The organism is Ramlibacter aurantiacus (assembly GCF_016722895.1).
GTDB classification, from domain to species: domain Bacteria; phylum Pseudomonadota; class Gammaproteobacteria; order Burkholderiales; family Burkholderiaceae_C; genus Ramlibacter; species Ramlibacter aurantiacus.
The window spans coordinates 1-54,216 of the sequence record NZ_JAEQNA010000013.1 but is presented as its reverse complement, the minus strand read 5'-3'; the positions used below and the strand labels follow the sequence as shown (position 1 = coordinate 54,216).

Annotated in this window: 56 protein-coding genes (1 of these 56 only partly in view); 33 read left to right on the top strand and 23 right to left on the bottom strand. The window is 68.1% G+C overall.

Annotated features, from left to right (window positions below; genetic code table 11):
• The 8 genes in view from atpB to JI739_RS23310 are tightly spaced (at most 47 nt apart) and all read left to right on the top strand, a layout consistent with a single transcriptional unit that may run on beyond the window.
• Nucleotides 1–789, top strand: the 3' portion of a protein-coding gene (atpB, locus tag JI739_RS23345; RefSeq protein WP_201686428.1) for a F0F1 ATP synthase subunit A. 78 nt of this gene lie to the left of the window's left edge; only the last 789 of its 867 coding nucleotides appear in the window; the start codon falls outside the window, past its left edge; it ends in the stop codon at nucleotides 787–789.
• A 47-nt stretch (nucleotides 790–836) separates the two neighbouring features.
• Nucleotides 837–1,085 carry a F0F1 ATP synthase subunit C gene (gene atpE, locus JI739_RS23340; RefSeq protein WP_135287254.1) on the top strand — a complete coding sequence of 83 codons (249 nt, stop codon included), beginning with the start codon at nucleotides 837–839 and terminating at the stop codon, nucleotides 1,083–1,085.
• 37 nt (nucleotides 1,086–1,122) lie between these two features.
• Nucleotides 1,123–1,593 carry a F0F1 ATP synthase subunit B gene (locus JI739_RS23335; RefSeq protein WP_201686427.1) on the top strand — a complete coding sequence of 157 codons (471 nt, stop codon included), beginning with the start codon at nucleotides 1,123–1,125 and terminating at the stop codon, nucleotides 1,591–1,593.
• 14 nt (nucleotides 1,594–1,607) lie between these two features.
• Nucleotides 1,608–2,138 (top strand): F0F1 ATP synthase subunit delta, encoded by a 531-nt coding sequence (locus JI739_RS23330; RefSeq protein ID WP_201686426.1) that lies wholly within the window; start codon nucleotides 1,608–1,610, stop codon nucleotides 2,136–2,138.
• 44 nt (nucleotides 2,139–2,182) lie between these two features.
• Nucleotides 2,183–3,736: a F0F1 ATP synthase subunit alpha gene (gene atpA / locus JI739_RS23325; protein ID WP_201686425.1), complete on the top strand. Its 1,554-nt coding sequence runs from the start codon at nucleotides 2,183–2,185 to the stop codon at nucleotides 3,734–3,736.
• Between the two features lie 18 nt (nucleotides 3,737–3,754).
• Complete coding sequence (atpG, locus tag JI739_RS23320; protein WP_201686424.1) at nucleotides 3,755–4,621, top strand: F0F1 ATP synthase subunit gamma; 867 nt, start codon at nucleotides 3,755–3,757, stop codon at nucleotides 4,619–4,621.
• A gap of 16 nt (nucleotides 4,622–4,637) precedes the next feature.
• The gene (gene atpD, locus JI739_RS23315) at nucleotides 4,638–6,047 is read left to right on the top strand and encodes a F0F1 ATP synthase subunit beta (RefSeq protein WP_201686423.1); all 1,410 of its coding nucleotides are present in this window, start codon (nucleotides 4,638–4,640) and stop codon (nucleotides 6,045–6,047) included.
• Between the two features lie 2 nt (nucleotides 6,048–6,049).
• Entirely contained in the window at nucleotides 6,050–6,478 is a 429-nt protein-coding gene (locus JI739_RS23310) for a F0F1 ATP synthase subunit epsilon (protein ID WP_201686422.1), read from the top strand.
• 85 nt (nucleotides 6,479–6,563) lie between these two features.
• On the opposite strand, the gene JI739_RS23305 is transcribed toward JI739_RS23310, so the two are convergent.
• Genes JI739_RS23305 through JI739_RS23295 form a run of 3 tightly spaced genes read right to left on the bottom strand, consistent with a single transcriptional unit; the run spans nucleotide 6,564 to nucleotide 8,693 of the window.
• Nucleotides 6,564–7,082: a TPM domain-containing protein gene (locus tag JI739_RS23305; protein ID WP_201686421.1), complete on the bottom strand. Its 519-nt coding sequence runs from the start codon at nucleotides 7,080–7,082 to the stop codon at nucleotides 6,564–6,566.
• Nucleotides 7,082–7,987 carry a TPM domain-containing protein gene (locus JI739_RS23300; protein ID WP_236590010.1) on the bottom strand — a complete coding sequence of 302 codons (906 nt, stop codon included), beginning with the start codon at nucleotides 7,985–7,987 and terminating at the stop codon, nucleotides 7,082–7,084. The genes JI739_RS23305 and JI739_RS23300 overlap by 1 nt, the downstream gene beginning before the upstream one ends.
• Before the next feature lie 43 nt (nucleotides 7,988–8,030).
• Nucleotides 8,031–8,693 carry a LemA family protein gene (locus tag JI739_RS23295; protein WP_201686419.1) on the bottom strand — a complete coding sequence of 221 codons (663 nt, stop codon included), beginning with the start codon at nucleotides 8,691–8,693 and terminating at the stop codon, nucleotides 8,031–8,033.
• Nucleotides 8,694–8,781: 88 nt separating this feature from the next.
• Here JI739_RS23295 and JI739_RS23290 point away from each other — a divergent pair, with 88 nt between their 5' ends.
• Entirely contained in the window at nucleotides 8,782–9,231 is a 450-nt protein-coding gene (locus tag JI739_RS23290; RefSeq protein WP_201686418.1) for a YybH family protein, read from the top strand.
• A 25-nt stretch (nucleotides 9,232–9,256) separates the two neighbouring features.
• Nucleotides 9,257–10,285, top strand: a complete 1,029-nt coding sequence (locus JI739_RS23285; RefSeq protein WP_201686417.1) for a YheT family hydrolase — start codon at nucleotides 9,257–9,259, stop codon at nucleotides 10,283–10,285.
• On the opposite strand, the gene mrdA is transcribed toward JI739_RS23285, so the two are convergent.
• From mrdA to JI739_RS23265, 4 genes are read right to left on the bottom strand one after another with little or no spacing between them, the layout of a single operon-like run.
• Nucleotides 10,282–12,315, bottom strand: coding sequence for a penicillin-binding protein 2 (gene mrdA / locus JI739_RS23280; protein ID WP_201686416.1), 2,034 nt, complete (start codon nucleotides 12,313–12,315; stop codon nucleotides 10,282–10,284). The two genes, JI739_RS23285 and mrdA, sit on opposite strands and share 4 nt — an antisense overlap.
• Nucleotides 12,312–12,830 (bottom strand): rod shape-determining protein MreD, encoded by a 519-nt coding sequence (gene mreD, locus JI739_RS23275; protein ID WP_201686415.1) that lies wholly within the window; start codon nucleotides 12,828–12,830, stop codon nucleotides 12,312–12,314. Before mreD ends, mrdA begins: the two co-directional genes overlap by 4 nt.
• Complete coding sequence (gene mreC, locus JI739_RS23270) at nucleotides 12,827–13,744, bottom strand: rod shape-determining protein MreC (RefSeq protein WP_201686414.1); 918 nt, start codon at nucleotides 13,742–13,744, stop codon at nucleotides 12,827–12,829. Before mreC ends, mreD begins: the two co-directional genes overlap by 4 nt.
• Nucleotides 13,745–13,769: 25 nt before the next feature.
• A complete protein-coding gene (locus tag JI739_RS23265) occupies nucleotides 13,770–14,813 on the bottom strand; it encodes a rod shape-determining protein (RefSeq protein ID WP_201686413.1) in 1,044 nt (347 codons plus the stop codon).
• Between the two features lie 195 nt (nucleotides 14,814–15,008).
• Here JI739_RS23265 and gatC point away from each other — a divergent pair, with 195 nt between their 5' ends.
• From gatC to gatB, 3 genes are read left to right on the top strand one after another with little or no spacing between them, the layout of a single operon-like run.
• A complete protein-coding gene (gene gatC, locus JI739_RS23260; RefSeq protein ID WP_201686412.1) occupies nucleotides 15,009–15,308 on the top strand; it encodes an Asp-tRNA(Asn)/Glu-tRNA(Gln) amidotransferase subunit GatC in 300 nt (99 codons plus the stop codon).
• Nucleotides 15,305–16,774: an Asp-tRNA(Asn)/Glu-tRNA(Gln) amidotransferase subunit GatA gene (gene gatA / locus JI739_RS23255; RefSeq protein WP_201686411.1), complete on the top strand. Its 1,470-nt coding sequence runs from the start codon at nucleotides 15,305–15,307 to the stop codon at nucleotides 16,772–16,774. The genes gatC and gatA overlap by 4 nt, the downstream gene beginning before the upstream one ends.
• On the top strand, nucleotides 16,771–18,219 hold the full coding sequence (gene gatB / locus JI739_RS23250) for an Asp-tRNA(Asn)/Glu-tRNA(Gln) amidotransferase subunit GatB (RefSeq protein ID WP_201686410.1): 1,449 nt from the start codon (nucleotides 16,771–16,773) through the stop codon (nucleotides 18,217–18,219). The genes gatA and gatB overlap by 4 nt, the downstream gene beginning before the upstream one ends.
• A 31-nt stretch (nucleotides 18,220–18,250) precedes the next feature.
• On the opposite strand, the gene JI739_RS23245 is transcribed toward gatB, so the two are convergent.
• The gene (locus tag JI739_RS23245; protein WP_201686409.1) at nucleotides 18,251–18,886 is read right to left on the bottom strand and encodes a DUF4124 domain-containing protein; all 636 of its coding nucleotides are present in this window, start codon (nucleotides 18,884–18,886) and stop codon (nucleotides 18,251–18,253) included.
• Nucleotides 18,886–19,578: an orotate phosphoribosyltransferase gene (gene pyrE, locus JI739_RS23240; RefSeq protein ID WP_201686408.1), complete on the bottom strand. Its 693-nt coding sequence runs from the start codon at nucleotides 19,576–19,578 to the stop codon at nucleotides 18,886–18,888. Before pyrE ends, JI739_RS23245 begins: the two co-directional genes overlap by 1 nt.
• Here pyrE and JI739_RS23235 point away from each other — a divergent pair.
• Nucleotides 19,577–20,380, top strand: coding sequence for an exodeoxyribonuclease III (locus tag JI739_RS23235; protein WP_236590009.1), 804 nt, complete (start codon nucleotides 19,577–19,579; stop codon nucleotides 20,378–20,380). The genes pyrE and JI739_RS23235 overlap by 2 nt on opposite strands.
• 135 nt (nucleotides 20,381–20,515) lie before the next feature.
• On the top strand, nucleotides 20,516–21,859 hold the full coding sequence (gene gdhA / locus JI739_RS23230; RefSeq protein ID WP_201686407.1) for an NADP-specific glutamate dehydrogenase: 1,344 nt from the start codon (nucleotides 20,516–20,518) through the stop codon (nucleotides 21,857–21,859).
• 18 nt (nucleotides 21,860–21,877) lie between these two features.
• Here the strand turns inward: gdhA and JI739_RS23225 are convergent, their stop codons facing one another.
• Nucleotides 21,878–23,938 carry an ATP-dependent helicase gene (locus tag JI739_RS23225; protein ID WP_201686406.1) on the bottom strand — a complete coding sequence of 687 codons (2,061 nt, stop codon included), beginning with the start codon at nucleotides 23,936–23,938 and terminating at the stop codon, nucleotides 21,878–21,880.
• Nucleotides 23,939–24,015: 77 nt separating this feature from the next.
• On the opposite strand from JI739_RS23225, the gene JI739_RS23220 reads away from it, so the two are divergent.
• The 5 genes from JI739_RS23220 (at nucleotide 24,016) to rocF (ending at nucleotide 27,774) form a co-directional block, all read left to right on the top strand.
• Nucleotides 24,016–24,981: an AEC family transporter gene (locus JI739_RS23220; RefSeq protein ID WP_201686405.1), complete on the top strand. Its 966-nt coding sequence runs from the start codon at nucleotides 24,016–24,018 to the stop codon at nucleotides 24,979–24,981.
• A 157-nt stretch (nucleotides 24,982–25,138) separates the two neighbouring features.
• A complete protein-coding gene (gene infA / locus JI739_RS23215; RefSeq protein WP_201686404.1) occupies nucleotides 25,139–25,399 on the top strand; it encodes a translation initiation factor IF-1 in 261 nt (86 codons plus the stop codon).
• Between the two features lie 91 nt (nucleotides 25,400–25,490).
• Entirely contained in the window at nucleotides 25,491–26,501 is a 1,011-nt protein-coding gene (locus JI739_RS23210) for an asparaginase (RefSeq protein ID WP_201686403.1), read from the top strand.
• 108 nt (nucleotides 26,502–26,609) lie between these two features.
• A complete protein-coding gene (locus JI739_RS23205) occupies nucleotides 26,610–26,810 on the top strand; it encodes a hypothetical protein (protein ID WP_201686402.1) in 201 nt (66 codons plus the stop codon).
• 49 nt (nucleotides 26,811–26,859) lie between these two features.
• The gene (rocF, locus tag JI739_RS23200) at nucleotides 26,860–27,774 is read left to right on the top strand and encodes an arginase (RefSeq protein WP_201686401.1); all 915 of its coding nucleotides are present in this window, start codon (nucleotides 26,860–26,862) and stop codon (nucleotides 27,772–27,774) included.
• 10 nt (nucleotides 27,775–27,784) lie between these two features.
• Here rocF and JI739_RS23195 read toward each other — a convergent pair whose 3' ends face one another.
• Together JI739_RS23195 and JI739_RS23190 are read right to left on the bottom strand one after the other, a co-directional pair.
• Nucleotides 27,785–29,506 (bottom strand): RecQ family ATP-dependent DNA helicase, encoded by a 1,722-nt coding sequence (locus tag JI739_RS23195; protein ID WP_201686457.1) that lies wholly within the window; start codon nucleotides 29,504–29,506, stop codon nucleotides 27,785–27,787.
• Between the two features lie 2 nt (nucleotides 29,507–29,508).
• Entirely contained in the window at nucleotides 29,509–29,853 is a 345-nt protein-coding gene (locus tag JI739_RS23190) for a hypothetical protein (RefSeq protein WP_201686400.1), read from the bottom strand.
• Nucleotides 29,854–30,091: 238 nt separating this feature from the next.
• On the opposite strand from JI739_RS23190, the gene JI739_RS23185 reads away from it, so the two are divergent.
• Both JI739_RS23185 and glpK read left to right on the top strand, forming a co-directional pair.
• Nucleotides 30,092–30,313 (top strand): DUF2945 domain-containing protein, encoded by a 222-nt coding sequence (locus tag JI739_RS23185; RefSeq protein WP_201686399.1) that lies wholly within the window; start codon nucleotides 30,092–30,094, stop codon nucleotides 30,311–30,313.
• Between the two features lie 55 nt (nucleotides 30,314–30,368).
• Complete coding sequence (glpK, locus tag JI739_RS23180) at nucleotides 30,369–31,862, top strand: glycerol kinase GlpK (protein WP_201686398.1); 1,494 nt, start codon at nucleotides 30,369–30,371, stop codon at nucleotides 31,860–31,862.
• A 1-nt stretch (nucleotide 31,863) separates the two neighbouring features.
• Here glpK and JI739_RS23175 read toward each other — a convergent pair whose 3' ends face one another.
• Nucleotides 31,864–32,562, bottom strand: coding sequence for a YggS family pyridoxal phosphate-dependent enzyme (locus JI739_RS23175; protein WP_201686397.1), 699 nt, complete (start codon nucleotides 32,560–32,562; stop codon nucleotides 31,864–31,866).
• A gap of 39 nt (nucleotides 32,563–32,601) precedes the next feature.
• On the opposite strand from JI739_RS23175, the gene JI739_RS23170 reads away from it, so the two are divergent.
• Genes JI739_RS23170 through JI739_RS23155 form a run of 4 tightly spaced genes read left to right on the top strand, consistent with a single transcriptional unit; the run spans nucleotide 32,602 to nucleotide 36,383 of the window.
• A complete protein-coding gene (locus JI739_RS23170; RefSeq protein ID WP_201686396.1) occupies nucleotides 32,602–33,645 on the top strand; it encodes a type IV pilus twitching motility protein PilT in 1,044 nt (347 codons plus the stop codon).
• A gap of 37 nt (nucleotides 33,646–33,682) precedes the next feature.
• Nucleotides 33,683–34,315 (top strand): Crp/Fnr family transcriptional regulator, encoded by a 633-nt coding sequence (locus JI739_RS23165; protein ID WP_201686395.1) that lies wholly within the window; start codon nucleotides 33,683–33,685, stop codon nucleotides 34,313–34,315.
• A gap of 9 nt (nucleotides 34,316–34,324) precedes the next feature.
• Complete coding sequence (locus JI739_RS23160; protein WP_201686394.1) at nucleotides 34,325–35,461, top strand: PilT/PilU family type 4a pilus ATPase; 1,137 nt, start codon at nucleotides 34,325–34,327, stop codon at nucleotides 35,459–35,461.
• 19 nt (nucleotides 35,462–35,480) lie between these two features.
• Nucleotides 35,481–36,383: an NAD(P)-dependent oxidoreductase gene (locus tag JI739_RS23155; protein ID WP_201686393.1), complete on the top strand. Its 903-nt coding sequence runs from the start codon at nucleotides 35,481–35,483 to the stop codon at nucleotides 36,381–36,383.
• Nucleotides 36,384–36,422: 39 nt separating this feature from the next.
• Here JI739_RS23155 and JI739_RS23150 read toward each other — a convergent pair whose 3' ends face one another.
• The 3 genes from JI739_RS23150 to JI739_RS23140 are packed head-to-tail and all read right to left on the bottom strand — an operon-like array spanning nucleotide 36,423 to nucleotide 38,097.
• Nucleotides 36,423–37,076 (bottom strand): BON domain-containing protein, encoded by a 654-nt coding sequence (locus tag JI739_RS23150; protein WP_201686392.1) that lies wholly within the window; start codon nucleotides 37,074–37,076, stop codon nucleotides 36,423–36,425.
• A gap of 7 nt (nucleotides 37,077–37,083) precedes the next feature.
• The gene (locus tag JI739_RS23145; RefSeq protein ID WP_201686391.1) at nucleotides 37,084–37,674 is read right to left on the bottom strand and encodes a phosphoheptose isomerase; all 591 of its coding nucleotides are present in this window, start codon (nucleotides 37,672–37,674) and stop codon (nucleotides 37,084–37,086) included.
• 39 nt (nucleotides 37,675–37,713) lie between these two features.
• Complete coding sequence (locus JI739_RS23140) at nucleotides 37,714–38,097, bottom strand: YraN family protein (protein WP_201686390.1); 384 nt, start codon at nucleotides 38,095–38,097, stop codon at nucleotides 37,714–37,716.
• Between JI739_RS23140 and rsmI the strand changes: the two genes are divergently transcribed.
• Entirely contained in the window at nucleotides 38,097–39,017 is a 921-nt protein-coding gene (rsmI, locus tag JI739_RS23135; RefSeq protein WP_201686389.1) for a 16S rRNA (cytidine(1402)-2'-O)-methyltransferase, read from the top strand. The two genes, JI739_RS23140 and rsmI, sit on opposite strands and share 1 nt — an antisense overlap.
• 11 nt (nucleotides 39,018–39,028) lie before the next feature.
• On the opposite strand, the gene JI739_RS23130 is transcribed toward rsmI, so the two are convergent.
• Entirely contained in the window at nucleotides 39,029–41,098 is a 2,070-nt protein-coding gene (locus JI739_RS23130; protein WP_354003791.1) for a primosomal protein N', read from the bottom strand.
• A gap of 314 nt (nucleotides 41,099–41,412) precedes the next feature.
• Nucleotides 41,413–42,540 carry a uroporphyrinogen decarboxylase gene (gene hemE / locus JI739_RS23125; protein WP_201686388.1) on the bottom strand — a complete coding sequence of 376 codons (1,128 nt, stop codon included), beginning with the start codon at nucleotides 42,538–42,540 and terminating at the stop codon, nucleotides 41,413–41,415.
• A 52-nt stretch (nucleotides 42,541–42,592) separates the two neighbouring features.
• Between hemE and JI739_RS23120 the strand changes: the two genes are divergently transcribed.
• A complete protein-coding gene (locus JI739_RS23120; protein ID WP_201686387.1) occupies nucleotides 42,593–43,684 on the top strand; it encodes a tetratricopeptide repeat protein in 1,092 nt (363 codons plus the stop codon).
• Between the two features lie 10 nt (nucleotides 43,685–43,694).
• Here the strand turns inward: JI739_RS23120 and JI739_RS23115 are convergent, their stop codons facing one another.
• Nucleotides 43,695–45,845: a protein-disulfide reductase DsbD family protein gene (locus JI739_RS23115; protein WP_201686386.1), complete on the bottom strand. Its 2,151-nt coding sequence runs from the start codon at nucleotides 45,843–45,845 to the stop codon at nucleotides 43,695–43,697.
• Between the two features lie 193 nt (nucleotides 45,846–46,038).
• Here JI739_RS23115 and JI739_RS23110 point away from each other — a divergent pair, with 193 nt between their 5' ends.
• From JI739_RS23110 to JI739_RS23090, 5 genes are all read left to right on the top strand, one after another.
• Complete coding sequence (locus tag JI739_RS23110) at nucleotides 46,039–46,440, top strand: type III secretion system chaperone (RefSeq protein ID WP_201686385.1); 402 nt, start codon at nucleotides 46,039–46,041, stop codon at nucleotides 46,438–46,440.
• A 9-nt stretch (nucleotides 46,441–46,449) separates the two neighbouring features.
• Nucleotides 46,450–46,851 carry a type III secretion system chaperone gene (locus tag JI739_RS23105; RefSeq protein ID WP_201686384.1) on the top strand — a complete coding sequence of 134 codons (402 nt, stop codon included), beginning with the start codon at nucleotides 46,450–46,452 and terminating at the stop codon, nucleotides 46,849–46,851.
• Nucleotides 46,852–46,920: 69 nt separating this feature from the next.
• Nucleotides 46,921–47,757: a creatininase family protein gene (locus tag JI739_RS23100; RefSeq protein ID WP_201686455.1), complete on the top strand. Its 837-nt coding sequence runs from the start codon at nucleotides 46,921–46,923 to the stop codon at nucleotides 47,755–47,757.
• A 127-nt stretch (nucleotides 47,758–47,884) separates the two neighbouring features.
• On the top strand, nucleotides 47,885–48,370 hold the full coding sequence (locus tag JI739_RS23095; RefSeq protein WP_201686383.1) for a CBS domain-containing protein: 486 nt from the start codon (nucleotides 47,885–47,887) through the stop codon (nucleotides 48,368–48,370).
• A 40-nt stretch (nucleotides 48,371–48,410) separates the two neighbouring features.
• Nucleotides 48,411–49,436 carry an RNA methyltransferase gene (locus tag JI739_RS23090; RefSeq protein WP_201686382.1) on the top strand — a complete coding sequence of 342 codons (1,026 nt, stop codon included), beginning with the start codon at nucleotides 48,411–48,413 and terminating at the stop codon, nucleotides 49,434–49,436.
• A gap of 62 nt (nucleotides 49,437–49,498) precedes the next feature.
• On the opposite strand, the gene JI739_RS23085 is transcribed toward JI739_RS23090, so the two are convergent.
• From JI739_RS23085 to JI739_RS23070, 4 genes are all read right to left on the bottom strand, one after another.
• Entirely contained in the window at nucleotides 49,499–49,732 is a 234-nt protein-coding gene (locus JI739_RS23085) for a KGG domain-containing protein (protein ID WP_201686381.1), read from the bottom strand.
• 175 nt (nucleotides 49,733–49,907) lie between these two features.
• Entirely contained in the window at nucleotides 49,908–50,300 is a 393-nt protein-coding gene (locus JI739_RS23080) for a thioredoxin family protein (protein ID WP_354003789.1), read from the bottom strand.
• Nucleotides 50,301–50,323: 23 nt separating this feature from the next.
• Nucleotides 50,324–51,946 carry a phospholipase D family protein gene (locus JI739_RS23075; RefSeq protein WP_201686380.1) on the bottom strand — a complete coding sequence of 541 codons (1,623 nt, stop codon included), beginning with the start codon at nucleotides 51,944–51,946 and terminating at the stop codon, nucleotides 50,324–50,326.
• 80 nt (nucleotides 51,947–52,026) lie between these two features.
• Nucleotides 52,027–53,895: an ATP-binding cassette domain-containing protein gene (locus tag JI739_RS23070; RefSeq protein ID WP_201686379.1), complete on the bottom strand. Its 1,869-nt coding sequence runs from the start codon at nucleotides 53,893–53,895 to the stop codon at nucleotides 52,027–52,029.
• Between the last annotated feature and the right edge of the window lie 321 nt (nucleotides 53,896–54,216).

The window sequence follows — 54,216 nt, the reverse complement described above, 5'->3', positions numbered from 1 at the left end:
GAGAGCGTCCAGCAGACCTCGATCATTGATTTCGGTGTGTTCAACCTCGACTCGGTGTTCTATTCCGTCGTGCTGGGTGTGCTGGGTTGCCTGCTGTTGTGGGCCGGTGCCCGCCGTGCCACCTCCGGCGTGCCCGGGCGGTTCCAGGCGGCGGTCGAGATCCTGGCGGAGATGGTCGAGACGCAGGCCAAGGGTGTCATTCACAACGAGAAGAGCCGCAAGCTCGTGTCGCCCCTGGCGCTCACCGTGTTCGTCTGGATCTTCCTGATGAACTTCATGGACATGCTGCCCGTGGACCTCATCCCGCAGTTCTGGCATGCAGCGGGCCCCGCGCTGGGCTTCAAGGATTACATGCGCGTGGTCGCCACGGCCGACCTGTCCACCACCTTGGGCCTGTCGGTCAGCGTGCTGTTGGTGTGCTTCTTCTACAACATCAAGATCAAGGGCCTGGGCGGCTGGGGTCATGAGCTGTTCACGGCTCCGTTCGGTGCCCATCCGCTCCTGTGGCCGTTCAACTTCCTCATGCAGGTCATCGAGTTCGTCGCGAAGACGGTCTCGCACGGCATGCGACTGTTCGGCAACATGTTCGCTGGCGAACTGGTGTTCATGCTCATCGCGCTCATGGGCGGTGCGTTCACCCTGTCGGCCACCGGCTTCGGCCTGGCCATCGGGCATGTGATCGCCGGCACCGTCTGGACCCTGTTCCACATCTTGATCATCACGCTGCAGGCGTTCATCTTCATGATGCTCACGCTCATCTACGTGGGCCAAGCCCACGACGCGCACTGATCCCGTTTCCTTTTCCCTTCCCTTTCCACTTTTCTACAGGAGCAATCATGGAAAACATCCTCGGTCTCGTCGCGCTGGCTTGCGGCATCATCGTCGGCCTGGGCGCCATCGGCGCCTCCATCGGCATCGCGCTGATGGGCGGCAAGTACCTCGAGTCGTCTGCTCGCCAGCCCGAGCTGATGAACGAGTTGCAGACCAAGATGTTCATTCTGGCCGGTCTGATCGACGCGGCCTTCCTGATCGGCGTGGCCATCGCCCTGCTGTTCGCTTTCGCCAACCCCTTCGTTCTGGCCTGATCGGCGCTAGCCCGGTCACGACGGAAAGGACCGTTCCGTGAACATCAACGCGACCCTGATCCTGCAAGCGATCGTCTTTGCGATCCTTGTCTGGTTCACGATGCGCTTCATTTGGCCGCCGATCACCACGGCGCTGGACGAGCGCGCCCGCAAGATCGCCGAGGGTCTGGCCGCCGCTGACAAGGCCAAGGCCGACCTCGCGGCTGCCGACCGCCGGGTCGAGGAAGAACTGGCCCGCGTGCGCAACGAGGCCGCGAGCATGCGCGCCGACGCCGAGCGCCGTGCCCAGGCCATCGTCGACGAAGCCAAAGCCCGCGCTACCGAGGAAGGCAACCGCATCATCGCGGCGGCTCAGGCCGACGCCGAGCAGCAGGCTGTGCGCGCCCGTGAAGTCTTGCGCGCGCAAGTGGCAGCGCTGGCCGTCAAGGGAGCCGAGCAGATCCTGCGCCGCGAGGTCAATGCCAGCGTCCATGCGGACCTGCTGGACCGCCTCAAGAGCGAGCTTTAACCGGGAGGAGCCTCATGGCTGAACTTGCCACCATCGCCCGGCCTTATGCCGAAGCGCTGTACCAGTCTTCCAAGGCCGATCTGAACGGAACGGCCTCGTGGCTGGATGCGCTCGCCACGGTGGCCGGCAACCCGCAGTTGCTGGATTTCGCCGGCAACCCCAAGGTGACCGACCGGCAGGTGTTCGAGGTCGTCACGGGCGTGGTCAAGGTCGATCTGCCGCCGGTGGCCCAGAACTTCCTGCGCACCGTCATCGAGAACGGTCGGCTGGAGGCGCTGCCAGAAATCTCGGCGCAGTTCCGCGCCCTGAAGAACGCGCAGGCCGGTGCCTCTGATGCGGCCGTTTACAGCGCATTCCCGATCGCCGCAGGCGCGTTGTCCGAAGTGGCGGCCGTGCTTGAAAAGCGCTTCGGCCGCAAGCTCAATCTCACGGTGCACGAGGATTCCAGCCTGATTGGCGGTATCCGCGTGGTCGTTGGCGATGAGGTGCTGGACACCTCCGTCAAGGCGCGCCTCGAACAGATGAAGGCCGCGCTGACGGCCTGAGGCACGTCGCGCCCGCCCGCAACCCCATACCAAAGGAACGAGTCATGCAGCTCAATCCCGCTGAAATCTCTGAACTGATCAAGAGCCGGATCGAGGGCCTGGGCGCCAGCGCCGACATCCGCAACCAGGGCACGGTCATCTCCGTGACCGACGGCATCGTGCGCATCCACGGCCTGTCCGATGCCATGGCCGGTGAAATGCTGGAGTTCCCGCCCACGCCCGCCGGCGTGCCCACCTACGGCCTGGCCCTGAACCTCGAGCGCGACTCTGTCGGCTCGGTGATTCTGGGCGAGTACGAGCACATCTCGGAAGGCGACACGGTCAAGTGCACCGGCCGCATCCTGGAAGTGCCGGTGGGCCCCGAACTGATTGGCCGCGTCGTCAACGCCCTGGGCCAGCCCATCGACGGCAAGGGACCCATCAACGCCAAGCTGACCGACGTGATCGAAAAGGTCGCGCCGGGCGTGATCGCGCGAAAGTCGGTCGACCAGCCGGTGCAGACCGGCCTCAAGGCCATCGACTCCATGGTGCCGATCGGCCGCGGCCAGCGCGAGCTGATCATCGGCGACCGGCAGACCGGCAAGTCCGCCGTGGCCGTCGACGCGATCATCAACCAGAAGGGTCAGAACATGACCTGCGTGTACGTCGCCATCGGCCAGAAGGCGTCCACGATCAAGAACATCGTGCGTGCCCTGGAGCAGGCCGGTGCGATGGAGTACACGATCGTCGTCGCAGCCTCGGCTTCCGAGTCGGCCGCGATGCAGTACATCTCGGCCTATTCCGGATGCACGATGGGCGAGTACTTCCGCGACCGTGGCCAGGACGCGCTGATCATCTATGACGACCTGTCCAAGCAGGCCGTGGCGTACCGGCAGGTCTCGCTGCTGCTGCGCCGCCCGCCGGGTCGCGAAGCCTTTCCGGGCGACATCTTCTATCTCCACAGCCGCCTGCTCGAGCGCGCCGCCCGCGTGAACGCCGACTACGTGGAAGCCTTCACCAAAGGCGAGGTCAAGGGCCGCACCGGTTCGCTCACCGCGCTGCCCATCATCGAGACGCAGGCCGGCGACGTGTCCGCCTTCGTGCCGACGAACGTGATCTCGATCACGGACGGCCAGATCTTCCTGGAGACCAGCCTTTTCAACGCCGGCATCCGTCCCGCCATCAACGCGGGCATCTCGGTGTCGCGCGTGGGCGGAGCAGCCCAGACCAAGCTGATCAAGAGCCTGTCCGGCGGCATCCGGACCGACCTGGCGCAGTACCGTGAGCTGGCGGCGTTCGCGCAGTTCGCCTCCGACCTGGACGAAGCCACGCGCAAACAGCTGGACCGCGGTGCCCGCGTGACCGAACTGCTCAAGCAGCCTCAGTACAGCCCGCTGCCGATCTCGCTGATGGCCGCCTCGCTGTTCGCCGTGAACAAGGGCTACTTCGACGACGTGGACGTCAAGCAGGTGCTGCCGTTCGAGCACGGCCTGCATGCCTACCTGAAGGACAAGCATGCGGCCTTGCTGACCAAGCTCGAGACCGACAAGGCGATGGACAAGGACGCCGAAGGCGAACTCACCTCCGCGATCCAGGCCTTCAAGAAGACCTTCGCCTAAGCCGCGAGGACAAACGATATGGCTGCAGGAAAAGAGATTCGGGGCAAGATCAAATCGGTGGAGAACACCAAGAAGATCACCAAGGCCATGGAAATGGTCGCCGCCTCGAAGATGCGCAAGGCCCAGGACCGCATGCGTTCGGCCCGGCCTTACAGCGACAAGGTGCGCAACATCGCGGTGAACCTGGGCAAGGCCAATCCGGAGTACACGCACGCCTTCATGCAGACCCATGACGTGAAGGCGGCGGGGTTCATCGTGGTCACCACTGACAAGGGTCTTTGTGGTGGCATGAATACCAACGTGCTGCGGGCGGTGACGAGCAAGCTGCGTGATTTGCAGGGCGCCGGCGTGGACACGCAGGCCGTGGCGATCGGCAACAAGGGCCTGGGCTTCCTGAACCGGATCGGCGCCAAGGTGGTCTCGCATGTGACGCAGCTCGGTGACACGCCGCACCTCGACAAGTTGATCGGCCCCGTCAAGGTGCTGCTGGACCAGTATGCCGAGGGCAAGCTCAACGCGGTCTATCTCTGCTACACCAAGTTCATCAACACGATGAAGCAAGAGCCGGTGGTCGAGCAGCTGCTGCCGCTCACGTCCGATCGCATGCAGGCCGATGAAGGCCAGCACGCCTGGGACTACATCTACGAGCCCGACGCCAAGACCGTGATCGACGAGCTTCTGCTGCGGTACGTCGAGGCGCTGATCTACCAGGCCGTGGCCGAAAACATGGCCTCCGAGCAATCGGCCCGCATGGTTGCCATGAAGGCGGCCACGGACAACGCCGGCAACGTCATCGCCGAGCTCAAGCTGGTCTACAACAAGACGCGCCAGGCGGCGATCACGAAAGAGCTTTCGGAGATCGTCGCGGGCGCCGCGGCTGTTTAAATATTTGGAGCGAACAATGGCTCAGATCGAAGGAAAAATCGTTCAATGCATCGGCGCCGTGGTGGACGTTGAGTTCCCGCGGGACCGCATGCCCAAGGTCTACGATGCCTTGAAGATGGAAGGCTCGGCGCTGACGCTGGAAGTGCAGCAGCAGCTGGGCGACGGCGTCGTGCGTACCATCGCACTGGGCTCGTCGGACGGCCTGCGCCGCGGGAGCATGGTCTACAACACCGAGCGTCCGATCACGGTGCCGGTGGGCAAGGCCACCCTGGGCCGCATCATGGACGTGCTGGGCAACCCCATCGACGAACGGGGCCCGGTCGACGCGTCCCTGAGCGCCTCCATCCACCGCAAGGCACCGAGCTACGAGGAGCTGTCGCCCTCGCAGGAGCTGCTGGAGACCGGCATCAAGGTGATTGACCTGGTGTGCCCGTTCGCCAAGGGCGGCAAGGTGGGACTGTTCGGTGGTGCCGGCGTCGGCAAGACCGTGAACATGATGGAGTTGATCAACAACATCGCCAAGGCGCACTCGGGCCTGTCGGTGTTCGCCGGCGTGGGCGAGCGCACCCGCGAGGGCAACGACTTCTATCACGAGATGGCCGACTCGGGCGTCGTGAAGCTGGACAACCTGGCCGAATCGAAGGTGGCCATGGTCTACGGCCAGATGAACGAGCCCCCGGGCAACCGCCTGCGCGTGGCCCTCACCGGCCTGACCATCGCCGAATCGTTCCGCGACGAAGGTCGCGACGTGCTGTTCTTCGTCGACAACATCTACCGCTACACGCTGGCCGGCACCGAGGTGTCCGCGCTGCTGGGCCGGATGCCTTCCGCCGTGGGTTACCAGCCGACGCTGGCCGAGGAAATGGGGCGGCTGCAGGAGCGCATCACCTCCACCAAGGTGGGCTCCATCACCTCCATCCAGGCCGTGTACGTGCCGGCGGACGACCTGACCGACCCGTCGCCCGCCACGACCTTCGCCCACCTCGACTCCACCGTGGTGCTTTCGCGTGACATCGCGGCCCTGGGCATCTACCCGGCCGTGGACCCGCTCGACTCCACCAGCCGCCAGCTCGATCCGCTGGTGGTGGGCGAGGAGCACTACGGCGTCGCCCGTGCGGTGCAGGGCACGCTGCAGCGCTACAAGGAACTGCGCGACATCATCGCCATCCTGGGCATGGACGAACTCGCCCCCGAGGACAAGCTGGCCGTGGCCCGCGCCCGCAAGATCCAGCGTTTCCTCTCGCAGCCGTTCCACGTGGCCGAGGTGTTCACCGGTTCCCCCGGCAAGTACGTGCCCCTGTCCGAAACCATCCGTGGCTTCAAGATGATCACGGCCGGCGAGTGCGACCACCTGCCCGAGCAGGCGTTCTACATGGTCGGCACCATCGACGAGGCCTTCGAGAAGGCCAAGAAGCTGGCGGGCTGAACATGGTCGACACGACGCACACCATCCGCGTCGAAGTGGTCAGCGCCGAGGAGTCCATCTTCTCCGGCGACGCCCGCTTCGTGGCGCTGCCCGGCGAAGCCGGCGAGCTGGGCATCTATCCCCGCCACACGCCGTTGATCACGCGGATCCGACCCGGCTCGGTTCGCATCGAGAAAGCCGATGGGACCGAAGAGTTCGTCTTCGTCGCCGGCGGTGTGCTGGAGGTGCAGCCGAACATGGTGACCGTGCTCTCCGACACGGCCATCCGCGGCAAGGACCTCGACGAAGAAAAGGCCAACGAGGCCCGCCACGCCGCCGAAGAAGCCCTCAAGAACGCCAAGAGCGACATCGACCTGGCCAAGGCCCAGTCGGAACTCGCCATCATGGCCGCCCAGATTGCCGCCTTGCGCAAGTACCGCCAAAAGCGGTAACGGCACCCGAGCAACAAGAACGCGCTAAAAACCCGCGCCCTGGGCCCCGGTCGAAAGATCGGGGCTTTTTTACGCCAGCTCCCGATCAGGTGCCCAGCACGGGCGCGTCAGGCAGCTCGTTGGTGCGCCCCGCACCCGGGGAGGCGGGGAAGTGCTCGACCAAGAGCGCCGAGACTTCCTCCAGCGCCAGCGTCAGGCCATCCTCGAAGCGCCTCGCCCGGAAGGCATCGCGCATGTGCCCGACCACCTCGTGCCAGCGCCCTTCGGCGACCTCGCGTGCCACGCCGCGGTCGGCGACGATCTCGATCGCGTGTTCGGCCAGCAGCAGGTAGATCAGCACACCGTTGTTCTCCTCGGTGTCCCACACGCGCAGCTTGCCGAACATCGAGAGGGCGCGTTCGCGCGGCGTGGCGCCGCGCCAGATGTAGCTGTTGGGGAGCCCCGCCTCCACGTAGAGCCGGATCTCCCCGCGGTGGCGGCGCTCGCTCGCCCGGACGCGCGACTCCAGCCGGTCCAGGACCTCGGCTGGAAAGGCCCGCCGCAGGCTGGCATCGTCCAGCCACCGGTGGCGCAGCAAGCGCCATAGCTTCTGCCACAGGCTCATCACCAACTCCCCGAGGCGCCGCCGCCGCCAAAGTCACCACCGCCGCCGGAGCCGAAGCCGCCGAAGCCACCCCCTCCGCCCCCGCGACCGGCGCCCCAGCCTCCGGCGTGCGGCGCGCCCCAGTGGCCACCCCGTCGATAGCCGCGCGGCGGCCCGCCCAGGCCGCCGCCGCCGCCTCCCCCGAGCCCGCCCACCAAGGCCATGAACAGGGCGACCAGCCCGGCCAGCACCGCCACGACGAAGCTGGCGGTGAGGGCCCAGGCCAACCCGCCGATTGCGCCGCCGGCCACCATCGAGCCTAGCGGCCGGCCGAGCATGCGCCGCAGCAGCGCGCCGGCCACCGGCATGGCAATGAACAGGACCACCGCCAGCTCCATCCAGTCGAAGCCGGTTTGTGCGGCCGGCACGTTGCGCGCCTGCGGCGGCGGCAAGGCCTCGCCGCGGATGGCCGCGCCGATCTGCTCGACCCCGGCACGCAGCCCCGCGGCGAAGTCGCCGCGCCGGAATTGAGGCGTGATCGCCTCGTCGATGATGCGCCGGGCTCGCAGGTCGGGTATGGCTCCTTCCAGGGTCTTGGCCACCTCGATGCGAATGCGGCGGTCGCTCGTCGCCACGACGACCAGAACGCCATCGCCGATCTCGCGGCGCCCGATCTTCCAGGCGTTGGCGACCCGGTTGGCATAGCTGAAGATGTCCTCGGGTTGCGTGCTGGGCACCAGGAGCACGACCACCTGCGCGCCGGTCTGCTGTTCCAGCGCGGCCAGCTGCGCCTCCAGCGACTGCCGCTCGCCGGCGGCCAAGGTGCCGGCGAGATCGACCACGCGCGCGCTCAGCTCGGGAACGGGCTGCAGATCCTGCGCAGCGGCCACCCGCGCGAGCAGGAGGCCGCCCGCGAGCAGCAACATGGCGCCCAGCCATGGGAGCGCGCGAGGCAAACGCATAGGCGGCTTACCGCGCCGGAGCCTGGGGTGCCGGAGCAGTCGAGGCTGGGGCTTGCGGTGCGGCCGAAGGTGACGCCGGCGCCTGCCCGCCGCCAAAGTCGATTCGCGGGGGCGTCGAGATCTGCGCTTCGTTCTGGACCGTGAAGTTCGGCTTGGGCTCATAGTCGAACACCATCGCCGTGAGGTTGGTCGGGAAGCTGCGCGCCAGGACGTTGTACTCCTGCACCGTCTGGATATAGCGGTTGCGGGCCACGGTGATGCGGTTCTCGGTGCCTTCGAGCTGTACGCGCAGGTCGCGGAACGCCTGGTTCGCCTTCAGTTCGGGGTACCGCTCCACCACCACCATCAGCCGGCTCAGCGCGGACGACAGCTCGCCCTGCGCCTGCTGGAAGCGTTGGAAGGCCTGCGGGTCGTTCAGGGTCTCGGGCGTGACCTGCACGGCCGTCGCCCGGGAGCGGGCCTCGATCACCTGGGTCAAGGTGTCCTGTTCGAACTTGACCTCTCCCTTGACCGTCTCCACCAGGTTCGGCACCAGGTCGGCGCGTCGCTGGTATTGGTTGAGCACCTCGCTCCAGGCCGCCCTCGTTTGCTCATCCAGTCTCTGGAAGTCGTTGTAGCCGCAACCCGAGAGGGCGAATACGGCGACGATCAAGGCGATCCAGCGCTTCATGTCGAATGTGCTCCACGAACAAAGGTTCAAAAAGGTAGCACAGAGGCCGTCAAGGCGGGGCGTGGTTTGCCGGCACAATGGGCCGGCCATGCCCAGGAACAAACTCCAGGCGGCCAACCTCGAGGGCAACGCCGACGAGGTGGAGGCGGCCTTCTACGACGCGCTGCGGCGTTCCGACATCGAACAACTGATGGCCTGCTGGGCCGACGAAGACGACATCGTCTGCGTTCACCCGGGCGGCCCGCGCGTGGTCGGGGCCATGGCGATCCGGGCCACCTTCGAGGCAATGTTCGCCAGCGGCAGCATCCGCGCCCGCCCGCAGCAGCGGCGCACCGTGGAATCCGTGGGCTGCTGCGTCCACCACCTGATCGAGCAGGTGGAGGTGCTCGCGCCCAGCGGGCCGCGCGAAGCCTGGGTGATCGCCACCAACGTGTACGTGAAGACCGCGCAGGGCTGGCGCCTGGTGGCGCACCACGCCAGCCCGGGTGTGCCCGAGCTGCAGGAGGTGCGCGCGCCCGTTTCGCAGGTGCTGCACTAGGGTGCGGTCCGGACCACTCGAGTCCATGCTGCCGGGCGACTACCGTGCGCCGTGGTGGCTGCCTGGCGGGGACCTCCAGACCATCTGGCCGGCGCTGTTCGCCCGAGTGCCGTTGCAGCCGGTGCGCTGGCGCCGCGAACGCTGGCGCACGCCCGATGGTGACTTCATCGATCTCGACTGGCGGGAGCCCCCGGGTGTCGACGCCCGGCATACGCCGCTCCTGGTCCTCTTCCATGGCCTGGAGGGCTCCTCGCGCAGCCACTACGCGCACGGCTTTGCCGAGTTCGCGCGCCTGCAGCAGGGGTCCTTGGTGGTGCCGCATTTCCGAGGGTGCAGCGGTGAGGTCAACGAGGCGCCGCGGGCCTATCACTCGGGCGACCACGCGGAGATCGGCTGGGTGCTGGGCCGCTTGCGGGCGTGTCACGGCGGTCCCGTTCTTGCCGTCGGCGTCTCCTTGGGTGGCAACGCCCTGCTGCGCTGGGCGGGGGAAGTGGGCCACGACGCGCGTCGTTCGGTCGATGCGGTGGCCGCGGTGTGCGCCCCGCTCGACCTGGCCGCGGGTGCGCGCGCGATCGGCCGCGGGTTCAACCGGCTCGTCTACACCGGCATGTTCCTGCGCACGATGAAGCCCAAGGCGTTGCGCAAGCTGGCTCAGCACCCGGGCCTGTTCGACCGCGAGGCGCTCGTCGCCGCCCGCGACCTCTACGCCTTCGACAACGTGTTCACGGCGCCGCTGCATGGGTTCCGTGACACGGACGACTACTACGCCCGCGCATCGGCCAAGCCCTGGCTGCCGCGCGTGCGCGTTCCCGCGCTGGTGCTGAACGCACGCAACGATCCCTTCGTGCCGGCCGCCAGCCTGCCCGGGGTGGCCGAGGTCGGCGAATGGGTGACCTTATGGCAACCGGACGAGGGCGGTCACGTCGGCTTTCCGGGCCGCTCGCCGGATGGCCGCGTCGGCTGGATGCCCGACCGCGTCGGCCGGTGGCTGATGGGCGCGTTGCGCCAACGCACACGGGGTGCGGCGCCGGACCCGCACCCGGGGCCGACTTAGCGCGGCCGGGTCGAGACCGGCACCACCGAAGCGGCGGGTGACGCCGTGGAAGCGGCAGCAGCGGCGGCGGCTTCGGCCGCACCAGGCGGCCAGGCCACCTCGGCGGCAGGGCGCTGCTTGCCCACCGGAGCGCCGGCCTGGCCCTTGCGCACGGCGGCCAGGTCCTCCTCACTGGGATAGAGCCCCGCCAGCCAGTAGTCGAACACCCGGCGCGCGATGGGTGCCGCCGCAGCGGCGCCGAAACCGGCGTTCTCGACCACGGCGGCGATGGCGATCTTGGGGTCGTCGGCCGGTGCGAAGGCGATGTACAACGAGTGGTCGCGCTGGTGCTCCTCGAGCTTGGCCGCGTCGTACTTCTGGCGCTGACCGATGGTCACCGCCTGCGCCGTGCCGGTCTTGCCGCCGGACAGGTAGGGCGCGCCGGCGAACACGCGGGTCGAGGTCCCGCCCTGGGTCACCGCCACCATGGCCCGGCGGATCACGTCGACGTGCGCCGGCTTGTAGCCGAGATCGACGCCCGGCTCCGGGGCGACCGGCGTGGTCTGGTGGGTGAGCGGGTCCTGGGTGGCGATCACCAGCCGTGGCTTGTGCCTGACCCCCCCGTTCACCAGGGTGGCGGTGGCGTGCGCCAGCTGCAGCATGGTGAAGCTGTTGTAGCCCTGCCCGATGCCCAGCGAGATGGTCTCGCCGGCGAACCACTTCTTCTGCTCGGGCCGCCGGTAGTAGTTGCGCTTCCACTCCTGGCTGGGCAGCACGCCGCGCACCTCGCCGAAGATGTCGATGCCGGTGAGCTGTCCGAAGCCCAGCGGCTTCATGAAGTCGTGCATGAGGTCCACGCCCATCTCGTTGGCCAGCATGTAGTAGTAGACGTTGCTGGACTTCACGATGCTGGTGTGCATGTCCACCGGGCCCAGTCCGTGATCGCCATGGCTGCGGAACACATGGCCCCCGAAGGACCAGGAGCCGTTGTCCTGGATCACCTGGCCGGCCGTGCGCTTGCCGGTCTCCAGTGCCGCCAGCGCCATGAACGGCTTGTAGGTGGACCCGGGCGGGTAGGTGCCGCGCAAGGCCCGGTTCAACAGGGGCTTCTCGAGCGATTCGTTCAGGGCCTGCCAGTTCTCGGTGTCGATGCCGTCGACGAACAGGTTGGGATCGAACGTCGGCTTGGAGACGAAGGCCAGCACCTCGCCCGTCCTGGGGTCCAGGGCCACCAGGGCGCCGCGGCGACCGCCGTACATCTGCTCCACCAGGTTCTGCAGCTTGATGTCGATGGACAGCATCACGGTGTTGCCGGGCGTGGCGGGCTGGCTGGCCAGCTTGCGCACGGCGCGCCCGCCGGCGGAGGTCTCCAGTTCCTCCACCCCGGTGGTGCCGTGCAGCTGGCGTTCCAGGCTCTGCTCGACGCCCAGCTTGCCGATGTACTGGGTGCCCCGGTAGTTGCCCTGGTCCTCCTCGTCCCAGTCTTCCATCAGCTTCTTCTCGGACTGGTTGATGCGGCCGATGTAGCCGATCACGTGGCTGCCCAGCTCACCCCAGGGATAGTTGCGGAACAGGCGGGCCTGGATGTCCACGCCGGGAAAGCGGAAGCGTTGTGCGGTGAAGCGGGCCACCTCGTCTTCGCTCAGCTTGGTGCGGATCGGCAGCGAATCGAAGCCCTTGGTCTCGTCCAGCAGCTTGCGAAAGCGCCGTCGGTCGCGGGGCTGGATCTCGACGATCTCGGACAGGGCGTCGATGGTCTCGTCCAGTGGCGCGGCCAGGCGCGAAGGCGTGATCTCGAGCGTGAACGCGGAATAGTTGGTGGCCAGCACGATGCCGTTGCGATCGAGGATCAGCCCCCGGTTCGGAACGATCGGCACGACCGCCGTGCGATTGCGCTCGGCTCGCTCGCTCAGCTCATCGTGCCGCACCACCTGCAGCCACACCAGCCGCGCGACCAGCAGCGCGAAACAGGCCAGCACCACCAGGCTGGCCACCAGCACCCGCGCGCGAAAACGCGAGATCTCCGCTTCGACGTTGCGCAGTTCGGTCACAGCGGCCGATTTTCGTCGGGGTCGGGCGCACGCCGCTGCGGAGCCAGCAGCAGGATGCTCACCACCGGCCAAAGCAGGGATTCGATCACGGGCGCCAGCGCGATCGTGGCGCCGGGGAACACCCCGCCGCCGATCAGCCGGATCGCGAGTTCCACCGCATGCCCGGCCGCGAACAGGGGCAGCACCTGGAGCGCCTGGGAAGGCACCGAGAACCAGAGCAGCCGTCGATGGATGGTGATGGCGAAGTAGCTCAGGATGCTGTAGGCCAGCGCATGCTGGCCAAGCAACGCGGTCTCGTGCACGTCCATCACCAGCCCGAAGGCGAAGGCGGTGACGATGCCCACGCGCAGGGGCTGGTGGATGCTCCAGAACACCAGGACCAGCGCGAGCAGGTCGGGAAGCCAGGGTTGCCGCCCCAAGGGCAGCATGTTCACCAGCAACGCCAGCAGCAGGCTGCCCCAGATGAAGAGCGGGTTGGCCGGCAGCAGCAGCTGCTGGCCCGGGCGCATGATCATCGGGCCCCCTTGCGCGCCACCGGGGGCGCGACCTTGTCCGGTCGCGCCGGCACGGCCTCGCCCACCGGCTGCAGCACCATCACGTGGCGCGTCCCCGCGGCCAGCGCCTGCGGGACGGCATGGATGCGGGCGAACGCCGAGTCGGCGCGGCGATCGATGCGGTCGATCCGCGCCACCGGCAGGCCCGGCGGGTACACGCCGTCGACCCCGCTGGTCGTGAGCAGGTCGCCGGACTGCACGTCGGCGTTGGACGGCATGAAGCGCAGGTCCAGCGTGCCGAAGGGGCCGGCGGAGGGATCCCCGTAGACGACGCTGCGCACCCCCGTGCGCGCGTTGAGCACCGGCGTCGCCTGGTCACGGTCGGTGATCAGGGTCACTTCGCTGAGCATGGGATGCACCCGCGTCACCTGGCCCAGGACGCCGAACTCGTCGATCACCGGCGAGCCTGGCACCACGCCTTGGCTGCTGCCCTTGTCGATCACCACCTTGCGGGTGTAGGGGTCGGCCGCGTCGTAGAGCACCTGGGCCGCCGTGCCGGGGCTGGCCAGCCGGTCGCGCAACTCCAGCAGCTTGCGCAGGCGCTCGTTCTCGAGCGTCAGTTGCTCGACCTGGCTGGCCCGCACCGATTGCGCGGCCAGCCGCGCCAGCGCCTCGTCGCGGTCGGCGTGGGCGCTTGCAAGGGATTGCAAGTAGCCGCCTGCGGCCTGCACGGCCAGAACCGGGCGCATCGCCAGCCATTGCACCGGGTACAGGGCCGTGGCGACCACCGAACGCAACGGCTGCGCGATCTGGAAGCGGGTGTCGGCGACCATCAGGAACAGCGCCAGGGCGCTGCACACCATCAGTTTGGACAGGGCTGATGGACCCTGCTTGAAGAACGGCGGGGGTGTCCGGTCCAGCGTACCCAGTGGCATCGCCGTGCTTGCGGGGCGGCGGGCTTTATTCGCTGGTGAAGATCGAGCCGAGGCGCTCCATGCGCTCCAGCGCGGTGCCGCAGCCGCGCACGACGCAGGTCAGCGGATCTTCGGCCACCAGCACCGGCAGCCCGGTCTCCTCGGCCAGCAGCCGGTCGAGGTCACGCAGCAGGGCGCCGCCGCCGGTGAGCATCATGCCGCGCTCGGCGATGTCGGCGCCCAATTCGGGCGGGGTGCTCTCCAGGGCGTTCTTGACGGCGGAGACGATGTTGTTCAGGGGATCGGTGAGCGCCTCGAGGATCTCGTTGGACGAGATGGTGAACGAACGGGGTACGCCTTCGGAGAGGTTGCGCCCCTTGACCTCGATCTCCTTGACCTCGCTGCCAGGAAAGGCCGAGCCGATGCTCTTCTTGATCATCTCGGCGGTGGGCTCGCCGATCAGCATGCCGTAGTTGCGCCGGATGTAGCTGATGATGGCTTCGTCGAACTTGTCGCCGCCGACGCGCACGCTGCCCTTGTAGACCATGCCGCCGAGGGAGATCACGCCCACCTCGGTGGTGCCGCCGCCGATGTCGACCACCATGGAGCCCGAGGCTTCCGACACGGGCAGGCCGGCGCCGATGGCCGCGGCCATGGGTTCTTCGATCAGGTAGACCTCGGAGGCGCCGGCGCCCAGCGCCGATTCGCGAATGGCGCGTCGCTCGACCTGGGTGGAGCCGCAGGGCACGCAGATGATGATGCGCGGGCTCGGCTTGAGCACCGAGCGCGGATGGACCATCTTGATGAACTGCTTGAGCATCTGCTCGGTCACGGTGAAGTCGGCGATCACGCCGTCCTTCATCGGGCGGATGGCCTCGATGTTCCCGGGCACCTTGCCCAGCATGGCCTTGGCTTCGTGGCCGACGGCCTGGATGGTCTTCTTGCCCTGGGGTCCGCCCTCGTGCCGGATCGCCACCACGGAGGGCTCGTCGAGCACGATGCCCTTGGACCGGACGTAGATGAGGGTATTGGCCGTACCCAGGTCGATCGCCAGGTCCGTGGAGAAGTAGCGTCGGAATGCTCCGAACATCAGAAGTCCTCGTGATTCGCGAAAGCGGCCGCTGCTGCGGCCGTTGTGCTGGGGTCTTGCGGGAGCCGCTGGCCAAGGCCCGGTCGAGGCCGGGTCAACCGCGAAGGCGGGATAATACCTGATCCCCTTTGAACAACCGCCCGCGCACGGCCCCTGGCGGCCCCTGGCGCGGGCATTTTCCTGGCTTGTCTGCCCATGGCCCTGACCCCCGACGACATCGGCCGCATCGCCCACCTGGCGAGGCTGGAACTGCAGCCCGGCGAGGCCGAGCGCATGCGCGCGAAGATCAATGATTTTTTCGGCCTGGTCGAGCGGATGCGCGCCGTCGATACCACCGGCATCGAACCACTGGCCCATCCCGTGGACGCTTTCGAAGACGTCGCGCTGCGGTTGCGCGAGGACGTGGCCAGCGAGCCTGACGCGCGCGAAGCCAACCAGCGCAGCGCCCCGGCCGTCGAGCACGGCCTGTTCCTGGTGCCCAAGGTGATCGAATGACCGAACTGCACCAGATGACCGTGGCCGCGCTGGCCGCACGGCTGCGGGCCCGCGAGGTCTCCGCGGTCGAGGTGGCGCAGCACTTCATGGGGCGCATCCAGCGGCATGCCGACCTGGGCGCCTTCCTGGCCACCGATGCCGAGGTGACGCTGGCGCAGGCCCGCGAGGCCGATCAGCGACTGGCGGCGGGCGATCCCGCTGCGCTGCTGGGCGTGCCCGTCGCGCACAAGGACATCTTCGTCACCCGCGGCTTCCCCACCACGGCCGGGTCGCGCATGCTGGCCGGCTACCGATCGCCCTTCGATGCCACCGTGGTGGCGCGGCTGGCGCAGGCCGGGGCCGTGACGCTGGGCAAGCTCAGTTGCGACGAGTTCGCCATGGGCTCGTCGAACGAGAACTCGGCCTTCGGCCCGGTGAAGAACCCCTGGGACACCACGCGCATTCCTGGCGGATCCTCGGGCGGCAGCGGCGCGGCGGTGGCGGCGGGGCTGGCGCCGGCGGCCACCGGCACCGACACCGGTGGCTCGATCCGGCAACCGGCGGCGTTCTGCGGCATCACCGGCATCAAGCCGACCTACGGCCGGGCCTCCCGCTACGGGATGATCGCGTACGCCTCCAGCCTCGACCAGGCCGGGCCGATGGCCCGCACCGCCGAGGACTGCGCCCTGCTGCTGTCGGCGATGTGCGGCCCCGATCCGGACCGGGATTCGACCTCGCTCGACGCATCGGCCGAAGACTTCACCCGCGCCCTGGGCGGCTCGCTCGCGGGCCTGCGCATCGGGCTGCCGCGCGAGTTCTTCGGCGAAGGCCTCGCGCCGGACGTGCGCGCCGCCATCGATGCGGCGCTGGCCGAGTACCGGCGCCTGGGCGCCGAGCTGGTCGAGGTGTCGCTGCCCTTGACCGAGCTTTCCATCCCCGTCTACTACATCATTGCCCCCGCTGAAGCTTCTTCCAACCTCTCGCGCTTCGACGGCGTGAAGTTCGGGCACCGGGCGCGCGAGTTCACCGACCTGCTGGACATGTACAAGAAGACCCGTGCCCAGGGCTTCGGTGACGAGGTCAAGCGCCGCATCATGGTGGGCACCTACGTGCTCTCGCACGGCTACTACGACGCCTACTACCTGCAGGCACAGAAGATCCGCCGCATGATCGCCGACGACTTCCGCCGGGCCTTCGAGTCCTGCGACCTGATCGCCGGCCCGGTGGCGCCCAGCGTCGCCTGGAAACTGGGCGACAAGGCCGATGACCCGGTCGCCAACTACCTGGCCGACATCTTCACGCTGCCGGCCTCGCTGGCGGGGCTGCCCGGCATGAGCATTCCCTGTGGCTTCGGCGAAGGCGGCATGCCCGTGGGCCTGCAGTTGATCGGCAACTATTTCGGCGAAGGCCGCCTGCTGCAGGCCGCGCACGCGTACCAGCAGGCCACCGATTTCCACTCCCGAGTCCCGGAAGGGTTCAGCGAATGAGCAACAGCCAACTGGTCCGGGGCTACGAGGTCGTCATCGGTTTCGAGACGCACGCCCAGCTGTCCACCCGGTCCAAGATCTTCAGCCGCGCCGCCACCGCCTTCGGCGCCGAGCCCAATACCCAGGCCTGTGCGGTGGACCTGGCGCTTCCCGGCACGCTGCCGGTGATGAACCGCGGTGCGGTGGAGCGCGCCATCGCCTTCGGCCTGGCGGTGGGCGCGCACGTCGCACCACGCAGCGTGTTCGCGCGCAAGAACTACTTCTATCCCGACCTGCCCAAGGGCTACCAGATCAGCCAGTACGAGATCCCGGTGGTGCAGGGCGGCCACGTGTCTTTCCTGCTGGGCGACGAGCCGCGCACGGTGCGGCTGGTGCGGGCGCACCTCGAGGAAGATGCCGGCAAGTCGCTGCACGAGGACTTCGTGGGGATGTCGGGGATCGACCTCAACCGCGCCGGCACGCCGCTGCTGGAGATCGTGACCGAACCGGACCTGCGTTCCTCCGACGAGGCCGTGGCCTATGCGCGCGAGCTGCACAAGCTGGTCACCTGGATCGGCATCTGCGACGGCAACATGCAGGAAGGCAGCTTCCGCTGCGATGCCAACGTGTCGGTGCGCAAGCCGGGACAGCCGCTGGGCACGCGGCGCGAGATCAAGAACCTCAACAGCTTCCGCTTCATGCAGCAGGCCATCGACTTCGAGGTGCGCTGGCAGATCGAGGAGCTGGAGGACGGCCGGGCGATCGAGCAGGCCACCGTGCTGTTCGACCCCGACACCGGAGAGACCCGCGCCATGCGCACCAAGGAGGATGCGGCCGACTACCGCTACTTCCCCGACCCCGACCTGCCGCCGCTGGTGATCGCAGCCGATTGGGTCGAGCAGGTGCGAGGCTCGATGCCTGAGCTGCCCCGGGCCATGGCCGCCCGCTTTGTCGCCGAGTACGGACTGCCCGAGTACGACGCGGCGACGCTCACCCAGAGCAAGCAGATGGCGGTCTACTTCGAGCAGGCCGCGCGCGCCAGCGGCCAGGCCAAGTTGGCCAGCAACTGGATCATGGGCGAGGTGTCGCGTCGCCTCAATGCCGCCGAGATCGGCATCGAACAGGCGCCGGTGGACGCGGTGACGCTGGCCGCCCTGGTCGGGCGCATCGCCGACGGCACCATCTCCAACAACGCCGGCAAGCAGGTGTTCGAATCGCTCTGGACCGGCGAGGCGACCCAGGTCGATGCGGTGATCGACTCCAAGGGGCTGCGCCAGATGAACGACACCGGCGCGCTGGAACAGATCGTCGACGAGGTCATCGCCGCCAACCCCGACAACGTGGCGCAATTCAAGGCCGGCAAGGACAAGGCCTTCAACGCGCTGGTGGGGCAGGTCATGAAGGCCAGCAAGGGCAAGGCCAACCCGGGGCAGGTCAACGAGCTGCTGCGGCGCAAGCTGGCCTGACGGGGGGCTGCGGCCACGGCGGCCGCGCGGGTCAGTCGTTGCGGCCGGCGTTCTGCTGGGCCCACAGCAGGTTCAGCTGCCGCTGCATGTCGTCGAAGCGTTCCTGCACGCGCTGGCGCTCCTCGCGCTGCTCGGCGATATAGCGCTCCTGCGATGCCAGCTGCCGGTCGTTCACCTCGATCGCCTGCTTGAGCGTGCCCGGCATGCGCTCGGGATCGCGGGCGTGGGTCGCGGCATCGCTTTCGAGCTTGCGGCGCTCGGCCACCAGGCTGGCGGAGCGCTGCGTCGCGGTGGCGATCACGTCGTCGACGATGGCCAGCGCGGCGGCGCGTTCCCGGTCCAGCACCTCCTGATTGGGATACCGCGTGAGCAGTGCCCGCTGGCGCTGGCGTTGTTCGACGATGCGGCCGCGCTCTTCGGCCTCCTCGCGGGCCGCCTTTTCCAGCGCGGCCCGCTCCGCCGCCGTGTAAGACGGCGGGATGCGGGCGCGCAGCGTGCCGCTGGGATTGAGCACGCGCTGCTCGCGGTCGATGCATTCGAGGATCGGGCGGTCCGAGGTGATGCGGCGGCCCGCGCCGTCGACGCAGGTGTAGATGGCCTGGGCCGATGCGGCTGTCGAGAGCAGCAGGCCCACGGTGGCCGCGATGGCGTGGGGGGTGAATCGCACTAGGTGTCCTGGTCGTCCACGCCGAAGCGCTGTCGGTAGGCGAGCACGGCGGCATGGTGCGCGCCGAGCGAATCGCCGGCGTGGCGTCGCAGATATTCCAGCAGGTCGGTCAGCCTGGCAATGGCGCACACCTGCAGGCCGAGCCGGTCGCGCACATATTGCACGGCGCTGTGGTCCACGTCCTGGCCGTTTTCGGTGGCTTTCTCCTGGCGGTCCAGCGCAATCGCCATCGCATGCGGCCTGGCGCCGGCGGCTTCGATCAGCGCGATGGATTCGCGCGCGGCGGTGCCCGCGGACATGACGTCGTCGACGATCAGCACCCGGCCGCGCACCGGCGCGCCCACCAGCACGCCGCCCTCGCCGTGGTCCTTGGCTTCCTTGCGGTTGTAGGCATAGGGCACGTTGCGGCCCAGCCTCGCCAGTTCGATGGCGATGGCCGCGGCCAGGGGGATGCCTTTATAGGCCGGGCCGAACAGCATGTCGAACTCGATGCCGGAGTCGAGGATGCGGCGTGCATAGAATTGCGCCAGCCGGCCCAGCTTGAGTCCGTCGTCGAACAGCCCCGCATTGAAGAAATACGGCGAATCGCGGCCTGCCTTGGTCCGGAACTGCCCGAAGCGCAGCACCCCCGATTCAACTGAAAACTGCACGAAGTCCTGGGCCAGCCGGTCCTTGCCCTCACCTGAGACCATGGGAAATTCCTTGTTCAAGCTCACCAGCCTCAACCTCAATGGCATCCGGTCCGCCGCGAGCAAGGGGGTGGAAGACTGGCTGGCCAGGGAGCGGGCCGATTGTATTTGCGTGCAGGAGATCAAGGCCCAGGCGGCCGACGTGACGGGGCGCTTCGACGAGCTCTGTGGCATGAAGGGCCATTTCCACTTCGCGCAGAAGAAAGGCTACTCGGGCGTGGCCGTCTACAGCCGCCACGAGCCCAGCGACGTCATCGCGGGCTGGGACCGAGGAGAGTTCGACGCCGAGGGTCGCTACCTCGAGCTGCGTTTCGACACGCCCTCGCGCAAGCTGTCGATCATCAGCGCCTACTTCCCTTCGGGGTCCTCGGGCGAGGAGCGCCAGCAGGCCAAGTTCCGGTTCCTGGCGGGGTTCGATCCGCACCTGGCGCGGCTGAAGAAGGATCGCGAGTTCATCCTGTGCGGCGACATCAACATCGCCCACCGGCAGGAGGACCTGAAGAACTGGCGCAGCAACCAGAAGAACAGCGGCTTCCTGCCCGAGGAGCGCGACTGGATGTCCCGGCTGCTGTCCGACACCGGACTGGTCGACGTCTACCGGCAACTCAAGCCGCAGGCGACCGACGACTGCTACACCTGGTGGAGCAATCGTGGCCAGGCCTGGGCCAAGAACGTGGGCTGGCGGCTGGACTACCACCTGGCGACTCCCAGCCTGGCAGGCCTGGCCCGCGCCGAACACATCTACAAGCAGGAGCGCTTCTCCGATCACGCGCCCATCACGATCGGCTACGACTTCGCACTGTGATGCGGCGCGTTCCGCGACATCCTGGTGCATCAGGCGCCGGATGAGTGCGCGGTTGGCTGGCGGGCAGAAGCTGGTGCACCCGGGTGGGGCAAAATGCCGGCCGCATTCAAGCCACGCCACTCAGAGGACACCTTCATGAAATACGCTTCCAGCCACGACTTCCTGGCCCACGTGGCCGACCGCAACCCGGGTCAGCCGGAATTCCTGCAAGCCGTATCCGAGGTGATCGAGAGCCTCTGGCCCTTCATCGCGGAGCATCCGCGCTATGCCGAGCAGGGCCTGCTCGATCGGCTGGTCGAGCCCGAGCGGGTGGTGATGTTCCGCGTGTCCTGGATCAACGACCGCGGTGACGTGGAGGTGAACAAGGGCTTGCGCATCCAGCACAGCATGGCGATCGGCCCCTACAAGGGCGGCTTGCGCTTCCACCCCTCGGTCAACCTGTCGATCCTCAAGTTCCTGGCCTTCGAGCAGACCTTCAAGAACGCCCTGACCACGCTGCCCATGGGCGGCGGCAAGGGCGGATCCGATTTCGATCCCAAGGGTCGCAGCCCGGGTGAGGTGATGCGCTTCTGCCAGGCGTTCGCCACCGAGTTGTTCCGCCATGTCGGCGCCGACACCGACGTGCCGGCCGGCGACATCGGCGTGGGCGGCCGCGAGGTCGGCTTCATCGCCGGCATGGTCAAGAAGCTCACCAACCGGGCCGACTGCGTGTTCACCGGCAAGGGCCTGTCCTTCGGCGGCTCGCTGATCCGGCCGGAAGCCACCGGCTACGGCACCGTGTACTTCGCCGAGGAGATGCTCAAGACCAAGGGCCTGAGCTTCGAGGGCTTGCGCGTGAGCGTGTCCGGCTCGGGCAACGTGGCCCAGTACGCCATCGAGAAGGCCATGGCCCTGGGCGCCAAGGTGATCACCGTGTCCGACAGCAGCGGCACCGTGGTCGACGAGCAGGGCTTCACGGCGGCCAAGCTGGCCGAGCTGATGGAGGTCAAGAACCATCTGTACGGCCGGGTGAGCGACTACGCCGAGCGGGCCAAGGTACCGTTCCACGCCGGCGCCAAGCCCTGGGGCGTGCCGGCCGATGTCGCGCTGCCCTGCGCCACCCAGAACGAGCTGGACCAGCAAGACGCGCACACCCTGGTGCGCAACGGCGTCAAGTGCGTGGCCGAAGGGGCCAACATGCCCTCGACGCTGGAGGCGGTCAAGGTGTTCGAGGAGCACCGCGTGCTGTTCGCCCCGGGCAAGGCCAGCAACGCCGGCGGGGTGGCCACCTCGGGCCTCGAGATGAGCCAGAACGCGATGCGCCTGTCCTGGCCGCGCGAGGAAGTCGACACCCGGCTGCACGAGATCATGTGCAGCATCCACCAGATGTGCGTGCGCCATGGCGCCCGTGCCGACGGCAGCGTGAGCTACGTGGACGGCGCCAACATCGCCGGCTTCGTGAAGGTGGCCGACGCCATGCTGGCGCAGGGCGTGGTCTGATCCGGCGACCGGCCGGTCCTACCCGGGGCCGGCCGCCCCCAAGGCCTTGCGCGCCGCGAACTCGGCCCGCAGGGCCTTGAGCTTTTCGCGCGGGTCTTCCTTGATGGTCGCCTTGTCCAGAGCCATCTCGGCGATGAAGCGGCTGGGTACCCCGGCCACCACCTCGCGCCCCTTCTTGCGCCTCTTGACCCAACTCACGGCCAGCGAGCGCTGCGCCCGGGTGATGCCGACGTACATCAGCCGCCGCTCCTCCTGGAGACGCTGCAAGATGGATTCGTTGGCGGCGCCCGCCTTGCCATCGTCGTCGTCCAGCTTGAAAGGCAGCAGCCCTTCGTTGCAGCCGACCAGCACCACGTGCGGCCACTCCAGCCCCTTGGAGGCGTGCAGGGTCGAGAGCGTCACCACGTTCTGGTCCTGCTCGCGCTCGCTGATCGTGGACAGCAGCGCGATGGTCTGGGCCACTTCCAGCAGGCTCTTCTTCTCGCTGGCCACCGACACGCCGGCCGCGTCATCGATCTGGCCGCCGCAGCGCTGGGCCATCCAGTCGCAGAACTCGAGCACGTTGTTCCAGCGGCTCGCGGCGAGCTTTTCGCTCTCCTCGTTGTCGTACAGGTGCTGCTCGTAGCCGATGTCCCTGAGCCACTCGGACAGGAACGCGCGTGCGTCCTCGGCCCCCAGGGTTCGGCCGGCGCGCCAGGCGAGGTCGTTCACGTAGCGGCCGAACTCGTGAAGGCTGCCGACCGCACGGGCGTTCAGCACCGACCCCAGCGACGAGGAGAACAGCGCCTCGAACAGACTCAGCTTGTACTGGCTGGCGAAGGTGCCCAGGCTGGCCAGCGTCTGATGGCCGATGCCGCGCTTGGGCGTGGTGACCGATCGGACGAAGGCCGGGTCGTCGTCGTTGTTCACCCACAGCCGCAGCCAGGCGCACAGGTCGCGGATCTCGGCGCGGTCGAAGAAGCTCTGCCCGCCCGACACCTTGTACGGGATCTGCGCCTTGCGCAGCGCCTGCTCGAAGATGCGCGCCTGGTGGTTGGCCCGGTACAGCAGCGCGAAATCCTTCCACTCCTTGTGCGCGCCGTTGGCGCGGATCGACTGGATGCGCGCCACCGCGCGCTCGGCCTCGTGCTCCTCGTTGTCGCAGTCGACCACCCGCACCGGCTCGCCCTCGCCGAGCTCGGAGAACAGGGTCTTGGGAAACAGCTTGGGATTGGGCTGGATGACGTTGTTCGCCGCGCGCAGGATGGCGCTGGTGGAGCGGTAGTTCTGCTCCAGCTTGATCACCTTGAGCTGCGGGTAATCCACCGGCAGCTTGCGCAGGTTGTCCAGGGTGGCGCCGCGCCAGCCGTAGATCGACTGGTCGTCGTCGCCGACGGCGGTGAAGCGGCCGCGCTCGCCCACCAGCAGCTTGAGCAACTCGTACTGGGTGGCGTTGGTGTCCTGGTATTCGTCCACCAGCACATGGCCCAGGTCCTGCTGCCACCTGGCACGCACCTGCGGGTGGTCGCGCAGCAGCCTGAGCGGCAGCCCGATCAGGTCGTCGAAGTCGACGCTCTGGAAGGCCGCCAGGCGCTCTTCGTAGCGGGCCATGATGCGCGCGGTGACGCGTTCGTTGTCGTCCTTGGCCTGGGCCTCGGCCTGGGCCGCGTTCAGGCCCATGTTCTTCCACAGGCTGATGGCCCACTGCCACTGGCGCGCGGTGGCCGCGTCGGTGGTGCCGCCGGCATCCTTGATGATGGACGTGACGTCGTCGCTGTCGAGGATGGAGAACTGCGGCTTCAGGCCCAGGGTGGCGCCGTCCTGGCGCAGCATGCGCACCCCCAGCGCATGGAAGGTGCAGACCACCACGTCCTTGGCCTCGCGCCCGATCAAGCCCTTGGCGCGCTCGCGCATCTCGCTGGCCGCCTTGTTGGTGAAGGTGATGGCGGCGATGCGCTTGGCCGACAGGCCGGCCTGGATCAGGCGGGCGATCTTGTGCGTGATCACCCGCGTCTTGCCGGAGCCGGCACCCGCCAGTACCAGGCAGGGGCCGTGCAGGTAATTGACCGCTTCCTGTTGCGCGAGATTGAGGCCGGACATCGTGGGCGGAGGAAGCTGCGGAAAGCGGCGAATGATAGCGGCGAGGCAGAGTCAGGCCGGGCGTCGAGAATATGGCTGTGCTTGCCATTCTCCAGGTCACTTTCCCCTTCTTCGCGCTGGTCCTGTGCGGCTATCTCGCCGCCCGTTGGCGTTTCCTGCCGATCGAGGCGATCGGCGGATTGAACGGTTTCGTGCTGTATTTCGCGCTCCCGGCCATGCTGTACCGCTTCGGCGCCGACACGCCGATCGCGCGACTGTTCGACCCGGCGGTGTTCATCGTCTGGCTGCCCGGCGCGCTGCTGATGGTCGGCCTGACCCTGGCCTTCAGCCTGAATGCCCGGATCCGCTGGAACGATGCCGCCTTCGGTGCACTGGTGGCGGCCTTTCCCAACACCGGCTTCATGGGGGTGCCCTTGCTGGTCGCCCTGCTCGGCGCCGCCGCGGCGGGACCGGCGATCGCCACCATCCTGATCGACATGGTGATCACCACCTCCGTGTGCGTGGCCTTGTCGCGGCTGGATGGGGCCGGCCAGCAGGGCGCCGCGCAGGCGGCCCGGCGGGCGCTTCGCAGCATGGCCGTGAACCCGCTGCCCTGGGCCATCCTGCTGGGCGGGCTGTCCTCGGCGCTGGACCTGCGGCCCGTCGCGCCTTTGATGGCCACCGTGGCGCTGCTCGCCGATGCGGCATCGCCGGTGGCCCTGTTCACGATCGGCGCCGTGCTGGCCCGCTCACAGGCGCTGGGCGCGGCTAGCGAGCAGGCGTCGATGCCGGCGCGCGACTACGTGCCGGTGGCCCTGGCGAAGTTGCTGCTGCACCCCGTCCTGGTGCTCGCGTTGGGCTCGGCGGCCATCGCGCTGGGGCTGCCGCTGGAACGTTTCGCGCTGGTGGTGCTGGTGCTGGCCGCGGCCCTGCCGAGCGCCAGCAACGTGGCCCTGCTGGCCGAGCGATTCGAGGCGGACACGGGCCGTATCGCGCGCATCATTCTGCTGACCACGGCAGCGGCGTTCTTCACCTTTTCGGCAGCCGTGTCCTGGTTGACGTAACCGGGCGACGGACCCTCCTGCCTGAGGGACTGTCCGGAGTGAAGGCCCTGGCGATCCGCCTAGAATTCAGGGCTCGCCGCGTTGCAGGCGGCGCCGCCACAAGCGGACTCAGGCTCTCGTGCAGGGGCACGGGAGGGTTGCATGCATAAAGGTTGTCATGGCCAAGGAAGAATTGATTGAGATGCGGGGCCGCGTGGCGGAGGTGCTGCCGGATTCACGCTATCGGGTGATCCTCGAGAACGGACACGAACTGGTTGCCTACAGCGGCGGCAAGATGCGCAAGAACCACATCCGCATCATTGCCGGCGATGACGTCACCCTGGAGCTGTCGCCCTATGACCTGAACAAGGGGCGCATCATGTTCCGCCACCTCCCGGACCGTCGTCCCCCAGGTCCCCCCGGCGGCCAGCGCCGCTGAGCACCAGCCCTTTCTTCCTCGTTACCGGCGCGCATCCGCGCGAGCCCCGGCCCGTCGTTCGATCGGCCAGCGGGCGAGCCACAATCCGGGCATGTCGGCGCTGGTCCCCCTGATCGAGAGCTATCGCGGCGGCACGCTGGAGTGCCTGCACCAGGGTGCCGTGGCCGTTTGCGACGCGCGCGGCGAGTTGCTCGCCTGCGCGGGTGATCCGCACTGGCTCAGTTTCACCCGATCGACGCTGAAGCCGTTCCAGGCGCTGCCCCTGGTCGAATCCGGCGGCATCGGGCGTTTCGGCCTCTCCTCCGGGCAGGTGGCGATCGTCTGCGCCAGTCACAGCGGTGAGCCCATGCACCTGGCGCAGGTGGATACGCTGCTGGCACGCGCCGGCTTGAGCCCATCGGCCTTGCAATGCGGCTGCCACACGCCCGGTTTCGTCGAACGCGGCCTCGGTCCCATGCCGGCATCGCTCGATGCCCGGTATCACAACTGCAGCGGCAAGCACGCCGGTTTCCTGGCCTGGTGCGTCCAGCAGGGCCAGCCCCTCGGCAACTACCTGGCGCCGGGGCATCCGCTGCAGCAGGCCATCCGTCGCACGGTGGCCCGTGTGGTCGAGCTGTCGCCCGATCAACTGCGCTTGGGCACCGACGGCTGCTCGGCGCCCAACTACGCCATGCCCCTGTCACGCCTGGCCCGGGCCTATGCCCGGCTGGCCCTCGGCGCCGACGATGCCGAGTTCGGAGCCGCGTTCGCTCCGATGGTCGAGGCCATGACCCGGCATCCCGAGTTGATCAGCGGCACCGGGCAGGGCGACCTGGCCTTCGCGCGGGCGGGTCGCGGTGACTGGATCAGCAAGGGCGGTGCCGATGGCGTGCAGGTCCTGGCCAGCCGCAGCCGCGGCCAGGCCATCGCGGTCAAGGTGGCGGATGGCAGCCGACTCGCCACACTCGCCGCCACCGTCGCGGTGCTCGACCAGCTCGGCTGGCTCGACCTGCGCCAGCGAGAGGAGTTGCGGCCCTGGCGATCCGAGGCGATCGCGAACGCGCGGGGCACGAAGGTGGGCGAGCGCCTGGCCGCGTTCCAGCTGCGCCGGGTGACGGCCTGAACCAGCGACCGTGCCGGCGCTGGGTGGCTGCTTCGGTTACCGGCGTTCACCAAGATGGCTCAAGGGGGCTATTCCGGCCGAACCGGTGGCGGTCCAAACTGCCGCTTCATGTCCACGGCCCTTTCGCCGCAGTTCACCTCCGATGAGCTCAAGCTCATCCTCCACGCCCTGCTCGATGCGCGCGTTGTGCTGCAAGCCGTTGAGGGCGGCCTGCTGCAGCATCCTCCCGAGCCCCCGGTGTACCTGCACGACTTGTCGCCGGAGCTGGCCCGCGTGGAGGCGGCCTTGATGCTGGTCACCGCCGAATAGCGAGCCCCGGCGCCCCACGGCGCCGCGCAAGCGCCTCAAAATGCGGCGCATGAACCCCCGACCCATCGCCCTGATCGGTGCGCCCACGGACGTGGGTGCGAGCGTGCGTGGCGCCAGCATGGGGCCCGACGCCCTGCGCGTCGCCGGCATCGTGGATGCCTTGCGCAGGCGCGGCTTCAGCGTCGCCGACCACGGCAACCTGGCCGGACCGCCCAACCCCGGGCAGATGCCGCAGGGCGGGCTGCGGCATCTCGACGAGGTCGTCGCCTGGAACCGGCTCGTCTACGACGCGGTGGACGCGGCCCTGGGGCGAGGCGAGTTCCCGCTGCTCATGGGCGGCGACCACTGCCTGGCCATCGGCTCGATCAGCGCCATCGCCTGGCATTGCCGCCGGCAGGGCAAGAACCTGCGCGTCATCTGGCTGGATGCGCACACCGACGTGAACAACGAGACCATCAGCCCCAGCGGCAACCTGCACGGCATGCCGGTGGCCTGCCTCCTCGGCCTGGGGCCGGCCAGCCTGGTCGGATGGAGTGGCGAGCGTGCGGCCATCGGGCCGGCGGACATCGACTTCATCGGCATCCGCAGCGTGGACAACGAGGAGCGCCAGGCGATCCGCACGCTGGGGCTGCAGGTGTTCGACATGCGGCACATCGACGAGCACGGCATGCGCAACACCATGGCCGAGGCCTTGCACGACGTGCACGAGAACACGCACCTGCATGTGAGCTTCGACCTCGACTGCCTCGACCCGCTGGACGCACCCGGTGTGGGCACCGGCGTGCGCGGCGGCCCCACCTACCGCGAAATGCAGTTGTGCATGGAGATGATCGCGGACAGCGGGCAGTTCGCCTCGATGGACGTGGTGGAGATCAACCCCGCGCTGGACGTGCGCAACCGCACGGCCGAACTCGCGGTGGAGTTCATCGACAGCCTGTTCGGCGCTTCCACGCTGGTGCGCTGAAGCGCCACCATCATGCGATGGCGGCCGGACGGCTGCCGCGCGCCCGGCTGCGGGCGACGAACTCCGGCTGGAAGCTGCGCACGGTTCCGTCGGCGAACGCGACGGTGATCTCCAGCGTGGTGGCCTCGCGCACCTCGCCCCGGCCGTAGCGGCGCACCTGGACCAGGTCACCGGGTGCGAAGATGGGCTGTCGCGTCGCGGGGGGGTGCGGTGCGTTCTCGTCGGGGGCGTCGGATTGCTGCTGCTGCAGCGCGCGCCGCCGCACGCAGTTGTCGCAGTGGCCGCAGGACTCGATGCCGGCTTCACCTTCGAGATGCTCGAGCAGCAGCCGCCAGCGGCACTGGCCGGTCTGGGCGTAGAACACCATCCGCTCCAGCGTCTCGCGGTCCTGTTCGCGCTTGTCGCGATAGGCCGCCATCAGCTGGCGCAGCGTGGCGGCATCCATGCGGCCCTGGCGCAGCGTGACCAGCCCTTGCGAATCGACCTGGACGATGCCGCGCCGGCGCATCAGACCGAGCGCCACCTGCAGCTTGGCGCGCGGACGGCCCAGCCGGGCCTGGAGCAGCGGCAGGGTCCAGCCCCCGGCGCCCGCGTCGCTCGGCCGATCGCGCAGCGCCTCGTACAAGGCCACGGCGTCCTCGTCGGTGGGGTAGCGGCCAGCCATGAAAAACTGCTGGACCGCCTTGTCGCTGCGCAAGAAGAGCAGCGTGCACAACGCCGCCTGCCCGTCGCGGCCGGCGCGGCCGGCTTCCTGGTAGTAGGCCTCCAGTCCGGAAGGCAGCTGGTAGTGCAGCACGAAGCGGATGTCGGGTTTGTCGATGCCCAGCCCGAACGCGTTGGTCGCGACCATCACGCGGTGGGCGCCGGACATGAATGCGTCCTGCGCCTCGCGCCGGGCCGCGGCGGGCAGCTTGCCGTGGTACAGGCCGACCTTCTCGTCGGCCGCCAGCAGCGCCTCGTAAAGCGCCTGTGCCGCCTTCACCGTGGCGGTGTACACCAGGCCGCTGCCGTCACGGGCTGCGACCAGCTGCAGCGCGCGCGCCAGCTTGTCTTCTTCGGTCGCGAGCAGCTCCACCTCGAGCGCGAGGTTGGGCCGGTAGGACCCGGTGTGCACGATGTCGCCGCTTGCGATGCCCAGTTGCTGGCCGATGTCCTGCGCGACCTCGTCGGTGGCGGTGGCGGTCAGCGCCAACACCGGCGGCCGTCCGAGCGCCCGCGCAGCGGCGCCGATGTCCAGGAAGGCCGGCCGAAAGTCGTGGCCCCATTGGGAGATGCAGTGGGCCTCGTCGACCACGAGCAAGCTGGTGGCGTGTCGCGCCAGCGACTGCGCAAAGCCGGGTTCAGCCAGCTTCTCGGGCGTGAGCATGACCACGCGGGCGCTGCCATCCTCGAGCGCGGCCAGCGCCGCGTTCGCCTCGTCGCTGTCGATGCCGCTGTTGATCTGCACCGCCTGCACGCCCCATTGGCGCAGGCGCTCGCACTGGTCTTTCATCAGCGCGATGAGCGGCGACACCACCACGGTGCGGCCCGGCAGCAGCACGGCGGGCAACTGGTAGCACAGCGACTTGCCGGCGCCGGTGGGCATGATGGCCAGGGTCGACCGGCCGGCCATCACGCGCTCGATCACCAGGCGCTGCCCGGGGCGCAGTCGCGTGAGGTGGAAGACGTCGCGCAGCGCGGCATCGATGCGGCGCTGCCGGGCGGCGGCGGATTCGGGTCGCCGGCGAGCCAGGCTCAACGCGGAGGCTCCTCGTCGTCCTCGTCTTCCCCTTCGCCGTCGCTGTCGCTGTCGAGATCGGTGAACTCGGTGCTGTCGGGGTCGGCTTCCGGGAAGCCGTCGCCGTTGCCGGCGACGTTCACCACATGGTCCGGCCTGATGTCGCCGCCTTCGACGGCGTCTGGGCCGAAGACGGCGCCGCGCTCGCCGGTGCCCGCGGCGTCGCTGTCGCCGTGGATCTCGCCGGTGCCGATGGCATCGCTGCCGGTGTCGGAGCTGTCGCTGGGGCCGAGTGCGTCGGCGTCGCGACCGCTGGCTTGTGTGGGTGCCGGATCGGCACCCAGGATGCTGCTGTAGGCCATGTGCCCTCCTGTGGGCTGAACAAGTGGTTGAGTGGAGGGCAGTGTGGGATGGGCAGCGCCTGCGCCGCGTCGGCTGGGGCATCTGCCTGTTGTCGGACGCGGCGCAGGCGCTTGTACCTATCGCCTAATTTGTCACGTCGCCGGTGCTGTTTGCAGGCGGCCAGGGACGGCTGCGCTTGCCGGGTGCCGCTTCGTTCCATGATGGGGCGGTCCCAACCCAAGAAGCAGGAGTGACAGGATGAGCGACAAGTTCAGGGCGAGCGACGCCTCGGAGTGGAACTCGCACGGCAGCATTGGGCGCGGCAAGGTGAGGAAGAAGCTCACGGCCCGCACCCTCCTGAAAGGACATGCCGTGGCGTCGGACGACGAGTCGACGATGAAGCTCGAAGCCCTGCCCACCTCGGCGGAGGTCCGCGCCGCCGACAGCGCGGCCCCATCGGACAACGAGCCCGAGCGTTAGGCGCGCCGCCGCGGGATAGCATGCGGCTGTCGCCGCTGTCCCGTCAGGCCCGCCCATGACCTACCTGCTTGCCCTGGACCAGGGCACCTCCAGTTCGCGCAGCATCGTCTTCGACGCCGACGGCCGCCCGCTGGCCCAGGCGCAGCTTGAACTGCCGCAGTCCTACCCGCAACCCGGCTGGGTCGAGCACGATCCCATCGAGATCTGGCGCGGCCAGCTCGACACCGCCCGGCAGGCCCTGGCCCAGGCGGGCGTCGCAGCCCGCGAGCTGGCCGCCATCGGCATCACGAACCAGCGCGAGACCGCGCTGGTCTGGGACCGCGCCACGGGCCAGCCGGTGCATCCGGCCATCGTCTGGCAGGACCGGCGCACCGAACCGCTGTGCGCGCGCCTGCGTGAGGACGGCCTGGAGCCGCTGGTGCGCGAGCGCACGGGGCTGGTGATCGACCCCTACTTCTCGGCGACCAAGATTGCCTGGCTGCTGGAGCAGGTGCCCGGGCTGCGCGCGCGCGCCGAGCGAGGTGAGCTCGCCTTCGGGACGGTGGACAGCTGGCTGCTATGGCAACTCACGGGCGGGGCGGTGCACGCGACCGACGTGAGCAATGCCTCGCGCACCATGCTGTTCGACGTGCACCGCAGCGACTGGGACGCCGAGCTGCTGGCGCGGCTGGACATTCCGCCCGCGCTGCTGCCACGGGTGCAAGCGTCCAGTTCGATGTTCGGCACGGCACGCGCCGATCTGCTCGGCGCGCCGGTGCCCATCACCGGCATTGCGGGTGACCAGCAGGCCGCGCTTTTCGGGCAGGCGTGTTTCGCGCCCGGCATGGCCAAGAACACCTATGGCACCGGCTGCTTCATGCTGATGCACACCGGCAACCGTTTCCAGGCCTCGGCCAACGGCCTGGTCACCACCCGCACCGCCCAGGCCGCAGGCCAGGCGCAATACGCGCTGGAAGGCAGTGTCTTCGTGGCCGGTGCCGTGGTGCAGTGGCTGCGCGACGGCCTGCGGGCCATCAGCCGCAGCGCCGACATCGAGGCGCTTGCCGCCAGCGTGCCCGATGCGGGCGGCGTGTCGCTGGTGCCGGCCTTCACCGGGCTGGGGGCGCCCTACTGGAAGCCCGATGCGCGCGGCACGCTCACCGGCATGACCCGTGGCACCACCCTGGCCCACATCGCGCGCGCGGCGCTGGAGAGCATCGGCTGCCAGAGTGCCGCGCTGCTGGAAGCCATGAGCCGCGATGCCGCGGCCGCGGGTGCGGCGCCCCTGTCCGAGCTGCGGGTGGACGGCGGCGCGAGCGTGAACGACCTGCTGATGCAGTTCCAGGCGGACCTGCTGGGGATTCCGGTGGTGCGTCCGCAGGTGGCCGAGACCACGGCGCTGGGCGCGGCCTACCTGGCCGGCCTGGCCACCGGCGTGTGGTCGCACGAGGGCGAGATCGCCAGCCTGTGGCAGCGCGAGCGGGTCTTTGAACCGGCCTGGGGCCGCGACCGTGCCGCCGAGCGAATGGCGCAGTGGGAACGCGCGGTGCGGCAGGCGGTGGCGGGCTGATTCAACCAGCGGCGGCGCGAGCGCGTTCGCCGAAGATCGCCGTGCCCACCCGTACCAGGGTGCTGCCGGCGGCGATGGCCGCTTCGAGGTCATCGCTCATGCCCATCGAGAGGGTGTCCAGCTCGAAGCCTGCCGCGCGCAAGTCGTCGAACAGCGCACGTGCGCGCAGATGGACCGCCTTCTGCCGCTCGAAATCGGCGGCCGGTTCCGGGATGTGCATGATTCCGCGCAGCGCCAACCGCGGCAGGCCCGCGACGTCGCGGGCCAGTGCCAGCGCCTCGGCTCCCGTCACCCCCGATTTGGTCGGGGCGTCTTCCAGGTTCACTTGAATGCAGACATTCAGGGCGGGCAGGGAATCAGGCCGTTGTTGTGACAGCCGCTGCGCGATGCGCAGCCGGTCCACCCCGTGCACCCAGTCGAAGTGCTCGGCCACCTGCCTCGTCTTGTTCGATTGCAGCGGCCCGATGCAGTGCCACTGCAGGCCGAGTCCGGCCAGTTCGCGCTGCTTGTCCACGCCTTCCTGCACGTAGTTCTCGCCGAACGCCCGTTGCCCCGCCGCCGCGGCTTCGCGCACGGCCGAGGCCGGCTGCGTCTTGGAAACGGCCAGCAGGGCAACCTCTCGAGGGTCGCGTTGCGCGGCTGCACAGGCCAGGCCGATGCGCTCTCTTACCCTTTGGAGGTTGGCTGCAATGCTCGTCATAATCCCACGGCCAACTGAACCGTTACGGGAAGAAGATCCGTGGATATTACCCAGCTGCTCGCCTTCAGCGTGAAGAACAAGGCGTCGGACCTGCACCTGTCCTCCGGCCTTCCTCCCATGATCCGGGTGCATGGCGACGTGAGGCGCATCAACGTCGAGCCCCTGGACCACAAGCAGGTCCATGCCATGGTGTACGACATCATGAACGACAGCCAGCGCAAGCAGTACGAGGAGTTCATGGAATGCGACTTCTCGTTCGAGATCGAAGGACTGGCGCGCTTCCGGGTGAACGCATTCAACCAGCAGCGCGGCGCGGCCGCGGTGTTCCGGACCATCCCCTCGAAGATCCTCACGCTCGAGCAGCTCAACGCGCCCAAGATCTTCGGCGATCTGGCGCTCAAGCCGCGAGGCCTGGTGCTGGTCACCGGGCCCACCGGCTCGGGAAAGTCGACCACGCTGGCGGCGATGATCAACTACTTGAACGAGACTGAGTACGGCCACATCCTCACGGTGGAAGACCCGATCGAGTTCGTGCACGAGTCGAAGAAGTGCCTGGTGAACCAGCGCGAGGTGGGCAACATGACGCTGTCCTTCGCCGCTGCGCTGCGTTCCGCGCTGCGCGAGGACCCCGACGCCATCTTGGTCGGTGAGATGCGCGACCTGGAGACCATCCGCCTGGCCATGACGGCCGCCGAGACCGGCCACCTGGTGTTCGGCACGCTGCACACGTCCAGCGCCGCCAAGACCATCGACCGGATCATCGACGTCTTTCCGGCCGAAGAAAAAGAAATGGTGCGCGCCATGCTTTCGGAGTCGCTGCAGGCGGTGATCTCACAGACGCTGTGCAAGACCAAGGACGGTTCGGGGCGGGTGGCGGCGCATGAAATCATGATCGGCACCCCCGCCATCCGCAACCTCATTCGCGAAGCGAAGGTGGCGCAGATGTACTCGTCCATCCAGACCGGCAACGCCTACGGCATGCAGACGCTGGACCAGTGCCTCACCGACCTGGTCAAGCGCAACCTGATCAGCTCTGCCGAGGCGCGTTCGAAGGCCAAGATTCCAGAAAACTTCGTCGGGTGACCACCGTCGGCCACCACACCCCAGGAGGAGAACGACCATGAAGAGCGTATTGGGACTGTTCAAGCGATCGGGCCGCGGCCCCGCACCCGGCGAGGGCACGGATTCGCTGATGTTCTCCACCGCCTTCATGGAGCAGGGCCTGGATGCCGGCATGCTGGTGCCCTGGGATGCGCGGGCTGTGGAGGTGGGCGCCCGCCGAATCCCCGCCAGCCAGGGTGGCCGTCTGCTGCGAGGCCTGTGGAGCAAGGACAAGTTCATGAGCCGCCTGTCGCCCGAGGCGATGGAGCGCATGGAGCGGTTCTTCGAGTACGCGGTGGTGCCGGCGGACCGCGACATCGTGCGTCAGGACGAATACAGCAACTGGATGGTGGTGCTGCTCTCCGGCAGTGTGGCGGTCGACCGTGTCCAGCCTTGGGGCGAACATGTGCGCCTGGCCGAGGCGCGACCGGGTGACATGCTCGGGGAGATGTCGCTGCTGGACAGCGGGTCGCGCTTTTCGCACTGCATCACCCTCACCGAGTGCGAGGTGGCGGTCATGGACCCGCGCGCGCTCGACGAGATGATGGCCAACGACCCGGCGCTCGCCGCCAGCCTGGTCGGCCTGCTCGCGCGCAAGCTGTCGCTGCGCCTGCGGGCCGTGAGTGCCCGCGTGACCGACAACGCCCGCTGAGGCCGAGGGATGGAAAGAGACCAGGCCAGCAAGTTCATCAATGACCTGCTGAAGCTCATGATCAGTCGCAATGGCAGCGACCTGTTCATCACCGGAGACTTCCCGCCGGCCATGAAGGTGGACGGCAAGCTCACCAAGGTGTCCCCGCAGCCCCTGACCGGTGCCCATACCCTGGCGCTGGCGCGCTCGATCATGAACGACCGGCAGAGCGCCGAGTTCGAGCGCACCAAGGAGTGCAACTTCGCCATCTCGCCGGCGGGCATCGGCCGCTTCCGCGTCAACGCCTTCGTGCAGTTGGGCAAGGTCGGCATGGTCCTGCGGGTCATCCCGCAGTCGCTGCCCTCGATCGACGGCCTGGGCATGCCGCCGGTGCTCAAGGAAGTGGCCATGGGCAAGCGCGGGCTGTGCGTGCTGGTGGGCAGCACCGGGTCGGGCAAGTCGACCACCTTGGCGGCCATGATCGACTGGCGCAATGAAAACTCCTACGGGCACATCATCACGATCGAAGATCCGGTGGAATTCATCCATCCGCACAAGAACTGCGTGGTGTCGCAGCGCGAGGTGGGCCTGGACACCGACAGCTGGGAGGCGGCGCTGAAGAACACGCTGCGCCAGTCTCCCGACGTGATCCTGATGGGCGAGATCCGCGACCGCGAAACCATGGAACATGCGATCGCGTTCTCCGAGACGGGGCACCTGTGCATGGCCACGCTGCACGCCAACAGCGCCAACCAGGCGCTGGACCGCATCGTCAACTTCTTTCCCGAGGACCGTCGGTCGCAGCTGCTGATGGACCTGTCGTTGAACCTGCGGGCCCTGGTCTCGCAGCGGCTGATTCCGCGGCAGGACGGCAAGGGCCGGAAGGCGGCGGTGGAGATCATGCTGAACTCGCCGCTGATCGCCGACCTCATCTTCAAGGGCGAGGTGACCGCCATCAAGGAGGTCATGAAAAAGAGCGGCAACCTGGGCATGCAGACCTTCGACCAGGCGCTCTACGACCTGTTCGAAACCGACGTGATCAGCTACGAGGACGCACTGCGCAACGCCGATTCGGTCAACGACCTGCGGCTGCAGATCAAGCTCAACAGCCGGCGCGCGAAGTCGCAGAACCTGGCCGCCGGCACCGAGCACCTGGCCATCGTCTGACTGCCTCTAGGATGGCGGCATGAGCAGCATCAACCCCCGCACCTACGAATCCACCCCGGCCCGATCCGTGGCCTTCCTCGGCCTCGGCGTGATGGGCTTCCCCATGGCCGGCCACCTGGCGCGCGCGGGACACGCCGTCAGCGTCTACAACCGAAGCCCTGCCAAGGCACAGGCCTGGACGCAGGAGTTCGGCGGTCGCTCGGCGCCCACGCCGCGCGAGGCCGTCGCGGGATGCGACCTCGTCTTCTGTTGCGTGGGCAACGACGACGACCTGCGCTCGGTGGTACTGGGGCCTGATGGCGCCTTCGCCGGCATGCGCAAGGGCGCGATCTTGGTCGACCACACCACGGCGTCGGCCGACGTGGCGCGCGAGCTGCACGCGCAGGCGCAGGCGCTGGGTCTGCAGTTCATGGACGCGCCGGTGTCCGGTGGCCAATCCGGCGCGCAGAACGGGCAGCTCACCGTGATGTGCGGCGGCGACGCGAACACTTTCGACGCCGCCCGCCCGCTGGCGCTGGCTTACTCGCGGGCCTTCACCCGCCTGGGCGAGGTGGGCGCGGGGCAACTGACCAAGATGGTCAACCAGATCTGCATCGCCGGCCTGGTCCAGGGACTGGCGGAGGCGATCGCCTTCGGGCAGAAGGCGGGCCTGGACATGCGCCAGGTGCTGGAGGTGATCGGCAAGGGTGCCGCTCAGAGCTGGCAGATGGACAACCGCGGCAAGACCATGATCGACGACCAGTTCGACTTCGGCTTCGCGGTGGACTGGATGCGCAAGGACCTCGGCCTCGTGCTGGAGGAGGCCAGGCGCAATGGGGCCCGGCTGCCGGTCACGGCACTCGTGGACCAGTTCTACGGTGACGTACAAACCCTTGGCGGGAGCCGCTGGGACACGTCCAGCCTGATCAAGCGGCTTCGTTGAGTCGCCGCCGCTGAAGCGCCCTGGCCTGCGCCGGAGCGGTCAGCGGCTCACGGGGGCGGGTGCCTGGGAGGCGGCCGGCTGCCGCACCGTGGTGATGCGACCGAGTTCGTCCTCGCTGATGATTTCGAAGATGCGCACCACGCGCTGAACACCCGAAACATTGCGCGCCACCTGGCCCGCGCGATCGGCTTCGCGCTGCGTCACGCGGCCCATCAGATACACGCTTCCACGTTCCGTCACCACTTTGAACGCCGGCGCGGACAGGTCGCGCGCATCGACCAGGGCCGCGCGTACGCGGCCCGTGAGCAGCGTGTCCGACGAGCGCTGGGTCAGGCTGCTGGGGAAACCCACGACCAGCTCGTTGACCACGCCCCGGACGTTTTCGACCTTGGCCACCACATCCTCGACCAGCTGCCGCTGCGCAGGTTCGGGCACCTCACCGGTGAGCAGTACCTGCCGGTTGTAGCTGGTGATGTTCACGTTGCCGCGATCGCCGAGCACGGCCCGCACCTGGCTGGCGGCGCGCATCTCGATGCCCTGGTCTTCCAGCTGGGCCCCCGAGGTGCGGCGGTCCATGGCCACCAGCGCGGTCATGGCGGCGCCGCCGAGCACCAACGGCGCACAGGCGGTCAGGCCGCCGGCCAGCACGGTGGCGCAGAGGGTGGAAAGCAGAAGGCGTTGCATGTGTTTCATTCGGGAACTATTCCTGATCGCCAAGCAGTTGGGCGTCGACACCGTCGCAGATGCAGTGCAGGGTCAGCAGATGCACCTCCTGGATGCGGGCGGTGCGCTCGTGCGGCACGCAGATATGGACGTCGGTCTCGCGCAGGGCCTGGGCCATCCGACCGCCCCCTCGACCGGTGAGGGCCACCACGGTCATCTCCCGCTCATGCGCCGCTTCGATGGCGGTCAGCACGTTGGCGGAGTTGCCGCTGGTCGACATGGCCAGCAGGACATCGCCGGGCTGGCCGAGGGCGCGTACCTGCTTGGCGAAGATCTGGTCGAAGTGGTAGTCGTTGGCGATGGCCGTGAGGATGGACGTGTCGGTGGTCAGCGAGATCGCCGCCAGCTCGGGGCGTTCCCGCTCGAACCGCCCCACGAATTCGGCCGAGAAGTGCTGCGCGTCGGCAGCCGATCCGCCGTTGCCGCAGGCCAGCACCTTGCCGCCGCTGGTGACGCAGGCCAGCATGGCCTGGATGGCCGCCGAAATGGGCTTGGTCAGCGTCTGCGCGGCCTGGTATTTCAGATCCGCGCTGTCGATGAACTGCTGTTGAATCCGTTGTTCAAGCATGACCGCGCATGATAACCGTCGCCCCTGCGCGGCCCCCGTTCAGGAGCCCGCGTCGAAGGCGCCGCGCAGCCATTCGATGCGCTGGCCTTCCACGGCCACCACGTCGAAGCGGCAGGGCGGTGGAGCGGCCAGGCGCATCAGGTAATGCCGCGCCGCCAGCACCACGCGCCGCCGCTTGGTGTCGCCCACGCTGGCCGCCGCGCCGCCGAAGGCGCGGCTGGCGCGGTGGCGCACTTCGACGAAGACCAGCGTGCCGTCGCGCTCGCGCAGGATCAGGTCGATCTCGCCGCCGCCGCGGCCCGGGGTTCGATAATTGCGCTCCACCAGCCGCAGGCCGGCCGATTGCAAATGGGCGAGTGCGAGGTCCTCGGCGGCTTGTCCGGCCTGCCGGGTGCTGACTGCCAACCACACCGGGAGTTTCATTGAGCGCTTCGTATGCTTTGGCACTGAAGGCCGCACGCGAGGCGGCGGGGTCGCAGCATTATCCGCAGGGGGCGCTGTACGTCCTGGCCACGCCGATTGGCAACCTGGCCGACATCAGCCTGCGGGCCCTGCACGTGCTGTCCATCGCCGATGCGCTCGCCTGCGAGGACACCCGCCACACGCAGGCCTTGCTGCGCGCGCTGGGCCTGGAGCGGCCTGCAGGAGGCTGGATCGCGCTGCATCAGCACAACGAAGCCGAAGCGTCGCAGCAGGTGGTGCAGCGGCTCGCGGCGGGCGGACGGGTGGTCTATGCCAGCGATGCGGGCACGCCAGCGGTGAGTGATCCGGGCGCGCGGCTGGTGGCGGCGGTGCAGGCGGCGGGACAGCGCGTGGTGCCGGTGCCCGGCCCCAGCAGCGTGACCGCGGCGCTCAGCGTGGCCGGCGCCTGGCAGGCCGACGCAAGCGGCTTCGTCTTTGGCGGCTTCCTCTCCAGCAAGGCCGGCGAGCGCGCTGCGGCGGTGGAGGCGCTGCGACACGAGCCGCGCGCGGTGGTGCTCCTGGAGTCGCCCCATCGGATCGGCGAGCTGGCCAAGGCGCTGGCGGTGCTGGGCGATCGCCCGCTCACGGTCGGACGCGAGCTTACGAAGCAGTTCGAGCAGGTGCAGACGATGCCCTGCGAGGCCATGGCCGGCTGGCTCGCAGCCGATGCGGCACGCAGCCGAGGTGAGTTCGCGGTGGTGCTTCATCCGTGGGCGCAGGCCCAGCCGAGCGACGCCGGCGAAGACCTGCTGGCCTTGCTGCTGCCGGAGCTGCCGGTGAAGACGGCGGTGCGCATCGCCGCACAGGCCACGGGCGGCCACCGCAACGCGCTTTACCAGGCGGCGTTGCGGCTGCGTGGCGAGGATGCCAGCGAGAGTTGACGGCCGCCTGCTCAGACCGCCAGCGGATCCACGTCCACCGCCCAGCGGACCATTCCCGGTTCGCGTAGCGCGTGCAGCACCGGCTGCCAGGCGGCCAGGAAGCGCTGCAGCGCCGGGCGCGCGTCGCTTTCGACCAGCAGCTGCACACGCTCGATATCGGCCACGCGCTGCACGGCCATCGGAACGGGGGAATACAGCGTCACGTACTCGGCGCCCGGCAAGCCGGCGGTCGCCTCGCGGGCCGCTTGCAGGAAGGCGAGCGCGGCCTGCTGGGTTTTGGCTTCCGCGCGCAGTAGCGCCTGGAACGCAAAGGGCGGCATGCTGGCAACGCGGCGCTCCTCCAGTTGGCCATGGGCGAAGCCCGGGTAGTCGTGGCGCCGCAGCGCCGCGAAGAGGGGATGGCGCGGGTTGAAGGTCTGCACCCACATCTGGCTGGAGGCGGCCTGTGCGGCGTTGCGGCCGGCGCGCCCGGCCGCCTGCATCAGCAGCGCGAACAAGCGCTCGGGGGCGCGAAAGTCACTGGAAAACAGCGCGGAGTCGGGGTTGACCGCGGCCACCAGGGTGATGCGGCGAAAGTCGTGCCCCTTGGTGATCATCTGCGTGCCCACCAGCACGTCGACTTCGCCGGCGTGCACCTGCTCCAGTTGCGCCTCGAGGGCGCCCTTGCCACGCGTGCTGTCGGCGTCCATCCGCGCGATGCGCACCGGCCGCGGCTGGCCGTCGGACCCGACCCCCTGCACGCCCTGCAGCAGTTCGGACAGGTGTTCCTCCAGCCGCTCGGTGCCGCGACCCATCGGCGCGATGTCCACGTTGCCGCAGTCCGGGCAGGCCCGGGGGACGCGCTCCGCATGCCCGCAGTGGTGGCAGCGCAGGCTGCGGTCGAGCTTGTGGAAGACGCGGAACGCGCTGCAGCGGGGGCAGCTGCTTTTCCACTCGCAGGCGGTGCACGCCAGCACCGGGGCATAGCCGCGCCGGTTCAGGAAGATCAGGCTCTGCTCGCCACGCTGGATGCGCTCGCCGATCGCCTCCAGCAGCGCCGAGGACAGCAGGGTCTGGCGCGGCTGCAGGTTCATGTCGACCAGCCGGACCTCGGGGAGAGATCCGGCGCCGATGCGGGCCGGCATCTCCAGCCGCCGATAGCGGCCGCTTTCGCTCGCCTGCCAGCTCTCCAGTGAGGGGGTGGCGGATCCGAGCAGCACCCGTGCGCCTTCCAGCCGGCCCCGCAGCACGGCGAGATCGCGCGCCGAGTAGCGTGCGCCTTCCTGCTGCTTGTAGCTGGGGTCGTGTTCTTCGTCGACGACGATCAGGCGCAGCGATGGCATGGACGCGAACACCGCCATGCGGGTGCCGAGCACGATGCGGGCCTCGCCTGCATGTGCCGCCAGCCAGCCGCGCAGCCGTTGCGCCGGCGTCAGGCCGCTGTGCATCGCCACCACCTGGTCGAGGCCGAAGCGTTCGGTGAAGCGCGCGAGCAGCTGCGGCGTGAGGTTGATCTCTGGGACCATGACCAGGGCCTGGGCGGTCGGATCGGACTGCAGTGCGCGGGAAACCGCGTGCAGGTAGACCTCGGTCTTGCCGCTGCCGGTGGCGCCGAAGAGCAGGAACGGGCCGGGCTCCTGCTCGATGCGGTCCAGGGCCTGCTGCTGCTGCTCGGTGAGTGGCGGAGCGCAGCCCAGGCTCGTCGTCGGGGGGGCGTCATGCCCCGGGCGCCGACGCAAACGTCTCGCGAGCTGCTCGGCGCTCAGGTCGCGCAGCTGGGGCGGCAGGGCCGCCAGCGCGACCTCGCCCAGGCCGCGCTGGTAGTACGAGGCCGCGAAAGACACCAGTCGCCGCCAAGCCACACCCAGCGGCGCCACGCCGGTGAGTTGGGCCGACACGGGGCGCTCGCCGGGGTGCGGCTCGATGGAGTCCTCCGGGTCGTCCCAGACGATGCCCAGCACTTCCCGCCGACCCAGCGGGACGCGGACCAAAGCTCCCGGCGAGAGTGCCAGCTCACTTCGGTAACTCAGGGGGCCGATCAGCCCACGGTGCGCCGGGGTGGCGACGACCACCGGCCAGCGACGCTCTCCGGACGCGTCCACTTAAGGGCCGTTCCTCAGCCGTTCCACACATTCATGGCCTAAGTGCTTGAATCCAAATGGAATTGCCGACCATGCAGAAAATCTGTGGATAACTTTGTGCAAATCGCAGGGCCGAGAGGCTCGGCGGCCCGCCAGCACGCGGCCGCCACTGGAATGCACACTAATTAGGCAGTCGACCAGTCCCTTAAGAATCAACAACTTACGGATCCCTCCGCGGTGCGCCGGAGCAACACCAGGCGCGCTGGCGTTCTGCCCGCCGCTCGACAAAATTTGTGCATAAGTCAAGCCTTGCCTCGGTTCCTGTCGAGCTTGAACTAGGGATTCTCCGGATGACCGGGAACTATTTCTGAGTCTCCGGTCCGGCGCAGGCGCCGGGAATGGGCATGCACCTCCTCGACCAGCACCGCCACGTGATCTGGCGGGGTGTGCTGGCTGATGCCATGCCCCAGGTTGAAGATGTGCGTGGCACCCGCGGCGGAGCCGGTGTGTGGTGGCCCGAAACTGTCCAGCACCCGGCGGGCCTCGGCGCGCACGACCTCCGGCCCGGCGAACAGCACGTTGGGATCCAGATTGCCCTGCAGGGCCTTGCGGTCGCCGATTCGCGTGCGGGCTGCGCCGAGGTTCACGGTCCAGTCCAGGCCCAGCACGTCGCAATCGAGGGCGGCCATGTCGTCCAGCCACAAGCCACCGCCCTTGGTGAACACGATGCGGGGGATCACGTTGCCTTCGTGCGTGCGCTTGACCTGGGCGAGCACCCGTGCCGTGTAGGCCAGGCTGAAATCCTGGAACACCCCGTGGGCCAGCACGCCTCCCCAGCTGTCGAACACCATGACCGCCTGCGCACCGGCGTCGATCTGCGCGTTGAGGTAGGCCGCGACCGCGTCGGCATTGACCTGCAGGATGCGGTGCATCAGGTCGGGGCGGCTGTACAGCAGCGTCTTGACCAGCCGGTAGTCGCTCGAGCCGCCGCCTTCGACCATGTAGCAGGCGAGCGTCCAGGGACTGCCGGAGAAGCCGATCAGCGGCACCCGGCCGTCGAGGGCCAGGCGGATGGACCGCACGGCATCGAAGACGTAGCGCAGCCGCTCCATGTCGGGCACGGCGAGGTGACGTACCGCCGATTCGTCACGCACGGGCGAAGCGAAGCGAGGCCCTTCGCCGTTCTCGAAGCTCAGGCCCAGGCCCATGGCATCGGGCACGGTGAGGATGTCGGAAAAGAGAATGGCAGCGTCCAGCGGGTAGCGCTCGAGCGGCTGCAGGGTCACTTCGGTGGCGAACTGGGGGTTGGTGGCCAGCCCCATGAAGCTGCCGGCACGGGCCCGTGTCGCCCGGTACTCGGGGAGGTATCGGCCGGCCTGGCGCATCAGCCAGATGGGGGTGTGCGACGTCGCCTGGCGCAGGCAGGCGCGCAGGAAGGTGTCGTTGCGCAGGGGGGCAGTCATCCGGTCGATTGTCGCAGGGGCGCTTCTATGATCCGGGCCCCAAGGAGATCCCATGAGCCCTGATGTCGAGCGCGCCCGTGCCCTGTTTCTGGCGGGCGTGCAGCACTTCGAGTCCGGCCGCCTGGAACCGGCGGAAGTAGCCTTCGCGGCGGCCCTGGACCTCGCGCCCGGCAGGCCGTCGGTGCTGACCAACCTCGGCGTGGTGCGAGTCCGGCTGGGCCGCTTCGACGAGGCGCTGCCGCTGCTCGATCAGGCGCTGGCGCAGGAGCCGGGTAACGTCGAGGCGCTGGTCCACCGGGCCATGGCCTTGGCCGAGCTGGACCGGCCGGTCCAGGCCCTGCGCGATACCGAGCGGGCGCTGGCGGTGGCACCGGCGGTGGGCAAGGCCTGGGGCCTGCGCGGCAGTCTGCTCAAGGAACTGGGGCGCCATGACGAGGCCGCGCAGGCGCTGCAGCGCGCCATCGAGCTCGGCAGCGATGTCGACCTGCACCGCTACGTGCTGGCCGGCATCCGGGGAGACCAGGCACCGGCGGCGCCGCCGCGGGCTTACGTCGAGCAGCTGTTCGACAACTACGCGGGCGGGTTCGATGCCCACCTGACGGGACCCCTCGCCTACCAGGCTCCACGCGTCCTGCTCGAGCGCCTGCAGCAGGCGGGACACCGCTTCGACCACGCCGCCGACCTCGGTTGCGGCACCGGGCTTTGCGGACCGTGGTTGCGGTCCATGGCCCGCCAAGTCACGGGGGTCGATGTGTCGGCCCGGATGCTGGAGCAGGCCCGCGCCAAGCACGTCTACGACGAGCTGGTGCACGCGGATCTGGTGGACTACCTGCGCGGCCCGGTGGGGCCGTTCGACCTGGTGGTGGCCGCGGACGTCTTCATCTACGTCGGCGCGCTCGAGCCGGTGTTCGCCGCCCTGGTGCCGCGGCTGCGGCCGGGTGCCCAGTTGTGCTTCTCGGTCGAGGAAAGCGAAGGCGAGGCGCTGGCGCTGCGTCCCAGCCTGCGCTACGCCCACTCGGAGGCGTCGATCGCACAGCTGGCCGCGGCCCACGGGCTGCAACTGGCGCACTTGCTGCGGGGGCCCATCCGGATCGACCAGGGCCAGCCGGTCGCCGGCCTGTTCGCGTGGATGGCGCGGCGCTGAAAAAGCAGGTTCACAGCGCGGCCAGCGCCTGTCGCAGTTCGCGAGCGGACAGCACCTCGGACAGCACCACCGGTGGCTGGTCTTTCGCATAGAGCACATACACCGGCACGCCGCTGCGTCCGAGCTGGCCCAGCGCCTCGGTGATGGCCGGGTCGCGCCGGGTCCAGTCGGCCCGCAGCAGCGTCACGCCGCGGCGGTCGAAGTCGGACAGGATGGACGGGTCCGCCAGGGTGGTCTGCTTGTTGTACTGGCAGGTCACGCACCACGCGGCCGTGAAGTCGACGAACACCGGACGGCCCTGGTCCACCAGCTGCTGCACGCGTTCGGCGGTCCACGGCTGCCACGGGCCCTGTGCCAGGGCCGCGCCGACCGGGGCGGCTGGGCGCGTGAGCTGCGGCCCCGCCTGCCACGCCAGCATCGCGAGCAGTACCACCGAAATCGACCCCAGCAACGCGCGGGCCCGGCCGCGCAAGGTGAAGGCCCAGGCCACCATGCTCAGCGCCACCAGCAGGAGCAGCAGCGCCCCGGCGCCATCGATGCCGCTTTGCTGGCCCAGCACCCAGACCAGCCAGGCGACGGTGGCGAACATCGGGAACGCCATCAGCCGGCGGAAGGTGTCCATCCAGGTGCCCGGTCGCGGCAGCAGGCGCGACAGGGCCGGGAACCAGCTCGCCAGGGCATAGGGCAACGCCATGCCCAGTCCCAGGGCCGCGAAGATGGCCAGGGCCTGCAACGCCGGCAAGCCGATGGCCAGGCCCAGCGAGGCGCCCATGAATGGCGCGGTGCAGGGCGACGCGATCGCCACCGCCAGCACGCCTGAGAGGAAGGCATCGGCCACCGGGTGGCGTGCCTGGGCGGAGGCGAGCCGCGACGGCAGCATCGTGCCGAACTCGAACAAGCCCGCGAGATTCAGGCCGATCAAGGTGAACAGGGCCGCAAGCCCGGCCACGACCAGGGGCGACTGCAGCTGAAAGCCCCAGCCGAGCTGCTCGCCGGTTGCGCGCAGCGCCAGCATCAGGCCTCCGAGTGCCAGGAACGACCCGACGACGCCGGCGCCGTAGGCCAGCGCACCCAGGCGTTGTGCTCGCCGATCGGCAACGTGGCGGGTGAAGCCGACCACCTTCACGGCCAGGACGGGGAAGACGCAGGGCATGAGGTTGAGGATCAGGCCGCCGGCCAGCGCGCCGAGCAGCGCCGCCAGGAGGCTGACCGGCAGGGCGGGCGAGCCGCCGGCCGGACCCGCTGCTGCCGCATTGGCGCGCAAGGCCTGCTCCAGTGCCGGCGAGACCGATGCGGTCACGGCCGGGGCGGGCCAGGTGCCGGTGACGGGCAGTTCCAGCCGCCATCCCTCGCGACCGGTCGACAGGACCACCGGCAACTGCGCGGGGCTCTCGCTGCGGTGGCCGGACAGCGGGATCTCGGCCGTCCAGGTGGAGCCCTGCCACTGCTGCTGCCAGCGGGCTGCCGTTTCGATGATGCCGGGGGTTTCGGGAAAGAACTCGAGCTGCCGGCCCTGTGCGGCCTGGGGCATGCCGGGGACCCGCAGGCGCAGCGAAGACCCTTCCACCCGGGCCTCGGTCGGCACATCGAGGGGACGCGGCTGCGCGTCGAAGGCCGCCTGGAACGCCGCGGCGTGCAGCGCCGTGGCGCTTTGCAGCGGCACCTTGACCGCGAATTCCCCGTCTTCGGGAATGCATTCCTGCTTGCAGATCAGCCAGCTGGCTTTCAGGCGCACATCGAGGGTCCGCGCCAGCGGAGCGGGTCGGAACTCCGGGCTCACCGTCACGGGTACGGGCAGCAACACCGTACCTTCGTAGCCGTAGTTGGCGAGGGTGCCGATCGGGATCTTCTTGGGCAGCGGCCAGGCGATGTCGCCGGCCTGCACCCCTGGCGGCAGCGACCACTGCAGCGAGGTCGGCAAGCCGGAGTCGCCGGAGTTCTTCCAGTAGGTGTGCCACTCGGGCTGGTGTGCCAGCTGCAGCCCCAGCCAGATGGTCTTGCCCGGTCCCACGCCGTCCGGGGCGTGGGCCAACAGCTCCGCCCGAACCCGGTCGGTGGTGACCACCGCATCGGGGGCACGGGGTCCACCGATCTGGCCGAAGGCCGACCACGGCAGCAGAAGCAGACCGGACAGGAGAACGAACAAGCGAAATAGGGGCATTCGGTGAAAGCGGCGTGCGCTGGGGGGCAGAACTGGGAACTCGGCCGTGGACGTGGAGTTCCGCCCATCTGCCGCCCCAGATTGTCGGTCCAAGCATTCAGGCGGCTGACATCGAAGGGATCATCAGGTCAAAAGTGTCAATCTTGACGGGCCTCATAAGCTAGATTTCCTGACTACCTTCTAGTGACCTCCCATGTTCTTTCAGGATTTGATCAGACAGCTGGCCCGGGAGCTGGGCTTGCCAGCCCTGCTTCCGGATGCGGATGGCATCTGTGCCATCCGTTTCGACGGCCTGTCTTTCTGCCTGCGCGATCTGGGGCGGCAGGTCGTGCTCGTGTCCTGTTGGGTGGGCCGACTCGACCCACGCGACCGCTGCACCCAGGAGCGGCTGCTGGCAGGCAACCTGATGCCTGAGCAGGTGGGCGTCGCGATCCTCGGCATGGACGCCAGTGGCGACGTGTACCTGTCGGGGCATCTCGACTGCGCCCAGCTGACCTTTCCCACATTCCTTGTACGCCTCGAGCAGGTGGTCGACGCCGCCGCGTACTGGAGCGGGTGTTTCGGGGCGAGCCGGCCCGTGCTTGCCGTTCATTAGGCGCTGCCATTGATCACTTTTCACGACCTCATCGGGCAACTCGGCAAGGAGCTGGGTCTGGCGGTGCCGCGCTGGGATGCGGCGGGCACCGGGGCGATGCTCGATGTGGGCGGCGTACGGGTTCATCTGCAGGTGCGGCCAGCTGTGGGACTGGTCAGCGCCGCAGCGGAGATGGCCTCGCTGGACGAGTGGGAGCCGGATTTGCTGGGGGGGCTGTTGCAGGCCAACCTGCGACCTGCCGAATTGGGGGGCGCGTGTTTCGCCCGACGCGGCCGCCTGGCGGTCCTGGTCCGGTCCTTTCACCTGGCTCAGGCCAGCCCACCACCGGCGCAATTGCTGCAGGAACTGGTGGTGCAGTGCCTGGGTTGGCGTGGACGACTGGCGGCCAGGCACCAGCCGATCACCGGATAGCGAGTCGTCGCACCAAGCCCGCGCTGTCGCAGCGCTGGGCCACGCGGACCAGCGCCTAAGATGCGCGGCATGAGCCAAAAATCGCGCTTTTGGGCCGACCTCAGCACGCTCGACTTTTCCCGACTGCAGGCCACTGGTCGGGCCGCCCAGACGGTCGCGGTGCTGCCGGTGGCTGCCACCGAGCAGCACGGTCCACATCTCCCCCTGAGCGTGGATTCCAGCCTCGTCGACGGCGTCATCGCCGCTTGTTTGCCGCTGTTGCCAGCGGCGGCCGAGGTGCTGTTCCTGCCAACGCAGGCAGTGGGCAAGAGCAATGAGCACTCGCGGTTCGCAGGCACCCTCACGCTGTCGGCCGAGACGCTGATCAGGCTGTGGACCGAGATCGGGGAATCGGTTGCCCGTGCCGGTGTGCGCAAGCTTGTGTTGTTCAACAGCCATGGCGGCCAGGTCAGCGTGATGGACATCGTGGCGCGAGATCTGCGGGCCCGTTTGGAGATGATGGTCTGGTCGGTGAACTGGTTCGGCCTTCCGCTTGGCGACGAGGTGGAGGGCCTGTTTCCGCCGGAGGAACACCGATTCGGCATCCATGCCGGAACGATCGAGACGTCGATGATGTTGGCCCTTCGGCCGCAGTTCGTCGACATGGCGCAGGCGCGCGACTTCGATTCCAGTTCGCGCCTGCGCGCAGCGAACTACCCCATCCTCGGCAACGGGCGCAGCGCCAAGCTGGGTTGGCAGATGCAGGACTACAACCCGATGGGGGCGGCCGGCGACGCGAGCCAGGCGACCGCCGAGAAGGGTCACGCGGTGCTGCAGGCGGCTGCCACGCAGCTGGCCCTGTTGCTGCAGGAGGTGCAGCAACTGCCGCTGTCGACACTGGTCGAGCGGCCCAGCCTACCCGACTGAATTCCGGCTTGCCGGCGCCGACGTCCTACGGCAGCTTCCGAGCCGGCCGATGGCGGCTTGTCGGGACGTCATTAGATTGATCGCGTTGCCGGCGGTTTGCCCGGCGCGATCTCTCGAGGAGTTCACGATGTCAAGAGTGTCCGATGTGATGACCCGCGGCGTTCGCACGCTCGCGCCGACCGATTCCGTCGTGCAGGCAGCTCAGGCGATGGACGAGTTGAACGTGGGTGTGATCCCGGTCTGCGATGGTGACCGCCTGTTGGGCATGGTGACCGACCGCGACATCGTGGTGCGCGGGGTGGCGCAGGGCGGGGACTTGAACAACTGCAAGCTCTCGGATGTGATGAGCGGCCACGTGCGAACCGTGCGGGAGGGCGATGACGTGGACGACGTGCTGGCGGAGATGGCCAGCTCCCAGATCCGGCGGATGCCCGTGGTGGACGCGAAGGACCGCTTGGTCGGAATCGTCTCGCTGGGTGACATCGCGGCCAAAGGCGGCGACGACGAGTCGGAAATCGGGATGTCCCTGGGCGACATCTCCGAGCCGGCTCGGCCGGATCGAGCGGAAGAGCCCGGCACCGGTGCGAAGAAGGCGCGCAAGCAGCCTGGCTGATGCCGCCGGGCAGGTCTTCGGCAGCGGCTAAGCTCGCCTCATGCGAATCGATACCTTGAGGCAGCGGCTGCGTGAGCTGCAGGCGCTGCCGGTGCATGAGCAGCGCGTGTTGCGCCTGTGGGCTCAAGGCTTGCCGCTGGAAGGGGGGCGTCGAAAACTTGAGCATGTGCTGCCTCGACCTCTGTGGCTTGCTCTACCAGGGCTGCTCGATGAGCTGCAACGCCTGGCCGTGGTCCGCTCAATCCACCCGTCCCCGTCCGATGGTTCGAGCCGACTGCTGGTGGCGCTGGCCGACGGCCAGACGGTCGAGAGCGTGCTGTTGCCGCGCCAGGGCCTGTGCGTGTCGACACAGGTTGGGTGTGCGGTCGGCTGCGTGTTCTGCATGACGGGCCGCGAAGGCCTGCTTCGCCAGCTCGGAAGCGCGGAGATCGTTTCGCAGGTGACGGCAGCCCGCCGCCAGGCTCCGGTGCGCAAGGTGGTGTTCATGGGCATGGGCGAGCCCGCGCATAACCTGGACAACGTGCTGGAAGCGATCGATCTCCTCGGGACCGCGGGTGGAATCGCTCACAAGAGCCTGGTGTTTTCGACGGTGGGAGATCCCCGTGTCTTCGAACGCCTCCCCAGAGAGCGGGTCAAGCCGGCCCTGGCCCTGTCGCTGCACACGACCAAGCCGCGCCTGCGGGAGGAACTCTTGCCGCGTGCGCCGCGCATGACTCCCGAGGAGTTGGTGGAGCAGGCGGACGGCTATGCCAAGGCGACCGGGTATCCGATCCAGTACCAGTGGACGCTGATCGAAGGAGTCAACGACGGCGAGGAGGAGCTCGACGGGCTGGTGCAGCTTCTGCGGGGACGCTATGGGGTGCTCAACATGATTCCGTACAACCACGTGGAGGGCCTGCCGTTTCGCCGGCCCTCGTGGGAGCGAGCCGCCGCGATCGCACGCAGCCTGCACCAGCGCGGGGTGCTGACCAAGCTGCGCCAATCCGCCGCGCAGGAAGTGGAGGGGGGGTGCGGGCAGTTGAGGGCCCGGTCGCTGGAGGGGGCGCAGCCGATCCGCTGGCACTGACGCGGACAAAGAAGAAGGGGCGCCGTGGCGCCCCTTCCCTCGTGTCCGAGCAGAGACGACGATCAGCGATTGCTGCTGCTGTTGCTGGCCTGGTTCTTGGCGCGATTCTGGCTGCGCGCCTGGCCGCCCTTGCGGCCGGCTTCACGCGCCTCCTCCGAGCTGAACTCGTGTGCGGTTCCCTTCTCGTGGGCCGCTCGGCCGCCTTGGCTGGCGATCTCGCGCTGGCGCTGGGGATCCATGGAAGCGAATCCTCGATTGGAGCTGCCAGTCTTGCCGCTCTGGTTGCTGGATGCCATGGTGCTACTCCTTGGGTAAAACGGGTTGATTCCATGGCCAGTGCGTTGTTCGCCGCGCTGACCATGCGTGCATTGAGCGTTTACCGGAATCATTCGCTCGTCAGGAGGGGAAGAAGAGCTTCGTAGGACGACACCGCACGCTCCGACAGGACGTGCCCTGCACCTGAGGTCTGGATTAGATGGGCTCGAGCTGTCCGGGGCCCAACCGTTCCATCAGTTCGCGCGCCTCCGGCCCAGCCGATCCGGACCGTTCATCGTGCGCCAATGCATCGAGCAATCGCTCGACGTGTGCCGCATGGGGCAGGACCGGCCCCAAGAATCGCGGCGTGGCGCCTTGGGCGATAAGCAGCGTCGGAAAAGTCTCGATGTCGAGGTCCCCCAGCGCGTCGGCCTGATCTTCGATGTCGACCCACATGAAGCGCACCGAAGGCCTTTCGCGAGCGAGCTTTTCAAGGGCCGGCCGCCATTCGCGGCAGGTCCCGCACCAGTCGGCGCACAGGCAGACCACTTGCCAGTGGGAACCGGCAGGACGGGAAGGAGCACGCGGGGTATTCATGGTCAGCAGCAAGCGCCAGTGTAGGCGGGGCGGAGCTACAGCAACTCGTCCGGCGCGAACGGGCCGAGGATGCGCACGAGCCAACGTCGTCCCAGGCCCGCTTCGGGCTCCTGGTCGCTGTCGGCAAAGGGTGCGCCGCTCGGGGCGATCCAGCGTGGGTGACCACCCGCACGGAGTTGCACGCGCCAGGCGCTGCGCGCCAGCGTGGCATGAAACAGGCGGACAAGGCGCTCGGCCAGGTGGGAGCTTCGAATGAGCAGCGCAACTTCGCTGTTCTGCAGTTGCGAGCGTAGATCCAGATTCATGGATCCGATCACGACCGACCGGCCGTCGATGACGACAGCCTTCAAGTGCAGACTCGAGCGCGACGTTCGCCCGCTCGAACCGGTATGCACGTCGCGAGCTTCAAGGCCCAGGCTGGAGCTGGGCTCGGCGCGCATCTCATGCAGTTCGACGCCACGCCGCAGCAGGTCTACTCGGTGCCGTGCGTAGCCCGCGTGAGCGGCGGGCGCATCGGTGGATGCGAGGGAATTGGTCAGCACGCGCACCGCCACCCCGCGCCTACGGAGTTCATCGAAGGTCTGCTTCATTTCGCGCCCAGGGACGAAATAGGGCGACACGATCAGCACCTCTTTCCGCGCTTGCCGCATGAGGCTCAGCAGCCCCTCGACCACGCTTTCGCCCGCAGCCGGGTCACCAGGTTCCTCCGTGATCTTTTCGGGCCGGTCCACCATCAGCAACGACGGCGCCCAAGTCAGCGGGACGCGTGCGAGGTCTAACGGCTGGCGTTCTGGTGCGGCTGGCTTCCCGAAGGTTGCGGTTGTAGTTGCTTCGGGCGCGAGGGGCGATGAATCTGCCGGCGCCGCTTGTGGCTGACGCAAGCTCTCGAGCTCCCGAGGGGAGACCAGGGACTGCACCGGATAGGCCAGCGGATCGTTCCAGTAACGATCGAAACTGGCGGCCATGTCGTGCACGATGCGCCCGGTTGCGAGCACGTCCAGGTCGATGAAATTGCTCGCGTCAGCCGCCCCGAAGTAAGCGTCCCCGAGATTGCGGCCGCCAACGATCCCCCATGCGCTGTCGGCGATGAACAGCTTGTTGTGCATGCGTCGCTGAATTCGCTCCCAATCATGCAGCGACCCAACGATGCGACCCAGGAACGAAGCACGCGGCCCCCCCAACGGATTGAACAGGCGGACCTCGATGCCGGGCTCCAACGCGAGTTGGAGCACTTCTGCATCGGAACCGGCAGCCTGGAAGTCGTCCAGCAGCAGGCGGACCCGAACGCCTCGGGCTGCTGCTTCCCTCAGGCGCAGCAGCAGCAGGCTGCTGCTGCTGTCGACGTGGATGGCGTAGTACTGGAGATCGAGCGAATGCCGTGCCTCGCGGATCAAGGCAAGCCGGCTGCTCAAGCCAAGTTCAGCTGTATCCAGCAAATGGAAGCCGTTGGCGATGCGGGCCTCTTCCCGCGCGGCACGGGCATGGGCCAGCCGGCCGAGTGGGGCCTCATCTGGCTTGCTGAAGGCGTGCGACACGGGCCGCTCCGCGGAAGGCGGCAAGCTTGCGCAGCCGAACAGCGCGACCACCATCGTCAGTAGGACCAAGACCGCACGCCGATGAGCAGGAGGCTTGTCGGGCGGCGCCACAACGGCATTCATGCCGAGACTCTATCGACGTGCGCCGTATCCAGGCACGGCTCAAGGTCAGCCGTCACCGCAAGCTGACGCCGGGGAAAAGCTCATGAGGAGCCGAGCGCCTCCCAGCGCTCTAACGCCGCCAGCAGTTGATCTTCGATTTCCGCCGAGCGCTGCGCAAGCAGCGCGGCCTTGCCGCCGTCGGTGCGGTAAAGGTTGCCGTCACTCAGCTGGGCAGTGATGGCGCTTTGCTCCTGCTCTAATTTCTCGATGAGCGCAGGCAGAGCGTCCAGCTCGCGCTGTTCCTTGTAGCTGAGCTTGCGCTTAGGCCTGAGTTCTGGGGCAGCTGGGGCAGGTACTGCGGTCACGGGCGTCGCCGCTCGCAGCTGCGGTGTACCGGCAAGCGCAGCAGCCCGTTTGGACTGGGTGACCCAGTCTTCGATGCCGCCCTCGTACTCGCGCCACTTGCCGTTTCCTTCGAAGGCAATAGTACTGGTCACGACGTTGTCGACGAAGCTTCGGTCGTGGCTGACCAGGAAGACGGTTCCTTCATAGCTCTGAAGCAGGTCTTCTAGCAGCTCGAGCGTTTCGATGTCGAGATCGTTAGTTGGCTCGTCGAGTACGATGACATTGGCCGGTTTGGCGAACAGTCGTGCCAGCAGCAGGCGGCTGCGCTCCCCTCCCGACAGAGAGCGCACAGGAGACGCGGCGCGGGCCGGTGAGAAGAGAAAGTCGCCCAAGTAGCTCTTGACGTGCTTGCGCTGCAAGCCAATCTCGATCCACTCGCTGCCGGGGCTGATGAAGTCTTCCAAGCTGGCATCAAGGTCGAGCGCCGCGCGCATCTGGTCGAAATACGCAACCTGCAGGTTCGCGCCGCGGCGAACGCTACCGGAATCAGCCTGAAGTTCGCCGAGGATCACCTTCAGGAGCGTCGTCTTCCCCACTCCGTTGGGGCCTATCAAACCGACTTTGTCGCCCCGGAGAATAGTGGCCGAAAAATTTGTGATGATGGGGACCCCGTCGAATGACTTGCTCACGTCTTCAAGCTGTGCTACCAGCTTCCCTGTGAGTTGGCCCGTGGCAACGTCGAGCTTGGCTCGTCCGACGGCTTCACGACGCTCGGCGCGCGCTTTGCGCAGCAGCTTCAGCCGATTGATCCGCCCTTGGGCTCTGGTCCGGCGTGCTTCCACGCCTTTGCGAATCCAGACCTCCTCCTCGGCCAGGAGCTTATCGGCGCGGGCGGCGAGTACAGCCTCCTGAGCCAACTGCTCTTCTTTTAAGGCCATGTAGCGGCTGAAATTGCCCTCGTATGAGCGCAGTTGTCCCCGATCAAGCTCGACGATGCGGGTGGCTACCCGGTCGAGGAATGCTCGGTCGTGGGTCACAGTGACGACGGATCCTCGAAAATTCACGAGCAGATCCTCTAGCCACGCAATCGATTCCAGATCAAGGTGGTTCGTCGGCTCGTCCAGCAACAACACGTCAGGTCTAGCCACGAGCGCCTGTGCGAGCGCGACCCGCTTGCGCGTCCCGCCTGACAGCTGGGCAATCAAGGATCGCGCGGGCAGCCGCAGGCGCTGCAGCGATTCGTTCACGCGCTGCTCCCACGTCCACCCATCCACCGCTTCAATCTGCCGCTGCAGATCATCAATATCGCCGTCCCCCCGGCTGTAGTGCTCGATGAGGTCGAGGATGGGTGCTAGTCCTGCTTGAACAGCTTCGAATACTGTCATGGAAGGATCCAGCTCGGGCTCCTGGGAGACCAGTACGACGCGCAGGTGCTGCTGCCGATGTAGCGCTCCATCATCCAACTCGTCCAGCCCCGCAAGGATCCGTATGAGCGATGACTTACCTGCGCCGTTTCGACCGATCAGGCCGACCCGTTCGTTTGGCTCCAGCGAGAGCTGGGCATGGTGCAGCAGTGCGACGTGCCCGAACGCGAGTTGGGCATCCATAAGAGTCAAGAGGGCCATGCAGCCAAAGCGAAAGAGCCTAGCACCCGGAGCTGCATTTGAGGGATGTTCCAAGTATCAAAAGTCGGTATAGAATCACAGGCTTCGCTGACCAACGCCGCCGACGGGGCGGGCGCGAAACGCGAAAACCCTCGAGGTTGCCAGGATTTAAAAAAGAATGGCATAATCGCAGGCTCTGCTGAAAACGGCGGACAAGCAAAACGGTGAGTCGGTCGAAGCAGCAAAGGAAAAAAAGTTTGACCGGTCTTCAAAACTCGGTGTAGAATTCAAGGCTTCGCTGATCGCAGCAAGCAAAGCAAAATGGCTAAAGTCAGTTTGCTG

Coding starts and splice junctions, on each gene's coding strand:
- atpE (WP_135287254.1), top strand. CDS start 837: ATGGAAAACATCCTCGGTCTCGTCGCGCTGGCTTGCGGCATCATCGTC.
- JI739_RS23330 (WP_201686426.1), top strand. CDS start 1,608: ATGGCTGAACTTGCCACCATCGCCCGGCCTTATGCCGAAGCGCTGTAC.
- atpA (WP_201686425.1), top strand. CDS start 2,183: ATGCAGCTCAATCCCGCTGAAATCTCTGAACTGATCAAGAGCCGGATC.
- atpG (WP_201686424.1), top strand. CDS start 3,755: ATGGCTGCAGGAAAAGAGATTCGGGGCAAGATCAAATCGGTGGAGAAC.
- atpD (WP_201686423.1), top strand. CDS start 4,638: ATGGCTCAGATCGAAGGAAAAATCGTTCAATGCATCGGCGCCGTGGTG.
- JI739_RS23310 (WP_201686422.1), top strand. CDS start 6,050: ATGGTCGACACGACGCACACCATCCGCGTCGAAGTGGTCAGCGCCGAG.
- JI739_RS23305 (WP_201686421.1), bottom strand. CDS start 7,082: ATGAGCCTGTGGCAGAAGCTATGGCGCTTGCTGCGCCACCGGTGGCTG.
- JI739_RS23300 (WP_236590010.1), bottom strand. CDS start 7,987: ATGTTGCTGCTCGCGGGCGGCCTCCTGCTCGCGCGGGTGGCCGCTGCG.
- JI739_RS23295 (WP_201686419.1), bottom strand. CDS start 8,693: ATGAAGCGCTGGATCGCCTTGATCGTCGCCGTATTCGCCCTCTCGGGT.
- JI739_RS23290 (WP_201686418.1), top strand. CDS start 8,782: ATGCCCAGGAACAAACTCCAGGCGGCCAACCTCGAGGGCAACGCCGAC.
- JI739_RS23285 (WP_201686417.1), top strand. CDS start 9,257: ATGCTGCCGGGCGACTACCGTGCGCCGTGGTGGCTGCCTGGCGGGGAC.
- mreD (WP_201686415.1), bottom strand. CDS start 12,830: ATGATCATGCGCCCGGGCCAGCAGCTGCTGCTGCCGGCCAACCCGCTC.
- mreC (WP_201686414.1), bottom strand. CDS start 13,744: ATGCCACTGGGTACGCTGGACCGGACACCCCCGCCGTTCTTCAAGCAG.
- JI739_RS23265 (WP_201686413.1), bottom strand. CDS start 14,813: ATGTTCGGAGCATTCCGACGCTACTTCTCCACGGACCTGGCGATCGAC.
- gatC (WP_201686412.1), top strand. CDS start 15,009: ATGGCCCTGACCCCCGACGACATCGGCCGCATCGCCCACCTGGCGAGG.
- gatA (WP_201686411.1), top strand. CDS start 15,305: ATGACCGAACTGCACCAGATGACCGTGGCCGCGCTGGCCGCACGGCTG.
- gatB (WP_201686410.1), top strand. CDS start 16,771: ATGAGCAACAGCCAACTGGTCCGGGGCTACGAGGTCGTCATCGGTTTC.
- JI739_RS23235 (WP_236590009.1), top strand. CDS start 19,577: ATGGGAAATTCCTTGTTCAAGCTCACCAGCCTCAACCTCAATGGCATC.
- pyrE (WP_201686408.1), bottom strand. CDS start 19,578: ATGGTCTCAGGTGAGGGCAAGGACCGGCTGGCCCAGGACTTCGTGCAG.
- gdhA (WP_201686407.1), top strand. CDS start 20,516: ATGAAATACGCTTCCAGCCACGACTTCCTGGCCCACGTGGCCGACCGC.
- JI739_RS23225 (WP_201686406.1), bottom strand. CDS start 23,938: ATGTCCGGCCTCAATCTCGCGCAACAGGAAGCGGTCAATTACCTGCAC.
- infA (WP_201686404.1), top strand. CDS start 25,139: ATGGCCAAGGAAGAATTGATTGAGATGCGGGGCCGCGTGGCGGAGGTG.
- JI739_RS23210 (WP_201686403.1), top strand. CDS start 25,491: ATGTCGGCGCTGGTCCCCCTGATCGAGAGCTATCGCGGCGGCACGCTG.
- JI739_RS23205 (WP_201686402.1), top strand. CDS start 26,610: ATGTCCACGGCCCTTTCGCCGCAGTTCACCTCCGATGAGCTCAAGCTC.
- rocF (WP_201686401.1), top strand. CDS start 26,860: ATGAACCCCCGACCCATCGCCCTGATCGGTGCGCCCACGGACGTGGGT.
- JI739_RS23190 (WP_201686400.1), bottom strand. CDS start 29,853: ATGGCCTACAGCAGCATCCTGGGTGCCGATCCGGCACCCACACAAGCC.
- JI739_RS23185 (WP_201686399.1), top strand. CDS start 30,092: ATGAGCGACAAGTTCAGGGCGAGCGACGCCTCGGAGTGGAACTCGCAC.
- glpK (WP_201686398.1), top strand. CDS start 30,369: ATGACCTACCTGCTTGCCCTGGACCAGGGCACCTCCAGTTCGCGCAGC.
- JI739_RS23175 (WP_201686397.1), bottom strand. CDS start 32,562: ATGACGAGCATTGCAGCCAACCTCCAAAGGGTAAGAGAGCGCATCGGC.
- JI739_RS23165 (WP_201686395.1), top strand. CDS start 33,683: ATGAAGAGCGTATTGGGACTGTTCAAGCGATCGGGCCGCGGCCCCGCA.
- JI739_RS23160 (WP_201686394.1), top strand. CDS start 34,325: ATGGAAAGAGACCAGGCCAGCAAGTTCATCAATGACCTGCTGAAGCTC.
- JI739_RS23155 (WP_201686393.1), top strand. CDS start 35,481: ATGAGCAGCATCAACCCCCGCACCTACGAATCCACCCCGGCCCGATCC.
- JI739_RS23150 (WP_201686392.1), bottom strand. CDS start 37,076: ATGAAACACATGCAACGCCTTCTGCTTTCCACCCTCTGCGCCACCGTG.
- JI739_RS23145 (WP_201686391.1), bottom strand. CDS start 37,674: ATGCTTGAACAACGGATTCAACAGCAGTTCATCGACAGCGCGGATCTG.
- JI739_RS23140 (WP_201686390.1), bottom strand. CDS start 38,097: ATGAAACTCCCGGTGTGGTTGGCAGTCAGCACCCGGCAGGCCGGACAA.
- hemE (WP_201686388.1), bottom strand. CDS start 42,540: ATGACTGCCCCCCTGCGCAACGACACCTTCCTGCGCGCCTGCCTGCGC.
- JI739_RS23120 (WP_201686387.1), top strand. CDS start 42,593: ATGAGCCCTGATGTCGAGCGCGCCCGTGCCCTGTTTCTGGCGGGCGTG.
- JI739_RS23115 (WP_201686386.1), bottom strand. CDS start 45,845: ATGCCCCTATTTCGCTTGTTCGTTCTCCTGTCCGGTCTGCTTCTGCTG.
- JI739_RS23110 (WP_201686385.1), top strand. CDS start 46,039: ATGTTCTTTCAGGATTTGATCAGACAGCTGGCCCGGGAGCTGGGCTTG.
- JI739_RS23100 (WP_201686455.1), top strand. CDS start 46,921: ATGAGCCAAAAATCGCGCTTTTGGGCCGACCTCAGCACGCTCGACTTT.
- JI739_RS23095 (WP_201686383.1), top strand. CDS start 47,885: ATGTCAAGAGTGTCCGATGTGATGACCCGCGGCGTTCGCACGCTCGCG.
- JI739_RS23090 (WP_201686382.1), top strand. CDS start 48,411: ATGCGAATCGATACCTTGAGGCAGCGGCTGCGTGAGCTGCAGGCGCTG.
- JI739_RS23085 (WP_201686381.1), bottom strand. CDS start 49,732: ATGGCATCCAGCAACCAGAGCGGCAAGACTGGCAGCTCCAATCGAGGA.
- JI739_RS23075 (WP_201686380.1), bottom strand. CDS start 51,946: ATGAATGCCGTTGTGGCGCCGCCCGACAAGCCTCCTGCTCATCGGCGT.
- JI739_RS23070 (WP_201686379.1), bottom strand. CDS start 53,895: ATGGCCCTCTTGACTCTTATGGATGCCCAACTCGCGTTCGGGCACGTC.